Origin of the sequence: Neisseria sp. HMSC068C12 (genome assembly GCF_001814095.1) — a bacterium.
In the GTDB taxonomy this organism is placed as follows: domain Bacteria; phylum Pseudomonadota; class Gammaproteobacteria; order Burkholderiales; family Neisseriaceae; genus Neisseria; species Neisseria perflava.
In genome coordinates this window covers 142,648-188,455 of the sequence record NZ_KV814825.1, presented here as the reverse complement: position 1 = coordinate 188,455, position 45,808 = coordinate 142,648, and the positions used below count along the sequence as shown (strand labels likewise).

Below are 45,808 nucleotides of genomic sequence, written 5' to 3'. Positions count from 1 at the left end.
CCATTGCACGTACTGCTAATTGTTCAAAGGTTTCAGGCCGTCTGAAAAATTTTCAGACGGCCTTTTCACTCATATCGTTTTATGCGGCGAAGCGTTTGGCAACTTCATCCCAGTTAACAATTTCCCAGAAACCTTTCAGGTAGTTAGGACGGCTGTTGCGGTAGTCGATGTAGTAGGCGTGTTCCCATACGTCGCAAGTCAACAGCGGAGTGTTTTCAGTAGTCAGCGGAGTACCTGCATTGGAAGTAGAAACCAGATCCAATTCACCGGCAGGTGTTTTCACCAACCATGCCCAACCGGAGCCGAAAGTACCGGCCGCGCAAGCATTGAACGCTTCTTGAAATTTCTCGAAGCTGCCCCATTTGGCGTCGATGGCTGCAGCCAATTCGCCGGCAGGTTTGCCTTGGCCTTTAGGGGTAAAGCCCAGCCAGTAGAAAGTGTGGTTCCAAGTTTGGGCAGCGTTGTTGAACATACCGCCGGAAGATTTTTTCACGATTTCTTCCAAAGGCATTTCTTCAAACTCAGTGCCTTTGATTTGATTGTTCAAATTGGTGATGTAAGTTTGATGGTGTTTGCCGTAGTGAAACTCCAAAGTTTCTTTGGTCAGATGGGGAGATAACGCATCCAGTTCATAAGGCAATTGTGGCAGCTTGTGTTCCATTTTTATGCTCCTAATTATTGATATTTATATTTTGGTAGTGTACGTCGTCATATTGACAACATAGCTATTTTACCTGCTTTAGCCTAAACAAACCAATTGAACTTACACTGCGTTATAATAGCGGATTACAATTTTCCAGCCAGAGATGCCCGTCATGAGCAATTATTCCGATATGCCGTCTGAAGACCGTGAAATCAGCGCATTATCACTGCCGCCACATTCCACAGAAGCGGAGCAATCCGTATTGGGCGGCCTGATGCTGGAAAATTCTGCTTGGGACCGTATTGCCGATGTCGTTTCCGGCGAGGATTTCTACCGCCACGAACACCGCCTGATTTTTCGTGCCATTGCCAACCTGATTAACGAAAGCCGCCCTGCCGACGTCATTACCGTTCAAGAAAGTTTGGAACGCAATGAAGAATTGGAAGCAGCAGGCGGATTCAACTATCTGATTACACTGGCGCAAAACACGCCATCCGCTGCCAATATCCGCCGCTACGCCGAAATCGTGCGAGAACGTTCCATCATGCGCCAGCTTGCCGAAGTCGGCACGGAAATTGCGCGTAGCGCATACAATCCACAAGGGCGCGATGCAGGTCAGCTTTTGGACGAGGCGGAAAACAAAGTATTCCAAATTGCCGAAAGTACCGCCAAATCCAAACAAGGCTTCCTTGAGATGCCCGACCTTTTGAAAGAAGTGGTCGAGCGCATCGATATGCTTTATTCGCGCGACAATCCTGATGAAGTAACCGGTATATCGACAGGCTTTATCGACCTCGATAAAAAAACATCAGGCCTCCAACCGGGCGATTTGATCATCGTCGCAGGCCGTCCTTCCATGGGTAAAACCGCCTTTTCGATCAACATCGCAGAACACGTTGCCGTAGAGGGCAAGCTGCCTGTTGCCGTATTCTCGATGGAAATGGGCGGTGCGCAGCTGGTTATGCGTATGCTGGGTTCTGTCGGACGTTTGGATCAAAGCGTTTTAAAAACCGGCAGATTACAAGACGAACACTGGGGCCGTCTGAACGAGGCGGTCGTTAAACTCTCCGATGCACCCATGTATATCGATGAAACGCCGGGTTTGACTGCACTCGAACTGCGCGCCCGCGCCCGTCGTCTTGCCCGCCAGTTCAACGGTAAATTGGGCTTGATCGTCATCGACTACCTGCAATTAATGTCAGGCTCCGGCCGTTCTGACAACCGCGCTTCCGAGCTTGGCGAAATTTCCCGCTCACTCAAAGCATTAGCCAAAGAATTGCAAGTTCCCGTCATTGCACTGTCGCAGTTAAGCCGTACCGTTGAGCAGCGTACCGACAAACGCCCGATGATGTCCGACTTGCGTGAATCCGGCGCAATCGAACAAGATGCCGACTTGATTATGTTTATGTATCGTGATGAATACTACAACTCAGAATCACCCGCAAAAGGCTTGGCGGAATGTATTATCGGTAAACACCGTAACGGTCCCGTCGGGAAAGTATTCCTCACTTGGATGGGTCAATTTACCAAATTTGATAATGCCGCCTATGTTCCAGAATCCATGTTGATGGAAGATTGAGACAGATTGTCTGAAAAACTAACCGAATTTCATATTTCATTAGTCACGCATTACAAAATCGTTTAAAATAAATCTAATAAAAGCAAAAGCATTGCCACAGGCAAATGCAAAAGAGAAAACGTCAGTTACCCAACACATTACTACCAAAAATCACTCATGTATCAGACACAAAAAGGCTTCACCCTAATTGAGTTGCTGATCGTCATTACTATTGCAGCAGTAATGGCCGTCATCGCACTTCCCAATATGAATCAATGGATTGCCTCCAGACGTGCAGCATCGCAAGCAGAGCAAATTGCCAATCTGCTGCGCTTCGCGCGAAATGAGGCCGTCCGTCTCAATCTTCCCGTTTACATCTGCCCGGTCAAAATCAAATCCGATGGCTCGCCCAATAATGGTTGCGATTCCAAATATGCCGGTAATGGTATGTTGGCCTACGCCGATAAAAACGAAGACTTACGCTATCAAAACGATACTGTCGATTTATCCATCCGCTCCATTATCCTTAATGGAGATACTGACAAAGTGGAATACAGCTTTAACTATATCCCTATCGGCAATGACCGTTCTGCCCTCTCTGCTTCAGCTCCAAAAGAAGTCTGGTGGAGATTTCTTCCCAATGGTACATTTGGCCATTCAATCGATGGAAAGAATTATCAATTTTCAGACGGCCACATCAAAATCAGCCTGACGGATAAATCCGCCACCGATGCTGAAACCAAGAAAGCCCGTGCTACCGTACTTTTAATCAATGGCAATGGGCATGTCGAAATCTGTGCTAAAAACGATGAGCGCAAAATGTGTGAATACACTTCCAAAGAATAACAACGGTATCTTATGAACATTACTAATCCTACTCATCTCAGATCATTTAAAGGCCGTCTGAAAACGAGCTCATCAAGCTTTACCCCAAAACTTCAATCAGGCATGACCCTGATTGAAGTTTTGATTGCCATGTTTGTCCTTGCTATCGGCGTACTGGCCCTTCTGGCTGTTCAATTACGTACCGTATCCAACGTGCGTGAGTCTGAAAATCAAACCACAGTCGCCCAAATTACGCAAAATTTGATTGAAGGCATGCTCATTAATCCGACGCTCTCTGAAGAAACCGATACTGCAGGCGAAAAAACTACTCGTTATAAAAAATCCTACGATGCCTACCTCAAATCAGACTCTAAACAAACTGCAAAATTTGAAGCCAAAATGACCAAAGCGCAACTTGCGCAGGCGCAAATTGCCCAGTTTAAGGCCGACTTAGCCAAAGCCCTTCCCGAAGCCCAAGTCTTCTCGACCATCTGTAAAGATTCTTCCGGTGCAGAGCCGACTTACGAAAATGGGTTTAACGCAAAATGCGATGGCAAAGGCGACACGACCATCGTGAAAGTTTTATGGTTGCAAGATGTCGAAGAAGAAAATAGCGCAAAAAATCTCAATAAATCGGGGCATCACGTTGTCTATACCTACCAATCACGCGTAAGAGACTAACAATGAACAATAAACGCTTACTCAACCATATTCCCAATAAAACCGCGATGCGCGGTTTCAGCATCCTTGAATTTCTGGTTGCCAGTCTGCTCAGTATGATCGTCTTAATGGCTGTCAGCTCCACCTACTTCACTGCACGCGGATTAAACAAATCTGCCAACTCCCGCATCGGTATCCAGCAAGATTTGCGCAACACCGCCAATATGATCGTCCGCGATGCGCGTATGGCAGGCAATTTCGGTTGCTTCAATATGTCGAATTCTCCCGCCTCTGCAGTAATAGAAGACAAAAGCTCAGATGAATATGCCTTGAAAACAGCCGGTGTTAATAAGCTGTTACCTGTTAAAGAAATCAATAAATTAAGCTATACCGGCTTTGCTCAAACCGGCAAAGCCCTGCTGTTCCAATACGGTATCGACAAAGCAGACTCAACTGAAAAAACTGCCATTGCCAGCAGCTGCTACGGTATTGCCAAACCTCACACAGAAATTAAAGATTTGGCTGCGGCAAAATCGGCTTTAAAAATTACCAACTCTGATCAAGACGGCAGTATCGCCATCATGAAACATGAAATAATTGCCTACGCTGTCGGCAAACTTGGCGAAGAGAGCGGTTTGTTCCGTTTCCAATTATCAAATGATGGCTCATGGAGTAATCCGCAGCTGTTGATTAAAGGCATTACAACCATGGATATCCACTATATCTATGCAGAATGTCCTAATTCTGAAAATGCATCTGCCAGCGGAGTAAATACAGAATCATTTGATTACAAAAACGCATTGGATATCTCAGCTGAGGCTAAGTCTCCGGCTTCTATCCAAATCGTACTGAATAACGGCAGTATTGACCCATCAAAAGAACAAGACAATAAAGTCGATATCTATAATATTAATGCCACTATCCGCGGAGGAAACGTATGCGCCGACCGATCACTCTAATCAAACCTGACCGGCAGCAGGGCTATGCTTTGTTTATCGTTTTAATGATGATGGTCGTCATCGCCCTGCTCGTGGTCACAGCTACCCAGTCCTACAATACTGAACAGCGTATCAGCACCAACGATGCCGACCGCAAACTGACAACCACTTTGGCCGAAGCGGCATTGCGTGAAGGTGAAAATCAAATTTTTGATATTGAAGGGAAAAAGACTACTTTTACCGCAAAATGTGAAAAAGGTTTATGTTCCACACCAAATGTCAAATCCAATGGCGATTTTACTGAAGAAGGTAGCCCAACCGTAGATGCTTGGAAGCGTAAATGCGACAAAAGCCTGTGTATTGACACCAATGGTACGGAATATCCTTTAGATAAAAAAAGCGGCATCGCAAACAATCCACGCTACATCATCGAATATTTAGGCAAAACTACCGAGGGTCGAATTACCTACCGCGTTACTGCCAAAGCATGGGGTAAGAATGCCAATACCCAAGTCGTCCTTCAGTCTTACGTTGCCAGCGAATAATAAAATGAATACTACCTCTACCCAACAACTAGGCTTTACGCTGGTTGAGATGATGATTGCCGTCGCCATCTTAGCCATTCTGAGCATCATTGCCATTCCCTCTTACAACCGCTACATTGAACGCGGCTACCAATCACAAGCGCATGCCGAGTTAGTTGCCATCAATTCTGCTTTTAAAACCCAGATGGTTAAAAATCCAAAGTGGAAAACTGATGAGATTAAAACCAAGTTGGATGACTTTATTTCCTCATATAAAGGCCATAAAGATTTGGCAGACAAATACCAATACTCTGCCGAAATGATTGATACCAATAAAAGCCGAGCCTATCGTTTGAAAGCCATTCCCACAAAAACTGGCTACACCCTTTCCGTTTGGATGGATAGTTTGGGCAATGCTTACAAATGCACTGATATGGATTCTGCCAAAGATTTCAAAACCACAATGACCAATGGAAAAGGTTGCGAATCGGTTTCCAAAAAGAAATCTTCTTAGTCTGACAACCATAAAAAAGCAGTGTCATTTTATCGACACTGCTTTTTATATTTTACTGTTTCCAATCATCGTCTCGGCGTTGGCGTTTCAACAAGATCCTGACTGCGCCATCATTGCCTTGTCGAGGCTCGACATAAGCCAATACATCAGGATGCTGCATCAACCAGCGACGCGTCATATTTTTCAAAACCGGTTTATAGCCTGCAGAACCCAAGCCGCTGCCGTGGACAATCTCGCCGCAAACACCGCGTTTTTTCGTAAACTCAATAAATTCGTTCAATACCTGCTGCGCTTCTTCCTGCGTATAGCCGTGCAAATCTACATCCGCCACCACGGGATAATGGCCGTTTCGCAAACGCATCAAATCATTTTTACCCTGCCCGTTTTTACTGAACGAAGCCGGCGGTTCTTCCCAGCCGCCGCTGCCTACATAAAAATAATCTTCCTGCTCCAAAGTCGCCATTTCTTTAGGTCGCGGCTTGATAGGTGATTTATCACGAGGCTGTTCATAATAGTTGCCGGCATTTTTCAACGGCGTAACCTTGCCAACCGCCTTGCTGAAATCTACATCCTCTACCAGCTTTTTAGCCTTCGCTTCGGCTTCCCGCTCCGCGGCTTCCTTTTTCACCTGTTTGCCCAAAGCCTTCAGCGTTTCTTGAAAGTTTGCCGTCATGGTTTGTCCTTTCCAAAAAATTGATTGCGCACATTATAGCAAACCCGATTACAAGACCGTCTGAAAGACTCTTATCATCGCTTCTTGTTTAGGGTATAGTATTAACGTATTGCCAGTCTTACAAAAGAGAGAAAATATGTTTAAACGCCCGGAAGAAATCATCGTCTTGGTACTTGCCCTATTATGGGTCGCACTCAGCTACTACTTCGCCGCCATCCTGATTTCAGATGCCTACACCATCCTCCTGATTACCGTATTGACCTTTATTTGGGCGATTGCATGCTTCCTCTTGTGGCAACGCAACCTAAGCCGTCATATTTGGCCGCTGTTCCTCGGCAGCCTGGTTGCCTGCTGGTGGCCGTACTTCACTTGGCTTGCAAGCGACGTTCCCGAAGGCACATGGTATTCAGGCTGGACATTCAAATCCATTATCTCCCTGATTCCCGTTGTAGCCGCTTATGTCTTCAAGTGGAAACGAAGCCGGAAAAACAAAATTTCCGATACCCTCGCCTGATACCTTACGCCGTCTTTTTCAGACGGCGTTTTCCATATCTGACATAGCGCTCAGACTGTCAACAATCCTAATAAAATGCTATACTCTTCACACGATTTAACACCCTAAAACAGGCCGTCTGAAAGACTTATCAAGATGATCAGCAAACAAGAATACCAAGCCCAAGCCGCACAAGGTTACAACCGCATTCCACTCGTTCAAGAGCTGCTTGCCGATTTGGATACACCGCTCTCAATCTATCTCAAACTTGCCAACAAGCCTTTCACCTACCTGCTCGAATCCGTTGTCGGTGGCGAACGCTTTGGCCGCTATTCCTTCATCGGCCTGCCTTGCAGCCACTATCTCAAAACCAGCGGCAAACATGTCGATGTATATCAAAACGGCGAAATCATCGAACAACATGACGGCAATCCCCTGCCCTTTATCGAAGCTTTCCACAACCGCTTCAAAACGCCCGAAATCCCAAGCCTGCCGCGCTTTACCGGCGGCCTGGTCGGCTACTTTGGTTATGAAACCATCTACAATTTCGAACATTTTGCGCACCGCCTGAAACATACGGCCAAAGCCGATCCACTCGGTACGCCCGACATCCTCCTGATGCTCTCGCAAGAGCTTGCCGTAGTGGATAACCTAAGCGGCAAAATCTACCTGATTGTTTATGCCGATCCGTCTCAAGCCAACGGCTACGAACGCGCACGCGAACGTCTTGAAGACATCCGTACCCAGTTACGCCAAAGTTGTGCCATCCCGCTTTCCCTCGGCAGCAAGCAGACGCAAGCAGTCAGCGAATTTGGAGAAGAACCTTTCAAAGCCTGCGTCAATAAAATCAAAGACTACATCTTTGCAGGCGACTGCATGCAGGTTGTCCCCAGCCAACGCATGAGCATGGAATTTACCGACAATCCGCTTGCCCTCTACCGCGCCCTGCGTACGCTGAACCCATCGCCGTATATGTTCTACTACGATTTCGGCGATTTCCATATTGTCGGCTCTTCGCCCGAAATCCTCGTCCGCCGCGAACGCGACGATGTCATCGTCCGTCCTATCGCCGGTACACGCCTGCGCGGCAAAACACCAGCCGAAGACCTCGCCAACGAGCAAGATCTGCTGAGCGATGCCAAAGAGATTGCCGAACACGTCATGTTGATTGACTTAGGACGCAACGACGTCGGCCGCATCAGTAAAACCGGCGAAGTCAAAGTTACCGACAAAATGGTGATTGAAAAATACTCCCATGTGATGCACATCGTCTCCAACGTCGAAGGCCGTCTGAAAGACGGTATGACCAACATGGACATCCTCGCCGCCACCTTCCCCGCAGGCACACTTTCCGGAGCCCCCAAAGTCCGCGCCATGGAAATCATCGAAGAAGTCGAGCCGAGCAAACGCGGCATCTACGGCGGCGCAGTCGGCGTATGGAGTTTCAACAACGACATGGACTTGGCCATTGCCATTCGTACTGCCGTGATTAAAAACAATACACTCTTCGTCCAAAGCGGCGCAGGCGTAGTTGCCGACTCAGACCCAACATCCGAATGGCAGGAAACCCAAAACAAAGCCCGTGCAATAATCCGTGCAGCGCAAATGGTGCAAGAAGGGCTGGATAAATAATTTTCAGACGGCCTGCGCTCTGAAATGACTAAACAACAAGATTATGATACTAAACGAAAAACAACTAAAATCCATCAGCAAATTCCTCAGCTTTATCTTGCGCCATCATCCCGAGCAAATCGGCATTACTTTGGATAAAGACGGCTGGGTGGATATTGATACCTTACTGACGCAGGTAAACCATCCCGAGCGCGGCTTTACGGGCAATCCGCTGACCTACGAAGTATTGTTGGAAGTGGTCGAAAACAACGATAAAAAACGATTTACGATTTCCGAAGACGGCAATCGCATCCGCGCTGCGCAAGGTCATTCGACGGCACAAGTTCAGGTCGAACACAAAGTGGCAACACCTCCTCAGATTTTGTATCACGGTACGGCTGAACGCTCTGTTCCGTCTATTTTGGAGCAAGGCCTGCATTCTGCCTCGCGCCATTTTGTTCATCTATCTGCCGATGCCGCAACAGCCGTTAAAGTCGGCTCCCGCCACGGCAAGCCGGTTGGATTGGCCATCGACACTGTCGCCATGCTTGCGGCAGGGCATCAATTTTATTTGGCGGACAACGGCGTATGGTTAACTGAAAACGTTCCGCCGCAATTTATCGGCAAACTTTAAAACACCAGGCCGTCTAAAGCCGTAAAACCATTTTCAGACGGCCTGCAAACACCCTACACAATTTCTTCATAAAGCGATTATCCATGAACACATCCCCCATCCTCCCTCCTGCTATGCTCGGCATTCTTGGCGGCGGACAATTAGGCAGAATGTTTACTGTTGCTGCCAAAACCATGGGCTACAAAGTAACCGTACTCGATCCCGACCCGAATGCGCCGGCAGCGGAATTTGCCGACCGCCATTTGTGTGCGCCGTTTGATGACCCGACCGCTTTGGAAGAATTGGCAAAATGCGCGGCTGTTACGACCGAGTTTGAAAACGTCAATGCCGACGCGATGCGTTTTCTCGCCAAACACACCAATGTTTCCCCTAGTGGCGACTGCGTTGCCATCGCGCAAAACCGCATTCAGGAAAAGGCATGGATACGCAAAGCAGGCCTGCAAACCGCGCCGTATCAAGCAGTTTGCAAAGCCGAAGACATCACTGAAGAAAGCGTGCAATTTTTGCCCGGCATCCTGAAAACTGCCACTTTGGGCTATGACGGCAAAGGCCAAATCCGCGTAAAAACATTGGATGAACTCAAAGCCGCATTTGCCGAACACGGCGGCGTGGATTGCGTTTTAGAAAAAATGGTGGACTTGCGCGGCGAGATTTCCGTTATCGTATGCCGTCTGAACAATGACAAAGTGCTAACTTTCGACCCTGCCGAAAATATTCACGAAAACGGTATCCTCGCCTACTCTATCGTCCCTGCACGACTGAGTGCCGACGTGCAGCAACAGGCGCGACAAATGGCGCAGCGTTTGGCCGATGAATTGAACTACGTCGGCGTATTGGCAGTAGAAATGTTTGTTGTCGGCGACACGCATGAATTGGTCGTCAACGAAATCGCCCCGCGTCCGCACAATTCCGGCCACCATACCATCGACGCCTGCGCGACAGACCAATTCCAGCAACAGGTCCGCCTGATGTGCAACCTGCCTCCGGCTGACACTAAATTACTGAGTTCTTGCTGTATGGCGAATATTTTGGGTGACGTTTGGAAGGAAGACGGCGGCGAACCCGAATGGCTGCCGCTGCAAAGCAACCCGAACGCACATCTGCATCTTTACGGTAAAAAAGCCGCGCGCAAAGGCCGAAAAATGGGCCACTTTACCGTCTTGGCCAACGATGCGGACAACGCGTTCCAAACTGCACAAACCTTACATCAAAGCCTGTAACCTTACCCACTTTTTTCAGACGGCCTTTGATTGCCAAAGGCCGTCTGAAATCAATTTTTCCGACCATCCGCCATGAGCCTTCTGACCATCCTCCGTCCGGCAACCGAAAAAGACTGCCAAGCCATACACAACGCCCATCTGCATGCCGTTCAATACGCCTGCATCCGCAGTTACGATGAAACCATTATGCACGCATGGGAAAGTCTGCTCGACATCAACAGCTATTTGGAAACCATCTCCGATAAAAACAAAGCATTGTGGGTGGTCGAATACAAAGGGCTGATTCAAGGCTTCTTCCAAGTCGATTTCAAAGAAGCGCAATTGGACGCCTTATACGTCCATCCGCTCTTCCACAATCTCGGCTTGGGTACGGCCCTGCTCAGCCGTGCCGAAGAAATGGCACGAAATGCAGGCCTCAGCTTTCTCAAACTGTATGCCTCGCTCAATTCCGTACCTTTTTATCGACTTAACCGCTACGAATCGCTCGGTACTGCCGTGTTGCAGCTGAACAAAACCGTCCGCGTCGAATGCGAATTGATGCGCAAATACCTGTAATTTTCTCTTCTGCCGTTGCTTTTTTGAAAGAAACCGATGTCCCGAATTGCCGCCCTGCCCGACCATCTCGTCAACCAAATCGCCGCCGGAGAAGTGGTCGAACGCCCTGCCAACGCCTTGAAAGAAATCGTTGAAAACAGTATCGATGCAGGCGCGACAGTGATTGATGTCGAGCTGGCAGGCGGCGGCATCCGCCTGATTCGCGTCAGCGACAACGGCAGCGGTATCCATCCGGACGACATCGAGCTTGCGCTCCACCGCCATGCCACCAGCAAAATCAAAACCTTAAACGATTTGGAACACGTTGCCAGCATGGGCTTTCGCGGCGAAGGCTTGGCAAGCATCGCCTCCGTCAGCCGCCTGACCCTGACCAGCCGCCAAGAAGACAGTTCGCACGCGACCCAAGTCAAAGCAGAAGACGGCAAACTCAGCAGCCCTACGGTAGCCGCCCACCCCGTCGGCACCACCATCGAAGCTGCCGAACTCTTCTTCAATACCCCCGCGCGGCGCAAGTTCCTCAAATCTGAAAACACCGAATACGCCCACTGCGCCACCATGCTCGAACGCCTCGCTCTGGCGCATCCGCACATTGCCTTCTCACTCAAACGCGACAGCAAACAAGTATTCAAACTTCCTGCACAAAGCCTGCATGAACGGATTGCCGCCATTGTCGGCGATGATTTTCAGACGGCCTCATTGGAAATTGACAGCGGCAATGGCGCGCTGCGGCTTTATGGCGCGATTGCCAAGCCGACCTTTGCCAAAGGCAAAACCGACAAACAATACTGCTTCGTCAACCATCGTTTTGTCCGCGACAAAGTCATGCTCCATGCCGTCAAGCAGGCATACCGCGACGTATTGCACAACGCGCTGACGCCTGCTTTCGTCCTCTTCCTCGACCTGCCGCCCGAAGCCGTGGATGTCAACGTCCACCCGACCAAAACAGAGATCCGCTTCCACGACAGCCAGCAGGTGCACCAACTCGTGTTCCACACGCTCAACAAAGCCCTTGCCGATACACGCGCCGACCTGACCGAAAGCGTCAGCAATGCAGGCGAAGTGTTGCATGACATTACCGGCGTTACTCCTGCACCAATGCCGTCTGAAAACAACAGCGAAAATCTGTTTGATAGCGCATCCAACTACCCAACAGGCAACAAACCCGATACACGCAATGCCTTTGGTCCATCAGGCAAAACCGCGCCCATGCCCTACCAAGCCTCGCGTGCGCCGCAACAACGCAGCCTGTCTCTGCGCGAAAGCCGCGCGGCCATGAATACTTACGCCGAGCTCTACAAAAAAACCGACGACATCGACCTTGAGTTGAGCCAATTCGAGCAGGCATGTTTCGGTAATATGCCGTCTGAAACGCCTACTCCCCAAACAGATACGCCGCTTTCAGACGGCCTTCCCTCCCAATCCGAACTGCCGCCACTAGGCTTCGCCATCGCCCAACTCTTAGGCATCTACATCCTTGCCCAAGCCGAAGACAGCCTGTTGCTCATCGATATGCACGCTGCCGCCGAACGCGTCAACTACGAGAAAATGAAACTCCAACGTCAGGAAAACGGCAACCTGCAAAGCCAACGCTTGCTCATCCCCGTTACCTTCGCCGCGTCCCACGAAGAATGCGCCTCCCTTGCCGATCACGCCGAAACGCTGGCAGGCTTTGGCCTGGAATTGTCCGACATGGGCGGCAATACCCTTGCCGTCCGCGCAGTTCCCGCCATGCTCGGCAAAGCCGACGTCGTTTCACTGGCCAAAGATGTATTGGGCGAACTCGCCCAAGTCGGCAGCAGCCAAACCATCGAGGAACACGAAAACCACATCCTCGCCACCATGTCCTGCCACGGCTCAGTCCGCGCCGGCCGCCAACTGACTTTGCCCGAAATGAACGCACTCCTGCGCGATATGGAAAACACACCGCGTAGCAACCAGTGCAATCACGGCCGTCCGACATGGGTCAAACTGACTTTAAAAGAATTGGATGCGTTGTTTTTACGCGGACAGTAATACAGTAATAAAGAGCAGTCAAAAGCTTTAAAGCTCCCTGAAAACATCAATATGTGTTTTTAGATAGCTTATTTGCAAAATCTCGTCTATGAATAAAACCCTATTTTTCATACTGATCACCTTATTGATACAACCTGTTTATGCAGAAAAAATAAGATATGACAAACCTGAATATTGGCAATTAATCCATTCTTATCCCGATAAAAGTAAATCGATCTACGGTAATACTCTTATCCGATCGCTTTCACCCCAAAGTTTATTGATGGAGATACGTCATAAGAAAGCTAAGCCACTGCCTAAAAATAACTCAATAAATAGTCAAAAGAATATGATAGGAAAGGACTATATTAAAGCTCGTTTTAAACTCCAAATTGACTGTGAAAATCAAAAAATGGCATATGAAGACTTTGCATTTTTTGACAGTAAGGATCAATTGAGTGCATATGGAGTCCTATCTTCCGAAGAACTGCAATGGTTTGAAATAAAAAACAATTTAATTGCTGAAAAACTCTATCGCTTTACTTGTGAGTTTTGAATAAATGCAATAAAAAATACAAAAGGCCGTCTGAAAAAATGTTCAGACGGCCTTTTAACTTATTTGCCTTTAACGAATATCCATAGGCGCAAACGATTTCACGGTTTCATCGATTGCTTTAACACGGGTCAGGAAATCTTCCAATTGCGCAAGCGGCAATGCGCTTGGGCCATCACATTTGGCTTGGTCGGGATTGGCATGGGATTCAAGGAACAAACCGGCCAAGTGGGTTGCCATACCGGCAAGCGCCAAGTCCAATACTTGGGTGCGACGGCCGCCTGATGCTGCGGCACCGGATTCGCGTGTTTGCAGGGAATGGGTTACGTCAAAAATAACGGGCAGGTTGTTACACGTTTTTTTCATCACGCCAAAGCCGAGCATATCGACCACCAAATTGTCGTAGCCGAAGTTTGCGCCGCGTTCGCACAAAATGATTTGATCGTTGCCTGCTTCTTGGAATTTCTCCACAATGTTTTTCATTTGAGAAGGGCTGAGGAATTGCGGCTTTTTGATGTTAATGACATTGCCGGTTTTCGCCATTGCCACCACCAAATCGGTTTGGCGTGCCAAGAAGGCAGGCAACTGGATGACATCGCAGACTTCGGCAACCGGCTGGCATTGGTAAGGCTCGTGAACATCGGTAATCACGGGAACGTTAAACTCGCGCTTCACCGCTTGAAAAATCTTCATGCCTTCGTCCAGACCTACACCGCGGAAAGAGTGGATGGAAGAGCGGTTTGCCTTGTCGAAAGAGGCTTTAAAAACGTAAGGGATGCCGAGTTTATCGGTTACTTTAACGTATTGCTCACAGGCTTTCAGCGTAGAGTCGAGGTCTTCAAGGACATTGATGCCGCCGAAAAGGGTAAAGGGCGCATCGTTGCTGACAGTGATGTTGTTGATTTGGATATTCACGGCGAAGCCTTTCAGATAAGTTGAATTTGGGAAACAGGCCGTCTGAAACGTTTCAGACGGCCTTTGTTTGAATATTACAACACGGTGTGCGGCGGCTCATAAGAAATCACGTCGCGGATTTTATTGTTCTCATCGACGAGGACGACTTTCGGCTCATGCGCTGCAATTTCGGGTTCGGACAACATGACGTAAGACATGATAATTACGATGTCGCCTTTTTGAACCAAACGCGCGGCCGCGCCATTCAAGCAAACGACGCCGCTACCGCGTTCGCCGGGAATGGTGTAGGTTTCAAGACGTTCGCCGTTGTTATTGTTGACGATGGCGACTTTTTCGTTCACGCAAATACCTGCCGCATCCAGCAGGTCTTGGTCAACGGTAATGCTGCCGACGTAGTTGAGGTCGGCTTCGGTAACGGTGGCACGGTGGATTTTGCCGCCGAGCATGGTACGGAACATGGGTTTCCTTTTTGATTGTGGGTTGATTTGCGGTTTTAACTTCAGAGAAGTTAAAACCGCTGTTTGTGTGATTGAGGATTAGTTATTGGGAAAGTCTGATTCGTCGAACTCAGGTTCCGGGTCGCTTTGAAGAACTTTTCCGTTTAATTTCAACTCGCTGTTTTGCAGAGTCAGATGGGTTTTGACATTATCGTCTTCTAAGGTCAAATATTTTTCTCTTGCCATACTTTTGATGGTGCTGTCTACCATCAGGCGCAAGGTCTCGTTGATATCGTCGATGCTGGCACGACCTGCGGCTTCATCTTCGGCATTGACGCTAAACAGGCTGCTTACTTGGTTAACGGCGAGCTGCTCCAACAATTTTTGCGGTACGCTCATGTTGAAGTCAGCTTCGGTTTTCTTCAGCATATCGCCCAAATTGTTGAGGTCTTTAGCTGCCAAACCTTTAAACGCGAGTTTGCCGCTGACATCGACATCACCATGAGGCATGGTGAATTTGAAGGTTTTGACGTTCAAAACCGGATTGTTGGTGAACAGGCCTGAAGCCTCGTTTTTGGCCGTCTGAATCAAGGAAGCCTGAATTTCTTCTTCGCTCATTTTCTTCACGGACACTTCGGCAATTTTGTTTTTCAATGCCAAAAGTGATGCCGCATCCAAATGCTCGGCAGCGACATTGATGTCCAGAGGGCCGTATTTGTCTTCGCCATAAGTCAGGCTTTCAAATTGGAAGCGGCCTTCACTGTTGATGAATTTATCGACTTCGCCGGTCTGCGTATCGAAACGCAGTTTGCTGACTTCGATTTTAGACGGAGCAATCGTGCCGGTCGGATTGATGAATGCACCGATTTGCAGGTTGGTCACAAGGTTGACCAACTCATTCAACTTAACGTTGTAATCGATGTTTTCTTTCCATTGCAGCAGGAATTTATCCAGCGTAATGCTGCTCTTGCCCAAAGCAAGCTTGGTCAGGCCGTCTTCCGTTTCGGATTGGAAGCGCAGGTTTTCCAAAGATACATCGCCTTTGTCGGCCAATTTGACTTGTAAAGACGGCGCGAGGTAATCGTGGCGATAGCTTTTGAAGCCTTGGCTGTAATCGGTATTGCCGCCAAAGCCTTTCCAGTTGAGCTTGATACCGGAGAGCTCTTCATAGTCGAAGGCGGGGATATTGAGGCTGAGTTTGCCGTCGCCGGAAAGATAAACCGTATTGGTCATGGTCAACGGCGTTTGCTGGCCGAAGAAGCGATCCAAAACTTTTTTGGTTTCCGGATGGTATTGGAACTCGGTTTCCACGTGCGCACGCGTACCGAAGCCGCCGGCAAACGGGCCGTGGGTCACGTGGTTGATGACCGTAATCGGCTCTTGCAGGACGGTTTTCAAATTGTCCGGCAGATATTTTTGCGTATTTTGAAGCAGGGTCGGCTTGAGGCGGATGACGGTCGTCTCGGTTGAACTGAACCAGCCGCGATCGTATTGGTGGGACTCAACGGTCAGGAAACCGGATTCCTGCAACAGCTTTTGCTGCTCGGTCAGGCTTTCTTCCGCTTTGACACCAAGATAATAAGGCGTGCCGAGCGCAGCGGCGACAACAACGGCGGCAGTCGGGATAAGATACTTTTTCATCACTTCAAACAGATTAGGTTCAAAGCGTAAAGCATAGCATTTTTTAGCTGTTTTGTCTTATCCGCCGTTTCAGACGGCCTTTAGGTAAAGATTGTGATATTATGCAAACATAAACGATTTTTACACTTTTGGCAGGCCTTACCCTGTCTGCCAAAATGTCATTAAAGGTTTGCAAATGCTTTTATTCATTGATAATTACGACAGCTTCACCTACAACATCGTCCAATACTTTGCCGAATTGGGGCAGGAAGTTTTGGTTCGCTGCAACGATGAAATCACCATCGAAGAAATCGAAGCCCTGAAACCTCAATATCTGGTCATCGGCCCCGGCCCTTGTTCCCCTAAAGAAGCAGGCATTTCTGTTGCAGCCATGCAGCACTTTGCCGGCAGGCTGCCCGTCATGGGCGTGTGCCTCGGCCATCAAACCATGGGCGAAGCGTTCGGCGGTAATGTCGTGCGCGCGCAAACGATGATGCACGGCAAAGTCTCCCCCGTTTTCCACCACGGCACAGGCATGTTTAAAGATCTGCCCAATCCGGTCAACTGCACGCGCTACCACAGCCTGGCCATCGACCGCGCCACCCTGCCCGACTGCCTCGAAATTACCGCATGGACGGAAGACGGCGAAATCATGGGCGTACGCCATAAAGAATATGCCGTCGAAGGCGTACAGTTCCACCCCGAAGCCCTGCTGACCGAACACGGCCACGATATGCTGAAAAACTTCCTGGAAGAATTTAAAGACTATCGTCCGCAAAAATCTTAATGAAAGGCCGTCTGAAAGGTGTTTGACAGTGTTCAAACCGCATTTTCAGACAGCCTGAATCACATCGGACACGAACAAAGGAAAAATCATGATTACCCCTCAACAAGCGATTGAACGCCTCATCAGCAACAACGAACTTTTCTACGATGAAATGACCGACCTCATGCGCCAAATCATGAGCGGCCAAGTTCCGCCCGAGCAAATCGCCGCCATTCTGACCGGCCTGCGGATTAAAGTTGAAACCGTTTCCGAGATTACCGCCGCAGCCAGCGTGATGCGCGAATTTGCCACCAAAGTGCCTCTGGAAAACGCCGATGACTTGGTCGATATTGTCGGCACGGGTGGCGACGGTGCCAAAACCTTCAATATTTCCACGACTTCCATGTTTGTCGCGGCTGCGGCAGGTGCGAAAGTCGCCAAACACGGCGGCCGCTCCGTTTCTTCATCCAGCGGTGCTGCTGATGTTATGGAACAAATGGGTGCCAACCTCAACCTCAACCCCGAACAGGTTGCCCAAAGCATTCAGCAAACCGGCATCGGCTTTATGTTCGCGCCCAACCACCACAGCGCCATGCGCTATGTTGCTCCTGTCCGCCGTTCGCTCGGTTTCCGTAGCATCTTCAATATCTTGGGCCCGCTGACCAATCCGGCCGGTGCGGCAAACCAACTTTTGGGCGTGTTCCACATCGACTTGTGCGGCATTCTTTCCCGCGTATTGCAACAGCTTGGCTCCAAACATGTTTTGGTCGTGTGCGGCGAAGGCGGTTTGGATGAAATCACGCTGACCGGCAAAACCCGTGTTGCCGAACTGAAAGACGGCAAAATCACCGAATACGACATCAGCCCGGCCGATTTTGGCATGGAAATCCGCCGCAATTTGGATGAAATCAAAGTCGAAAACGCGCAAGAATCCCTGCAAAAAATGAACGAAGTGCTGGACGGCAAAACCGGTGCCGCACGCGATATCGTCGTCCTCAATGCCGCCGCCGCGCTCTATGCAGGAAATGTGGTTACTTCGCTGGCAGATGGCGTCAAAGCTGCTCAAGAAGCCATCGACTCCGGCAAAGCCAAAGCCAAAAAAGACGAATTTATCGAATTTGGCAAACAGTTTGCCTAAGCTTTAAAACCATAAACAAAGGCCGTCTGAAAAATCTTTCAGACGGCCTTTTATTCTTTAAATATTAAAATTTGCTTTTAATATCATTAATCAAGCCTTCGGCTTTTTCTTTGGCTTCTTCAGCCAAGTGTGCTACTTTCTCTTTGGCTTCATCGGCTAAAGCAGTTGCTTTTTCTTTAGCTTCTTCAAACAATTGCGAACCTTTTGCTTTACCTTCTTCTAAAGCGTCACTGGCTTTGCTTCCAATATCTGATGCTGCTTCTTTTACTTTGCCAACGCCTTGTTGAGCCAAGCCTTCAGCTTCAAGTTTAGCATTGCTGGATACATCTCCAGCCACTTCTTTTACTTTACCGCTGATTTTATCTAATTCGCCGCTCATGGTCATACTCCTGGATTAAATATTGATAGGATGAGTGCTACATTATCTTATATCGGGGACTTCGCTTCAACTTTAAAGGCCGTCTGAAAGCCAAAACATGACAAAACGAGTTAAGTCAGGTTAATCCATCTGTTTCAATATCGCTTCGGCTACTGCCTCGCCTATCATCTTACTACCGAACTCATTGAAATGAAGCCCGTCACACAGCATCACATCGGTCAAATCCTGCTCAAACATCAGGCTGTATAAATCATTGACGGCAAAGCCATATTGTCTTGCCAAATCCTCCGCCACACGGTTATAGGCCTTCAAATCAGCCAGATAGCGGCGCGAGGGTTTGACGATATTGTGTACGCTTTCCAAAAACGGCGTACTGCTCGCCCAAATAATTTTTGCCCCAGTCTGTTTCAGATAATCGAAAATTTGGGTTAGGTTGTTGCGGTAGGTTTCTATATCGGCCACCGGCTCATTACAGCCTTGATTGTGACGGATGTCGTGCAAACCGCAGTTGATGTGGATAATGTCTCCCACAGTCGCGCCCTCTGTCCATTGCCCGATATGCTCTAACACATCATGCGACGAACGGCAATTTTCCGATGGAGAAACAATATCCGCCTCAGGCAAAGCGGCGCGCGTGTAAGGCTCCGAAGCAAGCCGCACGGAGTCGCCGATCAAGTAAACGGTCATTTTTGTTCTCCTCCCTTTATTTGAATCAACAGCAAGGCCGTCTGAAATATCACTTATATTATTATAAGAGTGCTATTTCAAACGGCCTTAACTTCAGTCAAGTTCTATCGTTAAATCATCAATTAACGCTGACTGTTTTTATAAAAATCAATTAATTGCTTGGCCTGCAACATGGGCAGCCCAAAACGGTCGCTTACGACTTTCAAATCCTTCCATTCCTGACCGGTCAAATTTTGCCCAACCCATTTGAGGTTTTCCGGATTGCTTTTGATTTTCTCAAAATACGCCTGCTTGCGTTTCCAGTTGCGCGACCACACCAGCAACATGGTAAAAATACATAAAACAATCAATACAATATTGGTAAACAACATCATGTCCATACAACATACTCCCGCTTGAGTCTCAAAATCAGAAAATATGGATTAAAGGCCGTCTGAAAAAACAATGTTTCAGACGGCCTCAGCGTGACGCTCAACGTTGCATTTCCAGCATTAATGCCTGGCAAGCGGATTCGTTTTCCAAAGCACAAGATTCGCTCAGTTGGTTTAAACGGCTGTCGCGGTCTGATGTATTGCCTTGCGCCATCTCTGCTTTAGTTTCTTCAAGATTGGTACAGGCATTTTCATAACCGCCTTTACAGGCCCGTTCGTAGAGCTTGACCGCGGCGGCATAATCCATGCCTAAACCGCTGGACGGATTGAGATACAGATTACCCAAAACATTGCAGCCGCGCATATTGCCGCCATCGCAGGCTTTTTTCAGAAACGGATAAGCATGAGCAGGCGCTTCAAGATAATCGCGCATCCAAATGGCCGCAGTGACGCAACTCTCCAGATTGTTCCGATTGCATTCCCGTATCAGCTTATCGTGCTGCTTCTCGCTGTAATCCCCAGCCTGCACGCTAAACCCAGTAGCAACCAATGCTAAACCAAACAATAAACGAAGTGTTTTCATCTGATTATTTCTCCAAAAATATTTGATGACAGGCCGTCTGAAAAAACAGTCTTCAGACGGCCTTTATATTATCACTCAATATTCACCCGTTTCAGGCGCAAGGCATTACCCAATACCGAAACCGAGCTTGCCGCCATTGCCGCGCCTGCGATGACGGGGTTTAAAAAGCCGAGTGCGGCGAGCGGAATGCCCAAGATATTGTAGAAGAAGGCGAAAAACAGGTTTTGCTTGATGTTTTTCAAAGTTGCCTGCGACACCAGCAGGGCATCGGCGAGCTGGTTGACCGAATGCTGCATCAGTGTGGCGGATGCGGTGTGTTCGGCAACGTCCGCACCGCCTTTCATGGCGAAGCTGACGTTGGCGGCGGCGAGCGCGGGCGCGTCGTTGATGCCGTCGCCGACCATCGCCACGGTTTTGCCGGCGGCTTTGAGTTTCTGCACTTCGGCGGCTTTGTCGCGCGGACTCATATTGCCGAAGGCGTGTGCGATGCCCAGTTGTTTGGCGACATATTCGACCGTGCCTTGGTTGTCGCCGCTCATAATATAGACATCGATATTGTGTTTTTTCAGACGGCCTATGGCTTCAGCGGTATCGGCTTTCAACGCGTCGGCAAGTGCGAATGCGCCGATAGGTTTGTTATCGACCGAGACTGCAACAATGCTTGCAATGTCCCAAACGCCGTCTGAAAACTTCGGCAAGGTCAATTCGGCAAATTCGGCTTTGCCTGCTTTCACCAAACCCACGCCTTCCACTTCGGCGGTAATGCCTGCGCCGACAACGGTTTGCGCGTTTTGTGCGGCGGGAATGTCCAAACCGCGCGCTTGGGCGGCGGAAACGATGGCGCGGGCGAGCGGGTGGGCGGCGTTTTGTTCGACGGCGGCGGCGATGCGGTACAAAGCGTCTTCGTCAAAGCCGCTGTCGGGTACGCAATAAACGGCGGCAACCTGCGGTCTGCCTTCGGTCAGCGTGCCGGTTTTGTCCAATACGACGGCATCGACGTGGGCGGCTTCTTCCATCGCCGCCGCGTCTTTGAACCAAATACCGTGTTTCACCGCTTTGCCCATGCCGACCATAATCGCGGCAGGGGTTGCCAGACCAAGCGCGCACGGGCAGGCAATCACCAAAACGGCAACGGCGTGCATCAGCGCAACCGTCCAATCTCCTTTAATCAGCCAAGTAATGATAAAAGTCAAAAGCGCAATGCCCACAACAGTTGGCACAAACACCGCCGCTGCTTTATCGGCTACGCGCGCAATCGGTGCTTTACTGCCTTGTGCTTCAGAGAGCGCATTCATCATGTCGCCGAGCAGGGTTTGGCTGCCGAGCTGCGTGGCGCGGTACACCACGCTGCCTTCGGTCATCAGCGCGCCTGCCAACACTTTGCCGCCTGCCTTTTTCTCTTCGGGATTGGATTCGCCGGTAAGGTGGCTCTCGTCCGCCCAACCGCTGCCGCTTTCAATAATGCCGTCGGCGGCAATGCGTTCGCCGTGATTGGCGCGGATAAGGTCGCCGATTTGCACTTGGTCGATGGGAAGCTGTTGCCATTCGCCGTTGCGTTGTACATTGACTTGGGTCGGCGTGAGTTTGAGCAGCAAGCCCAAGCTGTTCAAGCTGGATTTTTTGGTGCGGTGTTCCAAAAATTTGCCCAGCGACACAAAACCAATCACCATCACGCCTGCTTCAAAATACACATGCGCCATGCCGTGCGCCGCATGCGGACTGAAAAACAGCATATAGACAGAATACAGATAAATCGACACTGTACCGATGGTAACCAGCACATCCATATTCGCTAGCCCGCCTTTAATGCTCGCCCACGCGCTTTTGTAAAACGGGATGGCCAGCCAAAGTTGCACTATGCTTGCCAGCACAAATTGCCACATCGGCGGAATCATCCAATCGTGCCGCCCGATCATCATGCCTGCCATGCCGATTAAGAACGGAATATTGATGACCAGCAAAAGCCACAGCCTCCAGCTTACATGCGCTGTTTCTTCGGGCTGCGGCAGCGCGTCTTCCGTTTTTTCCTTCGCGCCGTAACCGGTTTTCTCAATGATTTTGGCAATGTCGGCAGCGGAAGTTTTGCTGTCATCAAACGTAACCTGCGCTTCCTCGCTGGCAAAGTTCACCCCTGCCGATTCGACAAAATCTTTTTTGTTCAACACTTTTTCAATACGCGAAGCGCAGGCCTGACAGGTCATGCCTTCGATTTGGAAACGGACTTTTTGTTGCATGGTTTCTTCCTTCTGAATGTGGTTGGGCTACCTGAAAAAAGCGGAGCAGGGTTTTCAGGTAGCCTTTGGGGTGTTGCAGTCGATTTGTTGCGATTCGATTTACAAAGCCGCATCAAAGCCGCCGTCTTCCACCGCTTCTATCAGCGCGGCGGGGTTGGTTTGGGCGGGGTCGAATTCCACGACGGCATTCTTGTTTTCCAGGCTCACTTCGGCCTTGTCCACGCCGTTTACGCCTTCGATGATGCTGGTAACGCTTTTCACGCAGCCGCCGCAGGTCATGCCTTCGATGTTTAATGTGATGGTTTGCATAGGGTTTCCTTTCTGTTGGAATGAGGCTGAGGTTTTAAAGCCCGTTGCAGCCAAAGCTTTCAGGTAACCTGAAATGATGGGTCTGCTCTTGCTTTCCCGCTAAGTGCCGCCACTATAAAGCTTTACCCGAAGTAAAGGTCAAGCATCATGATGAACATCAGCCAGGCCGCGGCCGAGAGCGGCCTTTCCGCCAAACAAATCCGCGACTACGAAAAGCACGGCCTAATCGCCCCAGCCGCGCGCAGCGAAGCGGGCTACCGCCGCTACGGACAGGCCGACCTTGTCCGGCTGCGCTTTATCCGCCATGCGCGGGAAGTGGGCTTTTCGCTGCCGCAGATCGGGCAGCTTTTGAGCCTGCAACACAACCCGCAGCGTACCAGCCGCGAAGTGAAAACGCTCACCGCGCGGCACATCGCCGAGCTGGAAGCCAAAATCGAACGCTTGCAGGGCATGGTGGCCGAGCTGCAACGTTGGCACGATGCCTGCGCGGGAGACGACTTCCCGGATTGTTCGATTTTGGCCGGGCTGGAGGAGAGTTAGGCGGCTTGGGCAGAATAGAAACAGGCTACCTGAAAAGTTTCAGGTAGCCTTAGTCGGCCGCTAACGGTTTGGTACAGGCCTCGTCGTAATACGGCAGCCACTTGCCGCCGCTTTGCTTCAGATATGCGCGAAAACTTTTGTTTACCCGTGTGGCGGTGTAATCCAAATAATGGCAAAAAGTAAGTTATCAAGAGACAGAGGCCGTCTGAAGCGTTTCAGACGGCCTTTTCAAAATACGCTTATCGGTTACAAAGCCACATCGTATCCGCCGTCTTCTACGGCATCAATCAGCGCATCGGTATCTGTCTTGCTTTCATCAAAAGTAATCACTGCATTTTTGTTTTCCAAGCTGACTTCTGCTTTTTCCACGCCTTCTACGCCTTCCAAAAGACGGGTTACGCTTTTCACGCAGCCGCCGCAGGTCATGCCGTCGATATTGAGGGTAACAGTTTGCATTTGTATTTCCTTTCATTCACACAAATATGGTTGCCAAATACTTTACTCCTTACACAAACAGCTTGCAAATTCTTCATTAAGGCCGTCTGAAAAATGCAGATAGGCGTACAATAACGCCCTTTGCTTCATCAAACGGACATAATAATGACTTCAACATTCAAACAATGGGTTAGCGTATGCGCGCTGGCGGTGGGTGCATTTATTTTCAATACCACCGAATACATTCCGATTGCGCTTTTGAGCGACATCGGTCAGAGCTTTGGCAAACCGGCAACGGAAGTGGGCATGATGATTACGGTGTATGCATGGATTGTTGCGCTCCTATCGCTGCCGCTGATGCTGATGACGAAAAACATCGAACGGCGCAAATTATTGCTGATGCTGTTTGCACTGTTTGCGCTGTTTCACGCGCTGTCGTTCTTTTCTTGGAACTTCAACATCCTCTTGGTCAGCCGTATCGGGATTGCGCTGACACACGCGGTCTTTTGGTCGATTACGGCTTCTTTGGCGGTACGGCTTGCGCCCACGGGCAAAACCAATCAGGCTCTGGGCTTGCTCAGTACGGGTACGGTTTTGGCGATGGTTTTGGGTATTCCGCTGGGGCGCGTGGTCGGGCAATACTTCGGCTGGCAGCTCAGCTTCCTGCTGATCGGGGTCTGTGCTGCCGGCGTAATGCTGGTGTTGGCCAAAAACCTGCCTGCTTTACCAAGCCAAAATACCGGCTCTTTAAGCAGTCTGCCGAGTTTGTTCAAACGCCGCAACCTGATGCTGCTCTATGCAATGACGGTGTTGATTATTACGGCACATTTCACGGCATACAGCTATATCGAGCCTTTTGTGTTGCAAGTTGGCGGATTTAAGGCAGAACAAGTAACAATAGTCTTAAGCCTGTACGGTTTGGCAGGATTTGCCGCATCTTATCTATTCGGCAAATGGTTTGCCAAAGCGCAACGTTTGTTTATGCTCGGCGCGGTGGCGGTCATCCTGCTATCCGCCCTGCTGCTTCTGCCGTTTGCCGCTTTCCCTTATGCGGTGTACGCGCTGGTGTTTATTTGGGGCGTGGCCATCGTCATCGTCAGCTTGGGCATGGTCTCAAAAGTATTGTCGTTTGCTTCCGATGCGACAGATGTGGCCAACTCGATTTATTCAGGTTTGTACAATGTCGGTATCGGCGGTGGTGCGCTTTTGGGACATTATGTGACCGTCTGGTTCGGCCTTTCCAATATCGGCATTGCCGGAGCCTTGCTGGCGGCGGCAGGTCTGGCCGTTTGCGGTTTGTTGTTTAAGGAACAAGACAATCTGACGCAAAATGTTTAAATCCATATAAATCAGGATGGTATTACTGACCCGGCCGTAATTTTGGCAGTTTTACCGATTTGTCCTGATTCTTATTAACCCACGATGGATCTTCATTCCGCCGGATAAGCAGTTTTCTTGCTGCTTATCCGGTTTTCATTTCATTTCTAAAAAACAATTTACAATTTGTTTACACTACATCAAATTACAAATATACTGTCGCCTATTAGGCCGTCTGAACGTACGGCTGAAAAGAAAAACCAATCATGTTTCAGAGGAATACATCATGGACTTAAACGCCAAGGATAAGACTCAGCATCCTGAGAACGTCGAGCTTCTTAGTGCGCAGAAGCCGATTACCGACTTTAAAGGACTGCTGACGACCATTATCTCTGCTGTTGTCTGCTTCGGCATTTATTACATCCTTCCCTACAGCCCCGATGCCAACAAAGGTATCGCGCTGTTGATTTTCGTTGCGGCACTTTGGTTTACCGAAGCCGTACACATTACCGTTACCGCGCTGATGATCCCTATCCTTGCCGTTGTACTCGGCTTCCCGGATATGGACATCAAAAAAGCGATGGCAGGTTTCTCCGACCCGACGATTTACATCTTCTTCGGCGGCTTCGCACTTGCAACCGCCCTGCACATGCAACGTCTCGACCGTAAAATCGCCGTCAGCCTGTTGCGCCTGTCCCGCGGCAATATGAAAGTTGCCGTGTTGATGCTGTTTGCCGTTACCGCCTTCCTGTCTATGTGGATCAGTAACACTGCGACTGCCGCGATGATGCTGCCTTTGGCAATGGGTATGATGAGCCACCTCGACCAAGAAAAAGAACGCAAAACCTACGTTTTCGTCCTGCTCGGCATCGCCTACTGTGCCAGTATCGGCGGCTTGGGTACCGTGGTCGGTTCTCCGCCGAACATGATTGCCGCCAAAGCGCTGAACTTGGACTTCGTCGGCTGGATGAAGCTCGGCCTGCCGATGATGCTGTTGATTCTGCCGCTGATGCTGTTCTCTATGTACGTCATCCTCAAACCTAATTTGAACGAGCGCGTGGAAGTTAAAGCCGAATCTATCCCTTGGACTTTGCACCGCGTTATCGCGCTGTTGATTTTCTTGGCAGCCGCCATCGCTTGGGTATTCAGCTCCAAAATCAAAGCCGCATTTGGTATTTCCAACCCTGATACCGTTATCGCCCTGATTGCCGCCGTTGCCGTCGTTGTATTTGGCGTGGCGCAATGGAAAGAAGTTGCCCGCAATACCGACTGGGGTGTATTGATGCTCTTCGGTGGCGGTATCAGCCTGAGCGCATTGCTGCAATCTTCCGGCGCATCTGAAGCTCTGGGTCAGCAAGTTGCTTCCACGTTCTCCCATTCTCCTGCATTGCTGGTAATTTTCGTGGTTGCCGCCTTCATCATCTTCCTGACCGAGTTCACCAGTAACACGGCTTCCGCCGCCTTGCTTGTACCTATTTTCGCCAGCATCGCCGCGCAAATGGGTTTGCCAGAACAAGTTTTGGTATTCGTCATCGGCATTGGTGCATCTTGTGCCTTCATGTTGCCGGTTGCCACGCCGCCTAACGCGATTGTGTTCGGTACAGGCTTGATTAAGCAACGCGAAATGATGAACGTCGGCTTATTGCTGAACGTCCTCTGTATCGTATTGGTTGCGCTGTGGGCTTATTTCGTCCTGATGCCATAAACCCGTAAAACCATATCCCAGGCCGTCTGAAAGAATATTTTTCAGACGGCCTTGAAGTTTGTCGTTCAGACACAATTTAACGAATGATTCAAAACCAGATTCTAACGAAAGGAAACCCATGATTATCCTGCACACCAACAAAGGCGACATCAAAATCGAACTCGATTTCGACAAAGCCCCCGTTACTGCTAAAAACTTCGAGCAATACGTTAAAGACGGCTTCTACGACGGCGTAATCTTCCACCGCGTCATCAAAGGCTTTATGATTCAAGGCGGCGGCATGGATGAAAACATGAACGAAAAAGAAACCCGCGATCCGATTCAAAACGAAGCGTCCAACGGTTTGCCTAACGAAAAATACACCATCGCCATGGCGCGTACTTCCGATCCGCACTCTGCCAGCGCGCAATTCTTCATCAACACTGCCGACAACGCTTTCCTGAACTTCCGTTCTAAAGAGCTGTACGGCAAAACCGTAGTCCAAGACTGGGGCTATGCCGTATTCGGTAAAGTCGTTGACGGTTTTGACGTTGTCGATGCTATCGAAGGCGTTTCTACCAAACGTCACGGCTACCACGACGACGTACCAAGCGAACCTGTCATCATCACTAAAGCCGAAGTGGTTTAATTGATTTGATTTCCCATAAAAACAGCCTGTCCGAATTAAAAACGGACAGGCTGTTTTTCAATAATGACGCATACCGTCACACATCATAAGTACCGACCATGCATGCCGAATCTAACACATGACCCTGCATGGCAAAATGTAGCTCATTAAAGCGGAAACCGCGCGGTAAATCCAAAACGGTGTCCAGCGCGTACACAATCAATTCATAACGATGGCGGTTGTTCGGTGGCGCCATACCGCCGTAAAAAGAAGCCTCTTCGATTTCAAATTTACCCAACGCGCTCGCCCAAGTGTTCGCGCCCTGTGTGAAATCTGTTGCAGAAATACTTTCATTTTCTGCCACGGAAGTGCGTTTCAAATCCGAAATCAACCAATGCGTCCATACGAAGCCGGATGCTGAAATGGCATCTTTGTCTTCCAACACCACGGCAAACGATTTTGTTCCTTCAGGCGCATCTTCAATCTCAAAAGGAATCGAATAAGAAGGCATACCGCTCGGGCTGAACTGGCTGCCGCGCTTGCCGTATTTGTCTTCAAATTCGCCGTTGACAATAGCTTTACTGCTGACTTTCATCTTATATCTCCCAATAGTAGGTTTGTTCATTCTAACAAACACCAAGGCCGTCTGAAAGATACTGCCGTTTTCACTTTCCCGATGCCGCATTTTCAGACGGCCTCAAGCAATATTCACAATTCGATCAAACACATTTGACATTCCATAGTATAATCCGCCGCATGAAAACTACACAGGATACGCATTATGGATTGGAAAGGTCGTGAACAAAGCCAAAACGTCGAAGATCGCCGCGGAAGCCGTGGCGGCGGCGGTGGCGGCAAAACGCCGGGCATACTCGGCATTATCGTGGTTTTGATCGGCGCATATTACGGCGTGGATTTGAGCGGTTTGGTTGGCGGCTCATCTTCGATGGGCATTCCTACCCAGCAAGCTTCCCGACTCGACAGCCAACAAGAAGCCGAATTAAAAGAACTGTCCCGTGTCGTCCTTGCTGATACCGAAAAAGCATGGAGTAAATATTTCCAGCAACACGGCCAACACTACACACCGACAACCATGGTGTTGTATGAAGGCAGTACGTCCACCGCCTGCGGTACGGGCCAATCTGCCATGGGCCCGTTTTACTGTCCGGGCGACCAAAGAGTTTATTTGGATTTGAGTTTCTACGAAGACATGCGCACCAAGCTCGAATCCGCCAGCGATGCCGCGTTTGCCTACGTTATTGCTCATGAAGTCGGCCATCACGTTCAAAACCTGCTCGGCATTCTGCCTAAAGTCCACAAAATGCAACAGCAAGTCGGCAAAAAAGAGGCCAATGCCCTTTCCGTCAAACTCGAATTGCAGGCCGACTGTTTCGCCGGCATTTGGGGACACTACGCCGTCAACAAAAATATCTTCAAAGCCGAAGACATTCAAAAAGCCATGCTTGCCGCCGAATCCGTCGGCGATGACCGCTTGCAGAAACAGGCTCAGGGCTACGTCGTTCCCGACAGCTTTACCCACGGCTCGTCCGAAGAACGCATGACTTGGCTCAAGCGCGGTTTGGAAAGCGGCGACATCAACCAGTGCAACACTTTCAACAATTGATTCGTCCAAGCAACACTGTTCTTTGATGTAACGACAAAAGGCCGTCTGAATTTTTCAGACGGCCTTTTAGCCGTGTTAAAATAACGCCTATTATTTTCCCTTAAATTCAAAGGAAATCCACATGGCAAATATCGCCCGCGACATTTTCAAAGCCTACGACATCCGGGGCATCGTCGGTAAAACCCTGACCGACGAAGCTGCCTACTTAATCGGCAAAGCCATTGCCACCAAAGCCTCCGAAAAAGGCATTACCCGCATCGCACTCGGTCGCGACGGCCGTTTGAGCGGTCCCGGCCTGATGGCACAAATTCAACGCGGTTTTACAGACAGCGGCATCGACGTCCTCAACGTCGGCATGGTTGCCACCCCTATGCTCTACTTCGCAGCCATCAACGAATGCGGCGGCAGCGGCGTAATGATTACCGGCAGCCACAATCCGCCTGATTACAATGGTTTCAAAATGATGCTGGGTGGCGACACGCTCGCAGGCGAAGCCATTCAAGAACTTTTAGCTATTGTTGAAAAAGACGGTTTTGTTGCTGCCGACAAACAAGGCAGCGTAACCGAAAAAGACATCTCCGGCGAATACCACAACAACATCGTCGGCCACATCAAGCTCAAACGCCCGATGAAAATCGTGATTGACGCGGGCAACGGTGTCGGCGGCGCATTTGCAGGCAAACTCTACAAAGGTTTGGGCAACGAAGTGACCGAACTTTTCTGCGAAGTGGACGGCAATTTCCCTAATCACCACCCTGATCCGTCCAAACCGAAAAACCTGCAAGACCTCATCGTCGAGCTCAAAAACGGCAATGCTGAAATCGGCTTGGCATTTGACGGCGATGCCGACCGCTTGGGCGTGGTCACCAAAGACGGCAACATCATCTATCCAGACCGCCAACTGATGCTTTTCGCGCAAGACGTGTTGAGCCGCAATCCTAAAGCCAAAGTGATTTTCGACGTCAAATCCACCCGCCTGCTCGCACCTTGGATTAAAGAACACGGCGGCGATCCTGTGATGGAAAAAACCGGCCACAGCTTCATCAAATCCACCATGAAAAAAACCGGCGCACTGGTTGCCGGCGAAATGAGCGGTCACGTTTTCTTTAAAGAACGCTGGTTCGGCTTCGATGACGGTATGTATGCCGGCGCACGCCTCTTGGAAATCCTGTCTGCCTTCGACAATCCGTCCGAAGTGTTGAACAAGCTACCGCAAAGCATTTCTACTCCGGAACTCAACATCGACCTGCCGGAAGGCAGCAACGGGCACAAAGTGATTGAAGAGCTGGCTGCCAATGCCAAGTTTGAAGGTGCGACCGAAATCATCACCATCGACGGCTTGCGCGTTGAATTCCCTGACGGCTTCGGCCTGATGCGTGCTTCCAATACCACGCCGATTTTGGTATTGCGTTTTGAAGCGGATACGCAAGAAGCGATTGAGCGTATTCAAAACCAATTCAAAGCAGTCATTGAAAGCAATCCTGCATTGAAATGGCCGCTGTAAGGGTTTAGGCTAAAACAAAAGGCCGTCTGAAAATCATTTCAGACGGCCTTTAATATTCAATATTGCTATTTCAAAGTTTGAAAAAACAAGAATATCCCGGCTTAGTTATCCGACTTGCGCCAACTGTTGACGCATTTCATCGATAACGGCTTTGTAATCCGGTTTGCCAAAAATTGCCGAACCGGCGACAAACGTATCCGCACCCGCCGCCGCAATTTCAGCAATATTGTCTGTCTTCACGCCGCCATCGACTTCCAATGCGATATGGCGGCCGCTTTGCCGTTCATACTCGTCCAACATCTCGCGCACTTTGCGGATTTTCATCAGCGTATTCGGGATAAAGCTTTGCCCGCCAAAGCCCGGGTTGACCGACATCAGCAACACCATATCCAGTTTGTCCAAAACGTTTTCCAGAATATTAACCGGCGTAGCAGGATTCAATACCAAGCCTGCCTGACAGCCGTATTCTTTAATCAAACCCAAGCTGCGGTCGACATGGCGGCTGGCTTCGGGATGAAAGGTAATGATATTGGCACCGGATTTGGCAAACGCATGAATCAAATCGTCCACCGGCTCAACCATCAAATGCACATCGACCGGCACGGTTGCATACGGTTTCAAAGCCGCACAAACCATAGGGCCGAAAGTCAGATTCGGCACATAATGATTGTCCATCACGTCAAAATGAATCAAATCCGCACCCGCGCGGATAACTTCGGCAACCTCTTCGCCCAAACGGGCAAAATCGGCAGACAAAATACTGGGGGCAATACGGTAGTCGGTCATGTTTATTCTCCTAAAGTGTGTTCCTTTGTCATTATCGCATTTTTAACCCTATGTTGTATGCCGCCGACAACGTCTCTGCCGTCATTTTTGTGAATTTACATTTCATATACATTAATGAAACTTATAATCACATAGTAAGGCTTTGAAAATAAATTATTAGATTACATACACATTCAAAAAAATCTAACATCATTAACAAAAGTTAACTGCATTGATACTGCCTTTCACACGCTTATCGGTTATATTTCCAAACCTGATGAAACATTAGGAAAACACCGTGTCTGTTGCACTTTCCCGCTATCCGACTTTTATTTTCTTAGCACTTGCCCTACTCTGTTCCAGTCTGCCTGCACATGCCGGTCCGTTTCTGGCCACTTTGGACGACTTTCACCCGAATTGCGACATCCGACAGCTCAATTTATCCGCCGACCAACACGCCGCCCTGCGCCGCCTGCGTACCGATTTCAAACAAATCAACGATAAAGCCTACCGTAAAACTGTACGCTCCGACCGCAACCGCCGTCAAACCATCATCAAAATCCTCTCCGGCGACTCATTCGACTCAAACGCCGCCCGCGATTATGTTGAAAACCGCTACCTCTCCAGCATGGACTATGCGGTAGATGAAATGGAAATCCAATACCGCCTCTACCATCTGCTCAATCCGCGCCAACGCCAGCAATGGTTGTCTTCATGCTTGCGCTGATGGATAAATAAAAATACAAAAAGGCCGTCTGAAACCATATTCAGACGGCCTTTGCTTTTTTCGCCTTAATCCAGCACTCTTTCTTCCGGCAACCGACCTGCCCAGTCGCAGGCAAACTGCCATGCCGAACGGCCTGAACGGCTGCCGCGCATTTGCGCCCATTGCAACGCGGCTTGGCGTGCCGTGTCATCAAAAGGAACATTGAAATCTTCCAACCAGTTGGCTACGGCGGTCAAATAATCGTTTTGATCGAAAGGATAAAAACTCAGCCACAAACCGAAGCGGTCGGAAAGGGAGATTTTCTCCTCGACGGCCTCTTTCTGATGAATTTCGCCGCGAGTGCCCGTAGTACCGCCGTTTTCATCCATGTATTCAGGAATTAAATGACGGCGGTTGGAAGTGGCATAAACCAAAACATTGGTGCAACGTTGCGACAGTCCGCCGTCTAAAGCAGTTTTCAAGGCTTTATAGGTCTCATCACCGGTTTCAAACGACAAATCATCGCAGAAAACGATAAATTTCTCGGGACGCTCAGACAACAGCGTCAACAAAGCCGGTAAGCTGATCAAATCGCTTTTATCCACCTCAATCAGTCGCAGGCCGCGCTCGGCGTATTCGTGTAACAACGCTTTAACCAAGGAAGATTTGCCCGTACCGCGTGCGCCGGTCATCAAGACATTATTTGCCGGACGGCCTGCCAAAAATTGCTCGGTATTGCGTTTCAGCCTGTCGGTTTGCGAACCGACTGCCGCCAATCTGCTCAAAGGAAACGTATGCGGACGTGGCAGGCTTTCCAAAATGCCTTTTTTGCCCACGCTGTGCCAACGGTAGGCCAAAGCGCGCCAGTCGGTTTTACCGGCTTCGTCAGGCAGGATTAAATCCAGACGGTTTAAAACGGAATTTGCTTTTTTCAAAAAATTGGATAATTTCATTTCGGCTTTCTTTTTTTCAGACGGCCTTTTGCGCCAATACTCGCATCACGGTATCGACAACGGCTTGGGTTTGCGGATCGATTTCAATATTAATGAGGTCGCCTTCTTTGCGGCTGCCAAACAGGGTGCGCTCCAAAGTCTCCGGAATCAGGTGTACGCAAAATTCGCTGTCGCTGATTTCACCTATGGTCAGGCTGCAACCGTCCAAACCGACAAAGCCTTTGGTCAGGATGTAGGGCTTGAGGTTTTCCGGCAGCTCAAACCAAACTGTACGGTTGAACTCGCTTGATTCAATTCGGGAAATTCGGGTAACCGCCATCACATGGCCGCTCATTACATGGCCGCCGATTTCATCGCCAAACCGCGCCGCGCGTTCCAAATTGACACTGTCGCCGACTTTCAAGCTGCCGAGATTGGTTTTACGTAAGGTCTCGTCCATCAAATCAAAGCTGACTTTGTTGCCGTCGATTCGGGTAATGGTCAGGCAGCAACCATTGTTGGCGACAGAGGCGCCGGTTTGCAGATTGTCGGCGATTTCGGGGGGCAGCTCAACTGTGTGGGTACGAAAGTCGGGCGAAGGTTGGGCGATGTCTGTAATTTTGCCCATACCTTGTACGATGCCTGTAAACATGATGTCTTCTTTCCGATGGTACGATAAGGCGGATATTGTAGCATTTTCCAGGCACAAAGGCCGTCTGAAAGCGGTGATGGCGATGGTTTGGGGTATAATCGAATTTTTATTTCCGCAGCCCGATCATGCTCAGCTACCGCCACGCCTTCCATGCCGGCAACCATGCCGATATGCTCAAGCACTTTACCCTCTTCCTCGTCCTCGAATATTTCAACCGCAAAGACAAGCCCTATTGGTATATCGATACGCACAGCGGTGCCGGTTTGTATGATTTGAGCGGCGATGAAGCGCAAAAAGTCGGCGAATACAAACAAGGCTTTGTGCTCTTGGAACAAGCTGACAAGCTGCCTGCCGAATTGGCCGAATTTGTGGGCCGTCTGAAACAAATACTGCCGCAAGACAACCTTTACTGCGGCTCGCCTTGGCTAGCACAGGCGCTCACGCGCGACAGCGACAAAATGCGCCTCTTTGAGCTGCACCCTGCCGATTTTGTCCATTTACAAAACAATATGCGCGAAGTTCGCCCTGCGCGTAAAGTGCAGGTCAGCCAAGCGGACGGTTATCAAGGTTTGATTTCACTTCTGCCTCCTCCGCCGCGCCGCGCCGCCGTCTTGATTGATCCGCCCTACGAAGAAAAACAAGACTACCGCCGTGTCGTCCAAGTCTTGAAAGATGCTTTAAAACGCTTTGAAACCGGCTGCTACATGGTTTGGTATCCCTGCTTGAGCCGCGAAGAAAGCCGCAAACTTCCGGACGAACTCAAAAAAATCGCTCCCGACAATTATCTGCACGCCGAGCTTCATGTCCATACGCCGCGCAGCGACGGCTTCGGTATGCACGGCAGCGGCATGTTCGTCATCAACCCGCCCTATATGCTTGCCGAACAGTTGCAAAACAATCTGCCCGAACTTGCCAAAATTTTGGCGCAAGATGTCGGCGCGCATTATGTATTGGAAAGCAAAACGAAATAAACACTGCCGTCTGAACGTATACCCAAACGCTTTGATTTTGCCGCCATACCTGTTCAGACGGCCTTAACCCTTTATACTTAAGCCTTTTTCCACTACAATTCACAACATAACAATTAACGGCCGTCCACTCATGAATATACGCACACCCCTAGCCTGCACACTCCTGCTCTGCGCGTGCAGCGAATCAGCAAAAAACGAATTTAAAGAAGAATTTACCCAAAGTTTCCGCACCGAATTTGTCCGCTCGGCAACCGAAGCCTGCGTAGAAAAAGCCTCCGGAAAAAGCCCGTTTGATTCCGCGACCACTGAAAAAATCTGCCGCTGCATCGGCGAAAAAACAGTCGACCAAATCAATCCTGAAGAAGCGACATCGCTTTTGGGCGGCAGCGACTCCATCAGCGACGAGCTGAAAAAACGCATCAAAGACACCAGCATCGCCTGCACTAAAGAAGTTTTAGGCATGGCCGAGAGCAAAACCAAATGAACACGCCGTTTTCAGACGGCCTGAAATTGAAAAATATTCGATTCAAACTTAGGAAAAGAGTGAAACCATGAAGACACTGAACCAATTCTTAGCCCAACACCTGCCCGAACACAAACTGCCGCAAGAGCTGGCCAGCGTACTGGAATCCGTAGCCGCCGCCTGTTTGGACATCAACGCCAAAGTCCGCCTCGGCGCGCTTTCCGGCGTTTTGGGCATGGCAGGTACCGGCAACATCCAAGGCGAAGACCAAAAGAAACTTGACGTCATTGCCAACAACATCATGATTGATGTTTTAAAAGCCAATGCCAACATCGCAGGCCTTGCCAGCGAAGAAGAAGACACCTATGTCGCCACACACGAAAACGGCGGCTATTTGGTATTGTTTGACCCGTTGGACGGCTCTTCCAATATCGACGTCAACATCTCCGTCGGCACCATCTTCTCCATCTTGGCGAAACCAGAAGGCGCATTAACTACCGAGTCCTTCCTGCAAAAAGGCCGCGACCAAGTGGCCGCAGGTTATGTTTTATACGGTCCGCAAACACAACTGGTACTGACTGTCGGTCACGGCGTGTTCGTCTTCACTCTGGACGATGCCAACCAATTCCTGCTGACCAAAGAAAATCCGCGCGTTCCCGAGTCTACTAAAGAATTCGCCATCAATATGTCCAACCAAAGACATTGGTTCGCCCCTGTTCAACAATACATTGACGAATTGCTGGCAGGCGAAACCGGCGTACGCGGCAAAAACTACAATATGCGCTGGGTAGCCAGCATGGTTGCCGAAATCCACCGCATCCTGATGCGCGGCGGCGTATTCATGTATCCGCAAGACAAACGCGACCCATCCAAACCGGGCAAACTGCGCCTGATGTACGAAGCCAACCCGATGAGCCTGCTTATGGAACAAGCCGGCGGCGCATCAAACAACGCCATCGAAGCCATGCTCGACATCCAACCTACCGGCCTGCACCAACGTGTTGCCGTATTCATGGGCAGCCGCGAAGAAGTCGAATACGTTTACAATCTGCATCAAAAATAATCGGATATATTGAAACCAAAAAAGGCCGTCTGAAATATAATTTTCAGACGGCCTTTCGTTAAGAAATCAAAGAAATGAAAAATCAAAAGGCAGACTCAAATCTGCCCTTTACTACTTTCCATCTAAGCTTTATTGGATTACGCCGAACGAGCCAGCTCTTCCGCTGCTTTTTGCACCATATCCGGCGTCAGCTTGTTCAAACAATCCGTATGCCCTAACGGACATTCGCGTTTAAAACATGGCGAACAATCCAAATTCAAGCTGACGATTTTTGCCTTTTGGCTTAGAGGCGGCGTATGGTCAGGGCTGGATGAGCCGTAAACCGCAACCAATTTCCGATCAAGCGCGGCCGCAAGATGCATCAGACCGCTGTCGTTGCACACGACCGTATCGGCGCAAGACAACAGATCAATGGCTTCAGGAAGATTGGTTTTGCCGCAAAGATTGGTACACAGGCCGTCTGAAAGTCGGTTGATTTCATCTGCAATATCGAAATCTTTTTGCGAACCAAACAGCCAAACCTGCCAACCTTCAGCCAAATAGCGGCGGCCAAGTTCGGCAAAATGACGCTCAGGCCAACGCTTGGCCGGGCCATATTCCGCACCGGGACAAAATGCCAAAATCGGTTTATCCGTCGCCAAACCATGTTTTGACAAAGCGGCTTGACGGCTTTCAGGATCAATCGTGAAACACGGATTATCGGAATGCCCGTTAAAATCCGCTTGGGTCGGATGCGCCAGCGCAGTATAGCGGTCAACCATCAGAGGCAACGCGGCCTTATCCAACTTACGGATATCGTTCAGCAAAAAATAGCGCGACTCGCCGACGTAGCCCGTACGCTGCTTAATGCCCGTAGCCAAGGCAATGATGGCGGATTTGAGCGAACCGGGCAAAACAATCACTTGATCATAGCCTTCTTTTCCCAATTCGCGACCGATACGCCAGCGTTTTTTCAATTCCAACGCACCATGTCCAAACGGGTTTTCCATCACACGGTTGATTTCAGGCATACGCTCAAATACAGCCATCGACCATTTGGGCGCAAAGGCATCAATGGTGCAGCCGGGATACAGCTCATGCAAATGGCGATAAAGCGGTTGGGTCATGACGCAGTCGCCAATCCAGCTTGGGGTAATAATCAGGATTTTTTTGGACATAATGGAATGTGTTTTTAATTTTGGCTTATTGTAATACGATTTTTAAAAGGCCGTCTGAAACTTGGTTTAATCGCCCTGATCAGAACGTACTAGTTGATACATGTCATTTCAGCACATGAAGCGTTCGTCTTCCCAATTATTCGGTAAATTCTGCAAATACCCAACCTGAAACACGAGGCCAAACGGCGGCAAGCAATATTCTCTTCATTTTTAAAACCTTATAAAAACAGAAAGGCCGTCTGAAATATTTTCAGACGACCTTTTTATAGTGATTTAACGATGGTAGTTAGGCGCTTCTTTAGTGATTTGTACGTCGTGAACGTGGGATTCGCTCATGCCGGCAGAAGTGATTTCCACAAATTCTGCTTTCTCGTGCATTTCAGCAATATTGGCGCAACCCAAGTAACCCATGCTGGAGCGCAGACCGCCGGTCAGTTGGTGGATGATGTTCACAATCGGGCCTTTGTAAGGTACACGACCTTCAATGCCTTCAGGAACATATTTGTCTGTGCTGTCGGTTTTGTCTTGGAAGTAGCGGTCGGCAGAGCCTTGGCTCATCGCACCCAATGAACCCATGCCGCGGTAAGACTTGTAAGAGCGACCTTGGTAAAGTTCGATTTCGCCCGGTGCTTCTTCCGTACCGGCAAACATACCGCCGAGCATGACGCTGTATGCACCTGCTGCCAGAGCTTTGGCAATATCGCCGGAGAAGCGGATACCGCCGTCGGCAATCAGGGGAACGCCTGTACCTTTCAAGGCTTCGGAAACATTGTGAATCGCAGTCAGCTGAGGCACGCCCACGCCGGCCACGATACGGGTGGTACAAATCGAACCCGGGCCGATACCGACTTTAACGGCATCCGCACCGGCGGCCACCAAATCCAAAGCGGCTTGGGCAGTCGCGATGTTGCCGCCGATGACTTGAATGTGCGGATAAGTTTCTTTGACCCAGCGCACGCGATCGATAACGCCTTGGCTATGACCGTGGGCAGTATCAACCACAATCACGTCCACGCCTGCTTCTACCAATGCTTTGACGCGCTCTTCGGTATCGCCGCCGGTACCCACCGCGGCACCGACGCGCAGGCGGCCTTCGGCATCTTTGTTGGCATTAGGGAATTCGGTTGTTTTCAGAATATCTTTAACTGTAATCAGACCTTTGAGTTCGTCTTGGTCATTTAACACCAAAACGCGCTCAACTTTGTGCGCATGCATGATTTCGCGGGCTTCGTCGATGCTGGTACCTTCAGGAACGGTAACCAAACGGTCGCGGGGGGTCATGATGGCAGAAACCGGCAGATCGACACGGTTTTCAAAACGCAGGTCGCGGTTAGTCACGATACCGACCACTTTGCCGTTTTCAACAACAGGCAGACCGGACATTTTGCGTTTGCGTTGTGCACGCATTTCCAAGACCTCGCGGATCAATGCGGTCGGCGCAACGGTAACAGGATCTTTCACCACGCCGCTCTCATGGCGCTTCACTTTGGAAACGGCACGCGCTTGCAACTCCGGCGTCATGTTTTTATGGATAATGCCGATGCCGCCTTCTTGAGCCATAGAGATGGCCAGACGCGCTTCGGTAACGGTATCCATTGCAGCAGAAAGTAGAGGGAGGTTGAGCGTGATATCGCGGGTGAGTTTGGTTTGAAGTTTGACATCTCGAGGCAGCACATTTGAGTGCGCTGGAACCAACAAAACGTCGTCGAAAGTATAGGCTTTTTCTACAATACGCATGATGCTCGGTCTTTCAGTTTGTGCAAGATGCACGGCATTATATCACACCGGCTTGATGCTAACATTGGCAATACACGTTTTAACGTTATTTTTTTACATGATTTGATCTGCGGTACAAAAATATGCCAACGCATTGCAGTTTCAAGTAAAATAAGCCGCATGAGAACATCATTTACATAAGGGAAACCCATGAAATCTTCCGTACTCAAAACCTGTCTGACAGCAGCCCTTCTCTCTTCCGCCGCCCTGACCGGCGCGGCCGAGGTTTACACTTGGAAAGGCACGTCGGGCAACAGCTACTCCGATACGCCAAACCGTCTGCAACCGAAGCGTTCCGGCGTGGTCAACATCCGTACGCACAACGTCAAACCTGCCGTTGCACCTGCTGTTGCGGCATCTGAACCGGTTGCCGAGCAGCCCAACGAACAGGTTGCGGAACAAAACAAACAAATCGAAGAGCGCAATAAAAAAATCGAAGAGCAAAACCGCCAAAACAAGCTGGAAAACTGCAAAATCGCCAAAATCAACCGTCAAGTCGCCGAAAGCGCACGCTTGGCCAATCGCGACAGCCTGATTAAACAATACCAAAACGACGTCAATAAATACTGCAATTAAGCTCTCGAATAACAATATCAAAAAGGCCGTCTGAAATTTAATTTCAGACGGCCTTCATTTTTCAGCCTATCAATAATACAGTTGAACCAACAACAAACCGAAAGCCAGACTAAATGCCATGCTCAACAGGCCCGGAATCATGAAGCTGTGGTTGAAGATAAATTTGCCGATTTTGGTCGAGCCGGTTGTATCAAAGTCGATAGCGGCAATAATCGGACCGTAGTTCGGAATGAAGAAATAGCCGTTTACCGCAACAAATGTGCCGATAATGATGGGCGCAGGAATACCCAGTTTGATGGCGATTGGAAATAGCGTTGCCACTGTCGCGCCTTGACTATTGACCAATACCGACAAGACAAACAGGGCAAAGGCAAAGGTCCATGGTGCAGATTCAACCAAATGGCTGACGGTCGATTCCACTTCTGTTAAGTGGCCGTTCATCAAGGTATCGCCCAACCAAGCCACGCCAAATACTGCAATCACGGCACGCATACCGGCATGGAATACCGAACCTCGGGTAATCGCATCGCCATTGGGTTTACACGCCAAGATAATCAGTGCAGAAGCAGACAACATCACGATTTCAATCGTATGCGCCATGCCCATAGGCTTGATCGCGCCATCGTGTTCAAAAGCCGGACGCAGCTCTGGCAGCGCACCCATCACGACCACCAGCAATGCCGCAGTCAAGAAAATACCGACCGACAATTTGGCTTTCGGCGAAATGGCGACATCGGTTTGTTGTTCCTCCACATCGATGTATTCTTTCACATAGTTCGGGTCTTTCAGTAAAGCCTGATAATACGGATCGTCTTTCAATTCTTTGCCCAGTTTGTTTACGAACACGCAAGCCAAACCGATACCCAAAATCGTGGATGGAACGGTAACTTTCAACACATCCGCCATCGTGATGTGTTGCGGCTCAAGCATGGTGACGCAGGCAACAACGGCTGCGGCAATCGGGCTGGCGACAATCGCAAATTGGGAAGCGATAACCGCCATCGTCAGCGGACGGGAAGGACGGATGCCATTGCGACGGCTGACTTCGGCAATCACGGGCAAGACCGAGTAAGCCACATGGCCCGTACCTGCCAATACGGTAAAGGTGTAAGTTACCGCCGGCGCGATAAAGGTGATGTATTTCGGATTGCGGTGCAACACGCGCGTGGCAATCTTAATCATATAGTCCAAACCGCCGCTGGCCTGCATGGCCGCGGCGGCAGACACTACCGCCATAATCATCAGCATCACATCAATCGGAGGGCTGGTCGGCTGAAGATGGAAACCAAAAGACAATACAGCCAAGCCGATACCGCCGAGCACGCCCAAACCAATACCGCCAACCTGCGCACCAATCAGGATACACAGTAGCACAACGGCAAACTGGATAAAAAACATAGTTGACATAACAATTCCCAAAATCCGGCCTTAGCCGAAATAAAATTACAAACGGTTGGATTATAGAGTAAACCCTCTTCCCTAACCATACTTTACCTAATTATACATACTGATCTATATCAAATAAATAATATTCTCATTTAACCTCTAGGTTTTTAAAAACACAAAAAAGGCCGTCTGAAGATTTTCAGACGGCCTCTATGGTTTAAAAAGATGATAAGGCTATTTCCCGGTTACTTCTTCATCTTTTATAAAATCCGATACGCCATGCACACAGCGGATTTTGCGTTCCGACAAGGTTGCCTCCAACAAGGCATCGTTTTGCGGCAATGAATCGCGTTCTGCCTCATTGTGCCAGAGGTGGTACGCAATGCCGGCAAATTTCAAATTATGGCGTTTCATCCCGTTATGATAGCAACGGGCGACAAATTCGCTGTCTTCCCTGCCCCAACCGACAAAGCTATTGTCAAACCCATTGACGGCAAGCGCATCGCTGCGGAAAAAGCCCATATTGCAGGTTTTGATGCCTTTATGTTTGCGGTTGCCTTTTCGGCCTGCCAATTTGGCCAAACAACGGCAGCGCAGGGCGGAAAGCCGTTTTTCTATCCCTGAGCTGAACATAGACAAAGCAGGCAAATCGCCTTCATCCAAAATATCCTGCGTTTTATCCTCAGTCAAAATCACGCGGGAACCCTGTATCAAACGGCCTCTGCGGGCAATCTTCAAATGATCGGCGATAAAAGACGGATCCAAAACCATATCGCCGTCAATCAACACAATATAATCGCTTTTCGCCTGCGCCAACGCACGGTTGCGCGATTCGGCAGCACGAAAGCCTCTATCCGGCTGCCATGAATGCTTAACGGGAATACTTGTCCTGCGGCGGATAAAATCAACCACTTCGGCGGTTTCCTGCCTTGAGCCGTCATCCGCGACAATAATCTCATCCGGCAGACGGGTTTGCGATAAAGCCGATTTCAACACCAGCTCCAAAGCATCGGGGCGATTGTAAGTGGTGATGATGAGGGAGACGGTTATCGTGCGGTTGCGCTCGTAGAGTTTGACATATTTGTAATACGAACCTTGTGCGTTGGAAACTGAAATCGTCAGGCCGTCCGCACCATAAGCAAAACCGCGCTTGAGCAGGTAATTCTTCACAAACGATACGCCGCCATGCAGCAAAGCCTTAAACGGCGAACTGTCTTTCTTAAAACGATTTTCTTCCGCATACAGCGAGCTATACTGCTGCATTTTTTGAATCAGCCCTTCGGCGTTTTCAAAAGAATAATGTTTCAGATGGCCATCGAGTTGTTTAACCTTGGCTTCCTGCGGCAACACCAAAGACTCATGCACCTGACGGTCGGAAAAACGGCTAAATCTGCGATGATAAAGGCGTGGAATAATATCCGGATACCAGCCGCAGCCTTTAATCAGTCTGCCGTGGTAATGGTTCAGACGGGAAAGTGAAAAAATATGCTCCTTCTCATTTTCCAAAACGGCCGCACGAATGGATTCGATTAAAGCCTCATCCGCCACTTCATCGCTGTCTATGCTGAAAATCCAATCGTTTTGCGCCAGTCTGGCCGCCAGATTTTTCATCGGACCAAACCCGATAAAGTCATGCTTGTAATAGCTGACATTTGAAAAACCCTTGGCAATTTCAAAAGTACGGTCGGTCGAGCCGTTGTCCAACAGCAGGACTTCGTCAAAGTCTTTCAGCGCACTCAAAACTTCTGAAAGATAACGTTCTGAATTTTTTACCAACATGGCGGCGGTTGCCGGAATTGTGTGCATCATAAAAAGGCCGTCTGAAAAAGGAAGCTGTATTTTAACCGATATACCGCTACAATATGTCCTCCTTTTTTCAGACGGCCTGACCCATGCAGCTTATTCTTGCCCCCATGCAGGGGCTGGTGGATGATGTGATGCGCGACCTGTTGACGCGTATTGGCGGATTTGACGAATGCGTCAGCGAATTTGTCCGCATTACGCACACGGTCCACTCACGCGCCACTTGGCTTAAATATGTTCCCGAAATCGCCCATGCCAACCGCACGCCGGCCGGCACGCCCTGCACTGTCCAACTTTTGGGCAGCGATGCGGAAAACATGGCCGTCAATGCTTTGGAAGCCGTGCGTTTCGGTGCGAACAAAATCGACCTCAACTTCGGCTGCCCCGCGCCGACGGTCAACAAACACAAAGGCGGTGCAGTCTTGCTCAAAGAGCCAGACTTGATTTACCACATCGTCCACACCCTGCGCCAACGCCTGCCGCAACACATTCCGCTGACTGCCAAGATGCGGCTTGGTTATGAAGACAAAAGTCTGGCATTGGAATGCGCCTCCGCGATTGAAAACGGCGGCGCATGCGCGTTAACCGTCCATGCGCGCACCAAAGTCGAAGGCTACGAACCGCCGGCACATTGGGAATGGGTGCGCAAAATCCGTGATGCAGTCAGTATTCCCGTTACCGCCAACGGCGATGTGTTCAGCCTTCAAGACTATCTCGACATTAAAACCGTCAGCGGCTGCGACAGCGTGATGCTCGGGCGCGGCGCGGTTATCCGTCCCGACTTGGCGCGGCAAATCAAGCAATATGAAAACGGCGAAACAGTCAAAGACACCGACTTTGCCGAAGTCTCCTCATGGATAGTCCAGTTCTTCGACTTATGCCTTGCCAAAGAGGCCAACAACAAATATCCGGTTGCCCGTTTGAAACAATGGCTGGGCATGATGAAAAAAGAGTTTGAACAGGCGCAGATATTGTTTGACCGTATCCGCGCCGTCAAAGAAGCGGACGAAGTAAAACAGATTCTGCTGTCGTTTGAACAAGAGATGCATTCATGATTTTAAAAGGCCGTCTGAATTTCAGACGGCCTTTAATATGATTACTGACAGATATAATCAGCCAACAGTCTGCCTTTTTCCGCACTGGCTGCATTGGCCATATTCACATGCCTGGTCTCAGGGCCATTCTTGGATTTCAGGGCTTCGCCATATTTTTTGGCAAACTCTTTATTGGCACTGGTCACTCTTGACTCAGTGGCATCCAATATAAACCCGTCTTGCTCATATTTGCCTTGCGCAGTAATAATCAAGATATTTTCAGGTGAAGGATAATCCGGGAAATTAACATAGTTGGTAACCAGCTTGTAGGAAACGCCTTTGCCGTGTTTCATATCCTGACAGATGCCGTTAGGCGCGGTAAAGACTGCATGGCCGATACGGCCGTGGCCGAAATCGTAAAAATCGATTCTCTTCGCAGAAGCCAATTGTTTTTTATCGTTGCCGTCATTGATATTTAATGACTTGCCGTTTACCAAAAACAGGGTTGGCAACAAGGGGCTGCCATGAGAGGCTTCCAAATTATATGCTTCGCCCAACAGCTTGCCCTGACGATACACAGTCAAGACAGGCTTTTTCAGACCATTTTCCGGATTGCCGGTTTTCTTAAAAGAAATCTTCTGAACCACATTGCCAAATTCATAATAAGGCCGCGACTGCACGCCTGTTTTCGTATCCTGCAAGGCGCTCCAGCTGCCGTCCGTCGTTTGGGCGCACGCAGTCAGAGCAACAAACAGAATACCCGATAGTAAAACTTTAGAATGTTTCATTCATAAACTCCTTCTCAAGTAAACAAAAGAACGGATGTGTGCCTTTACTGCTTATTTTTGTTTCTTTGTTAAAATTTTAGAACCATTGCACTAAATTAGCAAGGGATTAAACAACAGGCCGTCTGAACATTCAGACGGCCTTGATTAAGCTCAAATTTTTAAGAAGCCAAAACGCGGGAGAACAAAATCTCATTTTCCAAATGGATATGGTCTTTCAAATCATCCACCATCTCTTTGGCCAAAGTGTACAAACGGGTCCAGCTGCCGCAAGCGCCTTCGGGAAGCTCAAAATTGTAGGTCAATTCTTCCAGACGCGCGATGGCTTGATCGTGTTCTTCATGCTCGTGCATCATTACGCTGATGGGCATTGCCGCGCCGCGACCCACGCCCTGATTAATCATTGGGAACAACATGCGCTCCTCTTTCATCATGTGCATCAACAGCTCGTTTTGCATATAGGCCAACAAATCAGGAACTTCGGCAGGGAAAGTATCAGCATGAACCTGCGCCACTTTTTGCGCCAGCGGAACCAACTCTTCAAACTGGGCGCGGTGGACATTGTGGTAACGCTGCAAAATATGGTCAATGGTGGAATTGAAAGGTGCGGTTTCCCAAACGGTAAAGTCGGTCATGGCTGTGTTCCTTTAAAGATTGATATTGGATGAATGTTAGACATAAGGATACACGCTGCAAACGGCTTTGTATAGTTTTTTAATTGCTTAATTAATTGATAATAAAAGTTATTTTCAAATTAAAATACCAAACAGGCCGTCTGAAACATAAAGTCAAAGTTTCAGACGGCCTGCCCTTTTCTTAAATAATCCAACGATATAAGGCAATCATTACCGGCATGGTTACCACGCAAAGCAAGGTCGTCAACCCATAAATCGCACTGGCTTTTTGGGCATTTTTGCCGTAAACAACCGCCATTTGGGTAACTGTCGAAGCGGCAGGCGAAGTCGTTGCCAAAAAGCTGATTAACACAACCGTATCCGCATGCGCATCATGATGGGCAAAACCGCAGGCTTTGACGGCGAAAAGCAATAATACCGGAATCAAAATCAGCCTTAAAAAAGCAACGAGATAAAGCCTCGGTGTCCACACAATCGAACGCAACGGCAAAGAGGCCAGCAGCATGCCCGCCACCAACATGGCAACCGGGCCAATCATAC

General features: G+C 49.4%; 50 protein-coding genes (1 of these 50 cut by a window edge). 27 read left to right on the top strand and 23 right to left on the bottom strand.

The genetic code is table 11. The features are described from left to right. Positions 1 to 79: 79 nt before the first annotated feature. On the bottom strand, positions 80 to 661 hold the full coding sequence (locus tag HMPREF2952_RS08790) for a superoxide dismutase (RefSeq protein WP_003683473.1): 582 nt from the start codon (positions 659 to 661) through the stop codon (positions 80 to 82). A gap of 154 nt (positions 662 to 815) precedes the next feature. Between HMPREF2952_RS08790 and dnaB the strand changes: the two genes are divergently transcribed. The 6 genes from dnaB (at position 816) to HMPREF2952_RS08760 (ending at position 5,662) form a co-directional block, all read left to right on the top strand. Continuing rightward, entirely contained in the window at positions 816 to 2,222 is a 1,407-nt protein-coding gene (gene dnaB / locus HMPREF2952_RS08785) for a replicative DNA helicase (protein ID WP_036490624.1), read from the top strand. A gap of 156 nt (positions 2,223 to 2,378) precedes the next feature. Next, the gene (locus tag HMPREF2952_RS08780; RefSeq protein ID WP_070695561.1) at positions 2,379 to 3,047 is read left to right on the top strand and encodes a pilus assembly FimT family protein; all 669 of its coding nucleotides are present in this window, start codon (positions 2,379 to 2,381) and stop codon (positions 3,045 to 3,047) included. Positions 3,048 to 3,059: 12 nt separating this feature from the next. Then, complete coding sequence (gene pilV, locus HMPREF2952_RS08775) at positions 3,060 to 3,707, top strand: type IV pilus modification protein PilV (RefSeq protein ID WP_191620578.1); 648 nt, start codon at positions 3,060 to 3,062, stop codon at positions 3,705 to 3,707. A gap of 2 nt (positions 3,708 to 3,709) precedes the next feature. Next, a complete protein-coding gene (locus HMPREF2952_RS08770) occupies positions 3,710 to 4,645 on the top strand; it encodes a PilW family protein (RefSeq protein WP_070695559.1) in 936 nt (311 codons plus the stop codon). Beyond that, on the top strand, positions 4,624 to 5,169 hold the full coding sequence (locus tag HMPREF2952_RS08765; RefSeq protein WP_070460864.1) for a pilus assembly PilX family protein: 546 nt from the start codon (positions 4,624 to 4,626) through the stop codon (positions 5,167 to 5,169). The genes HMPREF2952_RS08770 and HMPREF2952_RS08765 overlap by 22 nt, the downstream gene beginning before the upstream one ends. Positions 5,170 to 5,173: 4 nt before the next feature. Continuing rightward, complete coding sequence (locus HMPREF2952_RS08760) at positions 5,174 to 5,662, top strand: PilX family type IV pilin (RefSeq protein WP_070460866.1); 489 nt, start codon at positions 5,174 to 5,176, stop codon at positions 5,660 to 5,662. Between the two features lie 52 nt (positions 5,663 to 5,714). On the opposite strand, the gene HMPREF2952_RS08755 is transcribed toward HMPREF2952_RS08760, so the two are convergent. Further along, positions 5,715 to 6,335, bottom strand: coding sequence for a Smr/MutS family protein (locus HMPREF2952_RS08755; protein WP_070460868.1), 621 nt, complete (start codon positions 6,333 to 6,335; stop codon positions 5,715 to 5,717). Positions 6,336 to 6,471: 136 nt separating this feature from the next. On the opposite strand from HMPREF2952_RS08755, the gene HMPREF2952_RS08750 reads away from it, so the two are divergent. From HMPREF2952_RS08750 to HMPREF2952_RS08720, 7 genes are all read left to right on the top strand, one after another. After that, entirely contained in the window at positions 6,472 to 6,849 is a 378-nt protein-coding gene (locus tag HMPREF2952_RS08750) for a hypothetical protein (RefSeq protein WP_070695557.1), read from the top strand. A gap of 135 nt (positions 6,850 to 6,984) precedes the next feature. After that, the gene (gene trpE / locus HMPREF2952_RS08745) at positions 6,985 to 8,460 is read left to right on the top strand and encodes an anthranilate synthase component I (protein WP_070695555.1); all 1,476 of its coding nucleotides are present in this window, start codon (positions 6,985 to 6,987) and stop codon (positions 8,458 to 8,460) included. Positions 8,461 to 8,503: 43 nt separating this feature from the next. Continuing rightward, positions 8,504 to 9,073 (top strand): RNA 2'-phosphotransferase, encoded by a 570-nt coding sequence (locus tag HMPREF2952_RS08740; RefSeq protein ID WP_070695553.1) that lies wholly within the window; start codon positions 8,504 to 8,506, stop codon positions 9,071 to 9,073. Between the two features lie 83 nt (positions 9,074 to 9,156). Further along, positions 9,157 to 10,293, top strand: coding sequence for a 5-(carboxyamino)imidazole ribonucleotide synthase (locus HMPREF2952_RS08735; protein ID WP_070695551.1), 1,137 nt, complete (start codon positions 9,157 to 9,159; stop codon positions 10,291 to 10,293). Positions 10,294 to 10,365: 72 nt separating this feature from the next. After that, positions 10,366 to 10,848: a GNAT family N-acetyltransferase gene (locus HMPREF2952_RS08730; protein ID WP_003747064.1), complete on the top strand. Its 483-nt coding sequence runs from the start codon at positions 10,366 to 10,368 to the stop codon at positions 10,846 to 10,848. Between the two features lie 36 nt (positions 10,849 to 10,884). Beyond that, entirely contained in the window at positions 10,885 to 12,861 is a 1,977-nt protein-coding gene (mutL, locus tag HMPREF2952_RS08725) for a DNA mismatch repair endonuclease MutL (protein WP_070695549.1), read from the top strand. 88 nt (positions 12,862 to 12,949) lie between these two features. After that, entirely contained in the window at positions 12,950 to 13,396 is a 447-nt protein-coding gene (locus HMPREF2952_RS08720; protein ID WP_004519812.1) for a hypothetical protein, read from the top strand. A 69-nt stretch (positions 13,397 to 13,465) separates the two neighbouring features. Here HMPREF2952_RS08720 and kdsA read toward each other — a convergent pair whose 3' ends face one another. The 3 genes from kdsA to HMPREF2952_RS08705 all read right to left on the bottom strand — a co-directional run bounded on the left by kdsA (position 13,466) and on the right by HMPREF2952_RS08705 (position 16,386). Next, positions 13,466 to 14,308, bottom strand: coding sequence for a 3-deoxy-8-phosphooctulonate synthase (gene kdsA / locus HMPREF2952_RS08715; RefSeq protein ID WP_004519813.1), 843 nt, complete (start codon positions 14,306 to 14,308; stop codon positions 13,466 to 13,468). Between the two features lie 74 nt (positions 14,309 to 14,382). Then, positions 14,383 to 14,766, bottom strand: a complete 384-nt coding sequence (panD, locus tag HMPREF2952_RS08710) for an aspartate 1-decarboxylase (protein ID WP_003678944.1) — start codon at positions 14,764 to 14,766, stop codon at positions 14,383 to 14,385. Positions 14,767 to 14,844: 78 nt separating this feature from the next. After that, complete coding sequence (locus HMPREF2952_RS08705) at positions 14,845 to 16,386, bottom strand: YdgA family protein (protein WP_070695547.1); 1,542 nt, start codon at positions 16,384 to 16,386, stop codon at positions 14,845 to 14,847. Between the two features lie 175 nt (positions 16,387 to 16,561). Here HMPREF2952_RS08705 and HMPREF2952_RS08700 point away from each other — a divergent pair, with 175 nt between their 5' ends. Both HMPREF2952_RS08700 and trpD read left to right on the top strand, forming a co-directional pair. Then, positions 16,562 to 17,152, top strand: coding sequence for an aminodeoxychorismate/anthranilate synthase component II (locus tag HMPREF2952_RS08700; protein ID WP_003683598.1), 591 nt, complete (start codon positions 16,562 to 16,564; stop codon positions 17,150 to 17,152). Positions 17,153 to 17,240: 88 nt separating this feature from the next. Continuing rightward, a complete protein-coding gene (trpD, locus tag HMPREF2952_RS08695; RefSeq protein ID WP_070695545.1) occupies positions 17,241 to 18,269 on the top strand; it encodes an anthranilate phosphoribosyltransferase in 1,029 nt (342 codons plus the stop codon). 64 nt (positions 18,270 to 18,333) lie between these two features. Here trpD and HMPREF2952_RS08690 read toward each other — a convergent pair whose 3' ends face one another. The 6 genes from HMPREF2952_RS08690 to HMPREF2952_RS08665 form a co-directional block, all read right to left on the bottom strand. After that, positions 18,334 to 18,648: a CsbD family protein gene (locus HMPREF2952_RS08690; RefSeq protein WP_070695543.1), complete on the bottom strand. Its 315-nt coding sequence runs from the start codon at positions 18,646 to 18,648 to the stop codon at positions 18,334 to 18,336. A gap of 120 nt (positions 18,649 to 18,768) precedes the next feature. Beyond that, complete coding sequence (locus HMPREF2952_RS08685) at positions 18,769 to 19,335, bottom strand: SGNH/GDSL hydrolase family protein (RefSeq protein WP_070695541.1); 567 nt, start codon at positions 19,333 to 19,335, stop codon at positions 18,769 to 18,771. 122 nt (positions 19,336 to 19,457) lie between these two features. After that, positions 19,458 to 19,715, bottom strand: a complete 258-nt coding sequence (locus HMPREF2952_RS08680; RefSeq protein WP_070587765.1) for a hypothetical protein — start codon at positions 19,713 to 19,715, stop codon at positions 19,458 to 19,460. A gap of 91 nt (positions 19,716 to 19,806) precedes the next feature. Beyond that, positions 19,807 to 20,289, bottom strand: coding sequence for an SEL1-like repeat protein (locus tag HMPREF2952_RS08675; protein ID WP_070695539.1), 483 nt, complete (start codon positions 20,287 to 20,289; stop codon positions 19,807 to 19,809). Between the two features lie 71 nt (positions 20,290 to 20,360). Continuing rightward, a complete protein-coding gene (locus HMPREF2952_RS08670) occupies positions 20,361 to 22,523 on the bottom strand; it encodes a heavy metal translocating P-type ATPase (protein WP_070695537.1) in 2,163 nt (720 codons plus the stop codon). Positions 22,524 to 22,622: 99 nt separating this feature from the next. Beyond that, the gene (locus HMPREF2952_RS08665; protein WP_070695535.1) at positions 22,623 to 22,832 is read right to left on the bottom strand and encodes a heavy-metal-associated domain-containing protein; all 210 of its coding nucleotides are present in this window, start codon (positions 22,830 to 22,832) and stop codon (positions 22,623 to 22,625) included. Between the two features lie 147 nt (positions 22,833 to 22,979). On the opposite strand from HMPREF2952_RS08665, the gene cueR reads away from it, so the two are divergent. Next, positions 22,980 to 23,372 (top strand): Cu(I)-responsive transcriptional regulator, encoded by a 393-nt coding sequence (gene cueR / locus HMPREF2952_RS08660; RefSeq protein WP_004519824.1) that lies wholly within the window; start codon positions 22,980 to 22,982, stop codon positions 23,370 to 23,372. A gap of 246 nt (positions 23,373 to 23,618) precedes the next feature. Here cueR and HMPREF2952_RS08655 read toward each other — a convergent pair whose 3' ends face one another. Beyond that, positions 23,619 to 23,828: a heavy-metal-associated domain-containing protein gene (locus HMPREF2952_RS08655; RefSeq protein ID WP_004519826.1), complete on the bottom strand. Its 210-nt coding sequence runs from the start codon at positions 23,826 to 23,828 to the stop codon at positions 23,619 to 23,621. 144 nt (positions 23,829 to 23,972) lie between these two features. On the opposite strand from HMPREF2952_RS08655, the gene HMPREF2952_RS08650 reads away from it, so the two are divergent. From HMPREF2952_RS08650 to HMPREF2952_RS08640, 3 genes are all read left to right on the top strand, one after another. Then, positions 23,973 to 25,145 carry a sugar transporter gene (locus tag HMPREF2952_RS08650; RefSeq protein WP_070695533.1) on the top strand — a complete coding sequence of 391 codons (1,173 nt, stop codon included), beginning with the start codon at positions 23,973 to 23,975 and terminating at the stop codon, positions 25,143 to 25,145. A 265-nt stretch (positions 25,146 to 25,410) separates the two neighbouring features. Further along, positions 25,411 to 26,829: an SLC13 family permease gene (locus HMPREF2952_RS08645; protein ID WP_070695531.1), complete on the top strand. Its 1,419-nt coding sequence runs from the start codon at positions 25,411 to 25,413 to the stop codon at positions 26,827 to 26,829. 118 nt (positions 26,830 to 26,947) lie between these two features. Next, positions 26,948 to 27,457, top strand: coding sequence for a peptidylprolyl isomerase (locus tag HMPREF2952_RS08640; RefSeq protein WP_004519830.1), 510 nt, complete (start codon positions 26,948 to 26,950; stop codon positions 27,455 to 27,457). A 76-nt stretch (positions 27,458 to 27,533) separates the two neighbouring features. Here HMPREF2952_RS08640 and HMPREF2952_RS08635 read toward each other — a convergent pair whose 3' ends face one another. Then, positions 27,534 to 28,031: a YbhB/YbcL family Raf kinase inhibitor-like protein gene (locus HMPREF2952_RS08635; RefSeq protein ID WP_070695528.1), complete on the bottom strand. Its 498-nt coding sequence runs from the start codon at positions 28,029 to 28,031 to the stop codon at positions 27,534 to 27,536. A 186-nt stretch (positions 28,032 to 28,217) separates the two neighbouring features. Between HMPREF2952_RS08635 and HMPREF2952_RS08630 the strand changes: the two genes are divergently transcribed. Both HMPREF2952_RS08630 and HMPREF2952_RS08625 read left to right on the top strand, forming a co-directional pair. Next, positions 28,218 to 29,060: a KPN_02809 family neutral zinc metallopeptidase gene (locus HMPREF2952_RS08630; RefSeq protein WP_070695526.1), complete on the top strand. Its 843-nt coding sequence runs from the start codon at positions 28,218 to 28,220 to the stop codon at positions 29,058 to 29,060. Between the two features lie 121 nt (positions 29,061 to 29,181). Continuing rightward, positions 29,182 to 30,564, top strand: coding sequence for a phosphomannomutase/phosphoglucomutase (locus HMPREF2952_RS08625; RefSeq protein WP_070695524.1), 1,383 nt, complete (start codon positions 29,182 to 29,184; stop codon positions 30,562 to 30,564). Between the two features lie 105 nt (positions 30,565 to 30,669). On the opposite strand, the gene rpe is transcribed toward HMPREF2952_RS08625, so the two are convergent. Beyond that, the gene (gene rpe, locus HMPREF2952_RS08620) at positions 30,670 to 31,350 is read right to left on the bottom strand and encodes a ribulose-phosphate 3-epimerase (protein ID WP_070695522.1); all 681 of its coding nucleotides are present in this window, start codon (positions 31,348 to 31,350) and stop codon (positions 30,670 to 30,672) included. Positions 31,351 to 31,627: 277 nt separating this feature from the next. Here rpe and HMPREF2952_RS08615 point away from each other — a divergent pair, with 277 nt between their 5' ends. Further along, positions 31,628 to 32,056, top strand: a complete 429-nt coding sequence (locus HMPREF2952_RS08615) for a Spy/CpxP family protein refolding chaperone (RefSeq protein WP_049336552.1) — start codon at positions 31,628 to 31,630, stop codon at positions 32,054 to 32,056. 65 nt (positions 32,057 to 32,121) lie between these two features. Here HMPREF2952_RS08615 and HMPREF2952_RS08610 read toward each other — a convergent pair whose 3' ends face one another. Together HMPREF2952_RS08610 and HMPREF2952_RS08605 are read right to left on the bottom strand one after the other, a co-directional pair. Continuing rightward, positions 32,122 to 32,988, bottom strand: a complete 867-nt coding sequence (locus HMPREF2952_RS08610) for an ATP-binding protein (RefSeq protein ID WP_049336551.1) — start codon at positions 32,986 to 32,988, stop codon at positions 32,122 to 32,124. Positions 32,989 to 33,004: 16 nt separating this feature from the next. Further along, positions 33,005 to 33,619: a riboflavin synthase subunit alpha gene (locus HMPREF2952_RS08605; RefSeq protein ID WP_049344692.1), complete on the bottom strand. Its 615-nt coding sequence runs from the start codon at positions 33,617 to 33,619 to the stop codon at positions 33,005 to 33,007. A gap of 125 nt (positions 33,620 to 33,744) precedes the next feature. Here HMPREF2952_RS08605 and rlmJ point away from each other — a divergent pair, with 125 nt between their 5' ends. The 3 genes from rlmJ to HMPREF2952_RS08590 all read left to right on the top strand — a co-directional run bounded on the left by rlmJ (position 33,745) and on the right by HMPREF2952_RS08590 (position 36,116). After that, on the top strand, positions 33,745 to 34,590 hold the full coding sequence (rlmJ, locus tag HMPREF2952_RS08600; protein WP_049344693.1) for a 23S rRNA (adenine(2030)-N(6))-methyltransferase RlmJ: 846 nt from the start codon (positions 33,745 to 33,747) through the stop codon (positions 34,588 to 34,590). 130 nt (positions 34,591 to 34,720) lie between these two features. Continuing rightward, complete coding sequence (locus HMPREF2952_RS08595; RefSeq protein ID WP_049344694.1) at positions 34,721 to 35,074, top strand: hypothetical protein; 354 nt, start codon at positions 34,721 to 34,723, stop codon at positions 35,072 to 35,074. A gap of 67 nt (positions 35,075 to 35,141) precedes the next feature. Further along, a complete protein-coding gene (locus HMPREF2952_RS08590) occupies positions 35,142 to 36,116 on the top strand; it encodes a class 1 fructose-bisphosphatase (RefSeq protein ID WP_049344695.1) in 975 nt (324 codons plus the stop codon). Positions 36,117 to 36,253: 137 nt separating this feature from the next. Here the strand turns inward: HMPREF2952_RS08590 and waaF are convergent, their stop codons facing one another. Together waaF and guaB are read right to left on the bottom strand one after the other, a co-directional pair. Further along, on the bottom strand, positions 36,254 to 37,273 hold the full coding sequence (gene waaF / locus HMPREF2952_RS08585) for a lipopolysaccharide heptosyltransferase II (protein ID WP_070695521.1): 1,020 nt from the start codon (positions 37,271 to 37,273) through the stop codon (positions 36,254 to 36,256). Between the two features lie 273 nt (positions 37,274 to 37,546). Continuing rightward, positions 37,547 to 39,010, bottom strand: coding sequence for an IMP dehydrogenase (gene guaB, locus HMPREF2952_RS08580; RefSeq protein WP_049344697.1), 1,464 nt, complete (start codon positions 39,008 to 39,010; stop codon positions 37,547 to 37,549). Positions 39,011 to 39,199: 189 nt separating this feature from the next. On the opposite strand from guaB, the gene HMPREF2952_RS08575 reads away from it, so the two are divergent. Further along, positions 39,200 to 39,625, top strand: a complete 426-nt coding sequence (locus HMPREF2952_RS08575) for a DUF4124 domain-containing protein (RefSeq protein ID WP_049333378.1) — start codon at positions 39,200 to 39,202, stop codon at positions 39,623 to 39,625. 69 nt (positions 39,626 to 39,694) lie between these two features. Here the strand turns inward: HMPREF2952_RS08575 and HMPREF2952_RS08570 are convergent, their stop codons facing one another. Both HMPREF2952_RS08570 and HMPREF2952_RS08565 read right to left on the bottom strand, forming a co-directional pair. After that, positions 39,695 to 41,023, bottom strand: a complete 1,329-nt coding sequence (locus HMPREF2952_RS08570; protein ID WP_070695519.1) for an anaerobic C4-dicarboxylate transporter family protein — start codon at positions 41,021 to 41,023, stop codon at positions 39,695 to 39,697. Positions 41,024 to 41,245: 222 nt separating this feature from the next. Next, entirely contained in the window at positions 41,246 to 42,820 is a 1,575-nt protein-coding gene (locus tag HMPREF2952_RS08565; protein WP_070695518.1) for a glycosyltransferase family 2 protein, read from the bottom strand. 83 nt (positions 42,821 to 42,903) lie between these two features. Between HMPREF2952_RS08565 and HMPREF2952_RS08560 the strand changes: the two genes are divergently transcribed. After that, entirely contained in the window at positions 42,904 to 43,869 is a 966-nt protein-coding gene (locus HMPREF2952_RS08560; RefSeq protein ID WP_070695517.1) for a tRNA dihydrouridine synthase, read from the top strand. A 41-nt stretch (positions 43,870 to 43,910) separates the two neighbouring features. Here the strand turns inward: HMPREF2952_RS08560 and HMPREF2952_RS08555 are convergent, their stop codons facing one another. The 3 genes from HMPREF2952_RS08555 to HMPREF2952_RS08545 form a co-directional block, all read right to left on the bottom strand. Then, positions 43,911 to 44,636 carry a DUF8095 domain-containing protein gene (locus tag HMPREF2952_RS08555; protein ID WP_049336534.1) on the bottom strand — a complete coding sequence of 242 codons (726 nt, stop codon included), beginning with the start codon at positions 44,634 to 44,636 and terminating at the stop codon, positions 43,911 to 43,913. 158 nt (positions 44,637 to 44,794) lie between these two features. Next, a complete protein-coding gene (dnrN, locus tag HMPREF2952_RS08550) occupies positions 44,795 to 45,268 on the bottom strand; it encodes an iron-sulfur cluster repair protein DnrN (protein ID WP_049336533.1) in 474 nt (157 codons plus the stop codon). Positions 45,269 to 45,449: 181 nt separating this feature from the next. After that, positions 45,450 to 45,808 carry the 3' portion of an AEC family transporter gene (locus HMPREF2952_RS08545; protein ID WP_049336531.1) on the bottom strand. The gene runs 574 nt beyond the window's last position, so the window shows 359 of its 933 coding nt (coding positions 575-933); the start codon falls outside the window, past its right edge; the stop codon is at positions 45,450 to 45,452.

Bases quoted from the DNA above. Each gene is read 5' to 3' on its own strand.
- trpD (WP_070695545.1), top strand. From the start codon at position 17,241: ATGATTACCCCTCAACAAGCGATTGAACGCCTCATCAGCAACAACGAA.
- mutL (WP_070695549.1), top strand. From the start codon at position 10,885: ATGTCCCGAATTGCCGCCCTGCCCGACCATCTCGTCAACCAAATCGCC.
- HMPREF2952_RS08755 (WP_070460868.1), bottom strand. From the start codon at position 6,335: ATGACGGCAAACTTTCAAGAAACGCTGAAGGCTTTGGGCAAACAGGTG.
- dnrN (WP_049336533.1), bottom strand. From the start codon at position 45,268: ATGACCGACTTTACCGTTTGGGAAACCGCACCTTTCAATTCCACCATT.
- HMPREF2952_RS08565 (WP_070695518.1), bottom strand. From the start codon at position 42,820: ATGATGCACACAATTCCGGCAACCGCCGCCATGTTGGTAAAAAATTCA.
- HMPREF2952_RS08720 (WP_004519812.1), top strand. From the start codon at position 12,950: ATGAATAAAACCCTATTTTTCATACTGATCACCTTATTGATACAACCT.
- guaB (WP_049344697.1), bottom strand. From the start codon at position 39,010: ATGCGTATTGTAGAAAAAGCCTATACTTTCGACGACGTTTTGTTGGTT.
- HMPREF2952_RS08780 (WP_070695561.1), top strand. From the start codon at position 2,379: ATGTATCAGACACAAAAAGGCTTCACCCTAATTGAGTTGCTGATCGTC.
- HMPREF2952_RS08790 (WP_003683473.1), bottom strand. From the start codon at position 661: ATGGAACACAAGCTGCCACAATTGCCTTATGAACTGGATGCGTTATCT.
- rlmJ (WP_049344693.1), top strand. From the start codon at position 33,745: ATGCTCAGCTACCGCCACGCCTTCCATGCCGGCAACCATGCCGATATG.
- rpe (WP_070695522.1), bottom strand. From the start codon at position 31,350: ATGACCGACTACCGTATTGCCCCCAGTATTTTGTCTGCCGATTTTGCC.
- HMPREF2952_RS08685 (WP_070695541.1), bottom strand. From the start codon at position 19,335: ATGACCGTTTACTTGATCGGCGACTCCGTGCGGCTTGCTTCGGAGCCT.
- waaF (WP_070695521.1), bottom strand. From the start codon at position 37,273: ATGTCCAAAAAAATCCTGATTATTACCCCAAGCTGGATTGGCGACTGC.
- trpE (WP_070695555.1), top strand. From the start codon at position 6,985: ATGATCAGCAAACAAGAATACCAAGCCCAAGCCGCACAAGGTTACAAC.
- HMPREF2952_RS08705 (WP_070695547.1), bottom strand. From the start codon at position 16,386: ATGAAAAAGTATCTTATCCCGACTGCCGCCGTTGTTGTCGCCGCTGCG.
- HMPREF2952_RS08735 (WP_070695551.1), top strand. From the start codon at position 9,157: ATGAACACATCCCCCATCCTCCCTCCTGCTATGCTCGGCATTCTTGGC.
- HMPREF2952_RS08650 (WP_070695533.1), top strand. From the start codon at position 23,973: ATGACTTCAACATTCAAACAATGGGTTAGCGTATGCGCGCTGGCGGTG.
- HMPREF2952_RS08630 (WP_070695526.1), top strand. From the start codon at position 28,218: ATGGATTGGAAAGGTCGTGAACAAAGCCAAAACGTCGAAGATCGCCGC.
- HMPREF2952_RS08730 (WP_003747064.1), top strand. From the start codon at position 10,366: ATGAGCCTTCTGACCATCCTCCGTCCGGCAACCGAAAAAGACTGCCAA.
- panD (WP_003678944.1), bottom strand. From the start codon at position 14,766: ATGTTCCGTACCATGCTCGGCGGCAAAATCCACCGTGCCACCGTTACC.
- HMPREF2952_RS08675 (WP_070695539.1), bottom strand. From the start codon at position 20,289: ATGAAAACACTTCGTTTATTGTTTGGTTTAGCATTGGTTGCTACTGGG.
- pilV (WP_191620578.1), top strand. From the start codon at position 3,060: ATGAACATTACTAATCCTACTCATCTCAGATCATTTAAAGGCCGTCTG.
- HMPREF2952_RS08570 (WP_070695519.1), bottom strand. From the start codon at position 41,023: ATGTTTTTTATCCAGTTTGCCGTTGTGCTACTGTGTATCCTGATTGGT.
- HMPREF2952_RS08700 (WP_003683598.1), top strand. From the start codon at position 16,562: ATGCTTTTATTCATTGATAATTACGACAGCTTCACCTACAACATCGTC.
- HMPREF2952_RS08770 (WP_070695559.1), top strand. From the start codon at position 3,710: ATGAACAATAAACGCTTACTCAACCATATTCCCAATAAAACCGCGATG.
- HMPREF2952_RS08595 (WP_049344694.1), top strand. From the start codon at position 34,721: ATGAATATACGCACACCCCTAGCCTGCACACTCCTGCTCTGCGCGTGC.
- HMPREF2952_RS08690 (WP_070695543.1), bottom strand. From the start codon at position 18,648: ATGAGCGGCGAATTAGATAAAATCAGCGGTAAAGTAAAAGAAGTGGCT.
- cueR (WP_004519824.1), top strand. From the start codon at position 22,980: ATGATGAACATCAGCCAGGCCGCGGCCGAGAGCGGCCTTTCCGCCAAA.
- HMPREF2952_RS08625 (WP_070695524.1), top strand. From the start codon at position 29,182: ATGGCAAATATCGCCCGCGACATTTTCAAAGCCTACGACATCCGGGGC.
- HMPREF2952_RS08680 (WP_070587765.1), bottom strand. From the start codon at position 19,715: ATGGACATGATGTTGTTTACCAATATTGTATTGATTGTTTTATGTATT.
- HMPREF2952_RS08760 (WP_070460866.1), top strand. From the start codon at position 5,174: ATGAATACTACCTCTACCCAACAACTAGGCTTTACGCTGGTTGAGATG.
- HMPREF2952_RS08555 (WP_049336534.1), bottom strand. From the start codon at position 44,636: ATGAAACATTCTAAAGTTTTACTATCGGGTATTCTGTTTGTTGCTCTG.
- HMPREF2952_RS08645 (WP_070695531.1), top strand. From the start codon at position 25,411: ATGGACTTAAACGCCAAGGATAAGACTCAGCATCCTGAGAACGTCGAG.
- HMPREF2952_RS08665 (WP_070695535.1), bottom strand. From the start codon at position 22,832: ATGCAAACCATCACATTAAACATCGAAGGCATGACCTGCGGCGGCTGC.
- HMPREF2952_RS08575 (WP_049333378.1), top strand. From the start codon at position 39,200: ATGAAATCTTCCGTACTCAAAACCTGTCTGACAGCAGCCCTTCTCTCT.
- HMPREF2952_RS08750 (WP_070695557.1), top strand. From the start codon at position 6,472: ATGTTTAAACGCCCGGAAGAAATCATCGTCTTGGTACTTGCCCTATTA.
- HMPREF2952_RS08640 (WP_004519830.1), top strand. From the start codon at position 26,948: ATGATTATCCTGCACACCAACAAAGGCGACATCAAAATCGAACTCGAT.
- HMPREF2952_RS08605 (WP_049344692.1), bottom strand. From the start codon at position 33,619: ATGTTTACAGGCATCGTACAAGGTATGGGCAAAATTACAGACATCGCC.
- dnaB (WP_036490624.1), top strand. From the start codon at position 816: ATGAGCAATTATTCCGATATGCCGTCTGAAGACCGTGAAATCAGCGCA.
- HMPREF2952_RS08670 (WP_070695537.1), bottom strand. From the start codon at position 22,523: ATGCAACAAAAAGTCCGTTTCCAAATCGAAGGCATGACCTGTCAGGCC.
- HMPREF2952_RS08635 (WP_070695528.1), bottom strand. From the start codon at position 28,031: ATGAAAGTCAGCAGTAAAGCTATTGTCAACGGCGAATTTGAAGACAAA.
- HMPREF2952_RS08765 (WP_070460864.1), top strand. From the start codon at position 4,624: ATGCGCCGACCGATCACTCTAATCAAACCTGACCGGCAGCAGGGCTAT.
- HMPREF2952_RS08740 (WP_070695553.1), top strand. From the start codon at position 8,504: ATGATACTAAACGAAAAACAACTAAAATCCATCAGCAAATTCCTCAGC.
- HMPREF2952_RS08655 (WP_004519826.1), bottom strand. From the start codon at position 23,828: ATGCAAACTGTTACCCTCAATATCGACGGCATGACCTGCGGCGGCTGC.
- HMPREF2952_RS08590 (WP_049344695.1), top strand. From the start codon at position 35,142: ATGAAGACACTGAACCAATTCTTAGCCCAACACCTGCCCGAACACAAA.
- HMPREF2952_RS08560 (WP_070695517.1), top strand. From the start codon at position 42,904: ATGCAGCTTATTCTTGCCCCCATGCAGGGGCTGGTGGATGATGTGATG.
- HMPREF2952_RS08610 (WP_049336551.1), bottom strand. From the start codon at position 32,988: ATGAAATTATCCAATTTTTTGAAAAAAGCAAATTCCGTTTTAAACCGT.